This is a genomic window from Marinomonas polaris DSM 16579 (genome assembly GCF_900129155.1).
Classification (GTDB): Bacteria; Pseudomonadota; Gammaproteobacteria; order Pseudomonadales; family Marinomonadaceae; genus Marinomonas; species Marinomonas polaris.
In genome coordinates, this window is record NZ_FQVF01000004.1 from 288,357 (window position 1) to 346,027 (window position 57,671).

Consider the following 57,671-nt stretch of genomic DNA (forward strand, 5'->3'; position numbering starts at 1 on the left):
TAACTACTCCTCTTCTATGACCTATCTACTGCCTGATTCATCAGGGCGCATAACATTGTTTATATTAATATTGTTTACTATATCAATAATTGATGTGCTAACCTCAAAATTGGATGACTAACTCAAAGCACCAAGTATTACACTTCATAGACGCTGTAAAACGAATTCAAAGTTTTACCTAGATTGCTGACTTATAAAAATAATTAATGCATTGGTGTGTAAATATGAAGTTTGATTTTTCTGCCTGCGACCTTCAGGTTGCAGACGCTTCAGCACAAACTCTTGCTAGTATTTTATTGGATAAGGGTTTTGGTGAGCATCATTTTATTCAAAGTATGCCTCAAGAAAGGCTTACTACCTTGAGATTTAAAGAATTCGGACCGCTTTCTATTTTAGAGTATGCAGTAGGCCTTGCTACACACGTTAGTTCTTCCAATGTAGAAAACGCTTATTTTCTACACGTGATTTTAGCAGGTCATAGCGTCGAGCAGCATCAAAATGGGAAGCGCATTCTTAAGGCAGGGGATTCTATTTTCATAATGCCAAAAACCCGTTTTGAGGCAAATGATTCAGCTGACTGTAGAAAGCTTATTGTTAAAATTCCTACTGATTTTTTAAATCAAACAGCACGAGAGTTTGGTTATTTATCTTCTTTAGATCCAATTCAGTTCGATTCAAAAGTAAGCCAATTCCCGCTGACAGGGCCTTTGTTTAATCTGCTAAACGACATATTGCAGCAAGATAAAGATGAGCTCTATGAACGAGCATTGATTTATTATTGCAGACTATTAAACAGTGGAATTTTAAATATGTTTGATAGCAATGTTGGCCCAAGCACCCTTCCTAACAAATCGTTACATCGCCATATCGAACGTATTCGCAATTATGTGTTGGATAATATTACAACTGACATAGCAATCGATGAATTAGCCCATTTGTGCCAAATCAGTCGTAAGTCACTCTACAATCTTTTTGAACGAGAGACAGGACTCACACCTTCTGCTTACATTCGTCGTCTCAAATTAGAAAGTATACATTCTGAATTGAAAAACAATGAGCGTATTAAAAATGTGACACAAGTTGCACTAAAGTATGGTTTTACTAATTTAGGAAGATTTTCGGCTCAATACCGTGAGCAAATTGGGGAGTTACCTTCACAAACATTACGTGATTTTTCGTATTGATTAAGAGTTAAAAAAAACAAACTGGGCAAAAGGGTAAAGCCCAGTCTGTTCTTGTCAGTGCTCTTTATTAAAACTTATACATAGCCATGACTTCTACTTGCTGACCTGCTGGACGAGTTGCTATGTTGCCGCTCGGAGCACTATTGGAGGCTGCGTTTTGATCACGTAGCTCTACACCAAGCTCAAGTCCAGGAAGGTAAGTGTAAATCATGTTTGCTGTTGTTGTTTTAAGAGTGTCATCGGCCAGAGTTGAGTTCACTTCATCAGAAGTTACTTGGCCGTAACGTAGGTTAACTCGAAGTTTGTCGCTTATCTTATGACCAATGCCCGCTGAAAAGCCACTGACAGTCACTAAATCGCCATTGCCGTCTAATTCTGATGTAGCAGCAGTTCCTGCAGCACCGTTATAACCCCAGCCTGCATATATTGCAGCACCTTCACCAGAAAAACCACTCAGCGTTACACTAGTATCGCCAAAATTCAATTTTGCGGCCAATGACAGTGCTGCCCCAAACTCAGAATCACCATTATTCAAGCTAACATCACGGCCTGTAACTGCAACGTTTAAGGCATGACCGCCTGATGTACGATGAGTATAAGCTGCCACCATATCAGGATAATGAGCTTCATTGTAAAGTGGATCTTGTAAGGTTAGACGCATACCGTCTTTTGCATAATGTACAACAAGATCAGGTCTCACAACCGAGCCATTCCCCGAAACAGTACCAATTCCAGTTCCATAGAAATTAATCATTTCTGTATCAAACGGCGCATTAGCGAAGAATTGTCCAGTCCATGTTTGACCAATAGTTAAGTTATCAACCGTAATCGTAGCGTGGCGTAAACGAAACACTGAAGATGCACCTCTAAAGTCCCCTTCAATAAACCCCTTCAGGTTATGATCACCCTCTTTACGACTAGCGGTGAAATTCAAACGAGACTGGCTTGCGCTTCCTTCAAAAGTACTATTGCTTTCGTCAGGGTTATTAAACACACCTTCGGCCTTAAGATAACCGCCTACGCTAAATTGAGTGCCATTAAAATCACCTAATTCCAGAGCAAACCCTTGGGAGGAAAGGCTGGCAACGATAACAGCTTGCGCGACTTTATTTTTCATTAGCATATTGATACCGCCCTGTATTTTTCATTTATATTTATTATGGGAAGCCAATATCGCAAAGAGCAGCGTAATGAAATAGCCAAATAGTGCAAACTTTGTACATAAAGTGCAAAAAAAAACAAATAAAAGAGCAATAGAATTAAAAGAGGCTAATTTTTAAGAAAAACTGCTAACAGATTTGAGAGCAGTTTTATTTTATGGCGGGAGTGTTATAGATAAGTATCTATATTAAATTAAACTCGAAACTGCTTCTGCAGTCCCATCAAGAAATTACGCAAAATTTGGTCTTTGCATTCGCAGTAGTGGCGATTGTCTGGCTTACGGAAGAACGAGCTAAGTTCATGCTTGCTTAGATTGAATTCTGCTAGCGACATGATATCGAGGATTTCTTCCGCTTGCAGGTTTAACGCAATACGCAACTTCATGAAGATAGCGTTATTGGTTAGGCGCTTTTCAGGTTCAGATTGCGGACCTTCGCGTTTACCACGCTTGGTGTTAATAAAACCATTTAGAAATGTTGCCATCTCTACATCAATCATTTCGACATAACCTGCATCGTCTTCTTTCTTTAGCCAGCTAGTAACTTGCTCTTGCGATGCAATGCCATCTGCTGCAGCAAAGATATCAACTATCTCTAGTTCTTTTAGGTCAAAGGTATAGCGAAGGCGGCGTAAAATATCGTTGTTGTTCAAAATGATTTCCTAGTGTTAGGGGGCATAAATAATAGTAGGCGCGACTCTAGCAGATTGGCAAGCATTTACCTATATCTGTCGCTAAATCCGTAAGAATATCGTCGAAAATGCATGATTATCGTAAAATTCTAGATTCTGTCTGCAAACTATATTGATTAGAAACAAAACTGGCGACTTAATAGCTTGTATCTCTTACTTTCATGGATGTAAGCCAGTGAACATTACGCAAAAACCCACACTGATGGATATCGAGGCCTCCCAAAAACCTTCAGTCGATAAATCAAGTCCAACAAAAGCCAAGAAGGTCGTTCGGGTTATAGAATTTGATTATCTACGCGGATTGGCCATTGCATTGATTGTGTTAGGACATTCTGTAACAAATACCAATGACGGTTTCCCAGTTTGGTTAGAGAACATCGTTCGTGGTGGCACAGGCGTTTTTGTATTTATTTCTGGCTTTTTCTTTCATCACATCTTTGCCCAACGCTTTGACTATCGCCGCTTTATGTCGAAGAAAGTGATGAACGTGTTAGTACCGTTTTTGGCAGTCTCTGCTTTCGCTATTGTCGTAAACTTCTTCGGTTTTATCTTGGTCGATCAGACAAGTGTTCCAGAAGCCTTCGCCCTATGCTGGGAAGTATTACAAAAGGGATTCGTATTGTTCCCACATTGGTACATTCCTTTCATTATGGCGACTTTTTTATGTTCAGGGCTGCATTTCCGCTATTTGAAACTGCCATTATTTGCCCAGCTTTCTATTTTAGCAGCGTTTACTATTATTGCAGTGGTTATCCATCGCCCAGCAGATAACGTAAATGTATTGCAGTCATTGGTGTATTTCACTCCCTTCTATTTATTGGGCATGCTGTACTCACAATATTTAGATTGGATGAAGCAGTACTATAGCTACTTTTTGGTCGCTGCGGTTATCACGATGATCGCAACAGTCTGGCTGCAATCTGGTGTTTTATTTCATGCAGGGGGATTCCACAAAACGGCATTTGAATGGGGTGGTATCGATTTACAGTTTATTCAAAAAATGGGGTTATGTATTTTACTGGTTGGCTTTTGCTCGCATTGGGTTTGGTCAGCGCTTGGAAAACACTTAATCATGCTTGCCTCCATTAGCTTCGCAATTTTCTTTTTGCATCCATTATTGGGCATGATATGGGGAAATACGAAATATTTTTTACTTAACGCAGGCTATATAGAACCCAACAATACCGTGCTCTACAGTCTTATTTCATCGGTATTTTTGTTCGTCTTTCAGTTCTATGGGTCGGTGTGGTTAATAGGGAAATTGAAGCATCTATTTGGTTCGAAAAGCCGATTACTGATTGGAGCATAATGATCAAATACATCTCCCCTGAAACATAATAATATTTGTTGTTATACTTTTATTGTAATCTCTTAAAGTCACAGAACTGGTTTTATCGAAAAGCATTGAAGGACGTGGATTATGATTAGCATAGAGTTTTTAATTACCTCATTAATTTTAGTGCTCATTCCTGGCACTGGAGTGATTTACACGATTTCAACAGGACTGTTTCAAGGAGCTCGTGCTTCATTTTCTGCAGCGCTAGGTTGTACTTTGGGAATAGTGCCTTCAATGCTAGCCAGTATTTTTGGCTTAGCTGTTATTCTGAATACCAGCGCAATGGCTTTTCAAGTTGTAAAATTTATCGGTGTTGCCTATTTGCTTTATCTGGCTTGGTGTATGTGGCGTGAAACTGGTGGATTAGCATTAGAGAAAAAAGAAGAGCAAAACATCAACTTATTTCAAGTAGCTCTGAAAGGCTGCCTGATCAATGTTTTAAACCCAAAGCTGACTATCTTTTTCTTAGCATTTTTACCACAATTTATTAACTCAAATGTAACTTCAGCGACCAGTAAAATGCTTTTACTTGGCGGTATTTTTATGGCAATGACGCTCATTGTTTTTATTCTATATGGAACACTCGCAAGCAAAGCGCGTCGATACTTAATTGGCTCTTCTAAAGTTGCAAAATATATGCAACGAACCTTTGCAGCAAGTTTTGCTTTATTGGGTATGAAGCTCGCATTTACTGACCGTTAATATCTTACAGACATATCTTAAGCAAGAAGCTGTCGGTTTTGATGTTAGTTACCATTGCCTATAAAGGTTACCCTTAGGTGTCATAAAATAAGGAGCCCAAATGAAACTATCATCCCTTCTCTGTACTTCTCTCATTATTTGCAGTGCTTCACTGCAGGCTACGGAACTGACTCACTGGCCTAAAGACGTCGCCTCTGAGTTAGATAACATGATTGAAAAAAATGCAAATACGGGCGCTTATGCTGTCTTTGATATGGATAACACCAGTTATCAGTACGATATCGAGGAATCACTTTTGCCTTATCTGGAAATGAAAGGCTTATTAACCCGCGACACAATGGACCCATCCCTAAAAATCATCCCCTTTAAAGACACTGCGGATTATAAAGAAAGCCTAAACAGCTATTACTACCGTCTTTGTGAAATCGACAATTTAGTTTGTTACCCATGGGTAGCGCAGATCTTCGCAGGATTCACTTTAAAAGAACTGAAAGGTTATGTTGATGAAGTGATGGCGTATAACAAGCCTGTTCCTATCACCTATTACGATGGCAACAAGGTTGTTGAAAGCAGCGTGAAAACACCTAAGGTTTTTGCTGGCATGACAGAACTTTATAATCGTCTGCAAGAAAATGGCATTGAAGTCTATGTAATGACAGCTGCGAGCGAAGAGATTGTTCGCATGATCGCCAGTGATCCCAAATACGGTTACAACGTCAAACCTGAAAACGTTATTGGCGTAAACATGCTGCTAAAAGACAAAAACACAGGCGATTTGACAACATCTAGACTGCAAATCAAACAAGGAACATACAATCAAGAGAAAAATCTCGACCTTCAAATGACAGCTTTCTTGATGAACCCGATGACATGGTACGAAGGCAAACTAGGCTCGATCCTTGGCTGGATTGACCAATGGAAGAAACCAGTGCTTGTAGCCGGTGACTCACCACTTTCCGATGGCTACATGCTATTTAATGGCACAGACACCGACAAAGGCGGCATGCGCATTTGGGTAAACCGCAAAGAGAAATACATGAAACAAATGGAAGCTTGGTGGGACGATGCCGCTAAGCAGCAATCTAAATTGGGACAACCCGTCACGGCTGATAAAAATTGGCTCGTTGTGACACCGGATCAATTGCATTAATCAATATATCAAAGGGCGGTTTCTTATGTTGTGTGAGGCCGCCCTACATCCCAATACATCGTCGCTTAAAAACACCATTAATATAAACTCTTTGTCTTTATGAACTCTAATACTGTTTCTTTTAATCCTTTCTACATAGACTTTTTGATTCTAAAAAAATAATCATATAGCATTTTTTTGCATATAACTTACACTTAAAAGTCGCCTTCTTTTTTCTATCGTAAATTCATGTAATTTAAAACGGCTCTACATTAGTGCGAAAAATCAGTATGGCTATGATCTTCCGAGTATTTTATTCCATAGAACTTTACCGAGTTACGACCTTTAAGAGTGCAAGTAAGTCCCACAAAAGTGCATAAAAAACCAACGTGAAACCCATATATTTACTTATTCTTAATAACAAACATAGCTACTCATTTAATTACGTTGCGTTTAAAGCAACAGTGTTGATATTAAAAAGCAACGAATAAAAGCGTTTTATCAATACGTCAACTACTAAAAAAATACTGGAGCCTTGCAATGAAAACTCAATCCACAGCAATAGGTTTACTATTGAATTGGCGATTGCATTTGATCGTTATTGTTGTATCTGCGCTGTCCGAATTGATAGGAATTCAAAGCATTCCGGTCGCCAATGCGAAGTTGCTTTTTTTACCTTTGTTCTATGCTTTTATTCTTTGCCTTTTTGTGAATCCAAACATCACAAAGTTTTCTGGCAAGATCATTAATAAGAAAAATGCATCAATTGCAGCACCTATTATTGTCATAGGCATTCTGCCATTTATCGCTAAATTTGGAACACTTATTGGTCCCGCTCTACCTAAAATAGCGGAGTCAGGAAGCGCAATGGTACTTCAAGAATTAGGGAATTTAGGCACCATGCTAATTGCAATGCCAATTGCCGTTCTGGTTTTCAAAATGGGTCGAGAAGCGATTGGGGCGACGTACTCGATTGCTCGAGAACCAAACATTGCACTGGTTTCAGATCGTTACGGCTTAAAGAGTCATGAAGGCATTGGTGTCATGGGCGTTTATGTGATGGGCACTATGTTCGGCACTATTTACTTTGCCATGCTAGCAGGATTTCTTGCAACAACTGGATGGTTTGATCCAAGAGCCCTTGCCATGGCTTGCGGAGTCGGTAGTGGCAGTATGACCGCTGCATGTTCCGGTACATTAGCTACTGCTTTCCCTTCTATGAAAAATGAAATCCTTGCTTTTGCTGGCGCGAGTAATCTACTAACAAATGCAACCGGACTTTACGTTGCCATATTTATCGCATTGCCTTTTTCTGAATGGTTCTACAAAAAACTATCAGGCGAAAAAAAAGCCACCAGCGCCATGACTAAAGGAGCAAACTAAGATGAATACTAATATTGAAAACACCATAGAAGCAAAAGTAGAAGAAGTGTATCTAAGCTTTAAAGAAAGTCTTGTCGTATTAGCGGTGGTTTCCATCGTCAGTTTGGCAAGTAACTGGGCAGGCACAGGTATCAACCCAATCAAAGCCCTACCTGCCATGTTGATTATCTATGGAATGATATTGGTCGGACTCTTGCTAACAAAATATGTTCGCATTGGTTTTCCTGCTGTGGCATGGGTATCCTTAATAAGCGTACTGTTGACCCTTCCAATATCGCCCGTTTCAGCCCCCATTCTTGCCGAGCTCAAAAACTTAAACTTCCTTTCTATCGTGACCCCTGTTTTAGCCTATGCGGCCATGGCAATAACAAAAATGGAAGTGGATTTGTTTAAGCGCTCTGGTTTCAAAATTGCGGCCATTTCCATTCTTGTTTTCACTGGCACATACGTCGGCTCAGCATTGGTAGCAAACGCCCTGCTTTAACCATCTGTACATGGCGTTGCTAACTTGTGTTGCTTTAAACGCAACACAATACAAGCGACTGGTACATTTTCAATTTTTCCCAAAATGCCATTATGAAGCGGGCATTTATATAAAGGCATCCAATTTATGACACACACTATTGGCGTTATTGGGCTGGGGAATATGGGCCGCAATATGGCGGCCACCTTAGTCAAAAAATCCTTTACCGTAATCGGTTTCGATTTATCAGAAACGGCGTGCAAACAAGCCGTTGAACAAGGGGTAATACCAGCAAGTCAGCTCTCTATTCTCACCGAGCAGTGCGACATTATTATTCTATCTTTACCCAAAGCCGAACATGTAGAAGCCGTGTGTCTAGGTGCTAACGGGCTAATCCATTTAGTCACTGCAGGAACGACCATCATAGACACCACAACCTCAGTACCAGAGACAAGTCGCATGGTGGCCGCTGAGTGTGTCAAGCGAGACATAGCTTTTCTCGATGCTCCCGTTTCCGGTGGGCCAGCAGGCGCGGCGGCGGGCACCATGAGCATGGTGATCGGCGGCGATATGAAAGCCTACCGACACGTTTTACCAGTGCTTGAGGCTATGAGCAGTACGCGAGTGCATGTGGGTGACGTTGGCGCGGGTAATATCGCCAAAATCGCTAACAACATGTTAGCTGCCGCCCATTTGATTACTACGGCAGAAGCCCTGACCTTAGCGGAAAAGGCCGGTGTCGACCCAGAAAAAGTACTCGAAGCTATCAATGCAGGTTCCGGTCGAAGCGCCGCCAGCCAAGCTATGTTCCCAACTTGGGTGATGACCAAAGCCTACGATTCTGGTTTCACTATGGGCTTGATGCGCAAAGATGTCGGATTAGCAAAAACGCTCGCTCAAAGCCTTAACGTAGAGCTTCCAATGGCCATGAAAAGCGCAGAACTATGGGAAGACAGCATTCACAAACTCGCCGACAGTGATGATTTTTGTTGTATCGCACAATGCACTAATCCACTGCTATTTGGTAAAGAGGACAACGCATGAAAACGGCATTTGAATCCATCATCCATCGTTACTGGAAAGACGCCAACACCATACCAAGTTTCGTTAATGGTGAATTTATCCCAGGCTCAGGTGAAGACATTATCATTCGCCGTGCTCACGACGACAGTGAATTATTCCGTTACTCTGATGCCGATGAAAACATCATCATGAAAGCAAACAAGGCCGCCAAAGACGCTGGTAAAGTTTGGTGGGGCATGAGTGCTCAAGCTCGCGGGCAAATCATGTACCGTATTGGCATGAAAGTTCGTGACCTACTGGACGACCTAGCCATCGTCGAATCTTACGCTTCTAATAAGCCCATTCGTGATGCCAAAGTCGAAGTATTAAAAGTCGCTGAGATGTTCGAATACTACGCGGGCTGGGCCGATAAGTTACACGGCGAAGTCATCCCTGTCCCTACCTCGCACCTTAACTATGTGAAATACGAGCCACTTGGGACTGTGCTACAAATTACGCCATGGAACGCCCCTATTTTCACTGCTGGTTGGCAGTTAGCACCAGCAATTGCCGCAGGCAATGCGGTGATTCTAAAGCCCTCTGAATTGACGCCCATTTCATCCTTATTATTGGGTGCATTAGCGCACGAAGCAGGTATTCCAAAAGGGTTAATCAACGTCATTGCAGGCTATGGACATACCGCTGGACAGAACGCAATCAAACAAGCGGATATACGCAAAGTCGTCTTTGTGGGCTCTCCGGCAACCGGCAAGCGTATTGCAGTATCCGCTGCGGAACGCGGCATTCCCTGTGTATTAGAGTTGGGCGGAAAGTCGGCCAACATCGTATTCGATGATGCGGACTTAGACCTTGCCGTTCGAGGCGCTCAGGCAGCAATTTTTTCTGGTGCAGGCCAAAGCTGCGTTTCTGGATCGCGCTTATTGATACAAGAAAGCATTTACGACCGTTTCTGTGAGGCCGTCGCACAAGCGGCTAAGCATTTTGTTATTGGCAACCCACAAGATGAAGCGACACAGATTGGTCCAATCCATAATGCCAAACAATATAAGCATGTAACGACCATGCTAGATAGCGCCGCACAAGAAGGCGCTACTATCATACAAAACGGTTTACCAAGCGTGCCACAGAGCAATGGCTATTATGTTAATCCGACAGTTTTAAAAGGCAAAAACCACATGTTCTGCGCTCAGGAAGAGATATTTGGTCCTGTGGTTGTGGCCATCCCATTTAAAGATGAAGACGATGCCATTGCCATAGCAAACGACAGTCGGTTCGGCTTAGCAGGAGCCGTATGGACAAAAGATGTTGGCCGCGCTCATCGTGTAGCCGATCAGGTAAAAGCTGGCACCTTCTGGATCAATAGCTACAAAACAATCAACGTCGCCTCGCCATTTGGCGGATACGGCGAAAGTGGCTACGGCCGTTCTTCTGGTTTAGAAGCTCTACGAGAATACAGTGAAGTAAAAAGTGTGTGGGTTGAAACTGCACGCACACCCGCTGCCAACTTTGGTTATGGCGCAAATTTGGAGTAATAAATGATAGAAATAAAACAACTGGTTGCCGACGCAACACAATGGCGTAAGACGTTCCACCAAAATCCAGAACTTGGCTTTACCGAGCATCAAACTGCGCAACAAGTCGCCGATCTACTAACCGAGTTTGGCTTAGACGTTCATACTGGTATTGGTATTACTGGGGTAGTCGGTACACTAAAAAACGGCAATGGCCCAACTATAGGTCTGCGCGCCGATATGGATGCACTGCCGATTCAAGAGCTAGGTACCCTAGAGCATAAGTCTCAACATAAAGGCTGTATGCATGCTTGTGGTCACGATGGACATACCGCCATGTTACTTGGTGCTGCCCGTTATCTAGCGCAGCATAAACCCTTTAATGGCACGGTACACTTTATTTTTCAGCCCGCTGAAGAGAACTTAGGTGGTGCACAGAAGATGATCGACGACGGTTTATTTGATCGTTTTCCTATGGATGCTATTTATGGCTTGCACAACTGGCCAGGGTTACCAGCAGGCGACATTGCAGTGAACGAAGGGGCAATGATGGCCTCTCTCGACACATTTGAGATCACCATCACTGGCAAAGGCTCCCATGCGGCCATGCCGCATATGGGTGTTGATCCGATTGTTGCGGCAGCCGATTTAGTATTACGCCTGCAAACCATCGTCTCGCGCCATGTTTCTCCCTTAGAGTCGGCCGTGGTCAGCATCACCATGTTTAATAGTGGCGAGGCCATCAATGTGTTGCCAGAATCGGCCAAGTTACAAGGAACGGTTCGCTGCTTAAATAAAAAGGTACGTGAGCAAGTGGAAAAACTGATTGCGCAGTACGTGGCCAGTGCCAATCTAGCGCCAGGTATCCACGCAGAATTAGCCTTTACTCGCGGTTATCCGGTGACGACCAACCACGCCAAGCATGCCATCATCATTGCGGATTTAGCCCAGCAGCTTCGTGGCGAAGAACACGCTCACTTCAATATCCAACCCTCCATGGCGTCCGAAGATTTTGCTTTTATGCTTGAACATTGTCCTGGTGCGTACTTCTGGCTAGGAGTGGATGAGGGGGAATCCGTCGCTTTACATAACCCTTATTACGATTTTAATGACAAGGTTATTGAAGTGGCAATCCAATTTTGGTCTGAACTGGTCAAACAACAATTGCCCATCAGATAATCTCTATTTTTTATGGTTATTGTGGATGTTATCTCCCATGACATTCATCTTGGCGGCGAGCTATGCTCGCCGCCTTTTTTACTTTAGTGTCTACTCTATTTGTATTGGATATTTCTTTAGTAAAAGGAAAATAAGAGCACTATGAAAGAAATCAATCAAAAGCGCTTAGCCTATTTTTATGAAGCCGTTGCTTTAGGAACCATCCGAGCGGCAGCCGATAAACTTGACGTTGCGCCCTCTGCCATTAGCCGACAGATTGCTCAGCTAGAAGAAGAGCTGGCTTGTATTTTGATTGAGAGACATCGAAAAGGAGTGCGTACGACAGAAGCTGGCAAGCTTTTGTTGAAATATTACCGTGAATCCGTTTCCAATGAAGAAGTCTGTTTATCCGAATTGCAGGCATTACGAGGCTTAAAATCAGGTCATATCTCATTGGCAATCGGAGAAGGCTTTATTGGCGATATCATGTCAAAAGCCTTACCTCAATTTCAGGCGCTCTACCCTGACATCTCCTTATCTCTGCATATCGCCGGATCAAATGAGTTGATTCGACGCGTACAAGAAGATGAAGCGCATATCGGCGTATTATTCCATCCACCACACAATCAAAAATTACGCTCACATGAAATTTCATCCCATCCACTGTGTGCAATTGTGCCACCTAACCACCCGCTCGCGAATCTCAAACGACCGATTGAACTTGAGGAAATGCTGCCTTATCCAATTGCTCTTCAGGAAGTAGAGTTTGGCGTAAGGCAATTAATTGCGGTGGCCGAGTTTAGACATAGAGTCAGGCTCTCACCATCTATTACAGTGAACTCATTCTCCCTTTTAAAAGAGTATGTTCGCTCCAATATGGGCATTACAATTTTGCCTGAGTTTGTGGTCAGAAGGGAGCTAGATGACGGTCATGTTATTTCCCTGCCTATCACAGACCCTATTTTATGCTCAGGAGAAGTCCATCTCGTAACTCGCTTAGGACGACAGCTAACAGAAGCGCCATTAGCACTTTTAAAACACTTACAAACTTGGATTCGAGATTTTCATACATGAAAATAGCGAGGAAGCAGTAGCAAAACCGAGATAAAAAAACGCCCATTTTCACAAATGGGCGTTTTCGTTGTGCAAAAGTTTAAAACATTATTTCTTCTTCGGTTGGCGACCGTGATATATCGCGAAGCCTCGGTCTCGATACAAACGCGTGTGAGAACCCAGCGCCGCGTCTAAAATTGGTGGATAACGCAAGAAGTCGTTCGCAACTACAAACAGCTCGCCGTTCAATGTAAGGTGTTGTTTAACGGTCATAAAGAAGCTTTCAGCAATACTGTAGTCGGTATTCACGCCACTGTGGAATGGTGGGTTGGTAACGACATAGTTAAAGCGGCCTTTAACTTCATCTAAGCCATTGGAAGCAATTAAAGTCACCGCGTCGCTGACTTGATTCGCAGCGAAGGTTAATTCCGTTGCTTTTAACGCCAAGACACTATCATCTAAAGCGGTAATACGCGCGCCAGTTTTGTTATGCAGCCAAAGAGCGATAATGCCGTCACCACAACCAAAGTCGAGTAATCGAGCGCTAGCAACATCACTCATAAAACGATGCTGGTTTAGCTGGTTTAATAAGATGTCGGTGCCTTTATCTAATTTGCCATGCCCAAAGACACCCGGCAAACTGCACAGTGTTAATGTTTGACCTGCAACCTCTTGCTTCCAAGTTACAATCCAATCTTCAAATACAAATGGCTTCGCAGGACGACGCTTGTAGCCTGCGTAAAGCAAACAGTGTTTGGCACCATCATGCTTACCTACCTCGTCTAATCCCGCTTCTAGACGCTTCATCGAGGACTTAACGCCGCTTTTATTGTCACCCACTAGCCATATTTGTCCGCCATCTTTTAAAAGAGGTAAAACTGACGCAAGCAAATAATCCAATAACTCTTTGGCTTTAGGCTGATAGATAACAATGTGATCGAAGTCACTGCCATTCTCTAACGCCCATTGCTCGGACAAGAACAGTTTTTCATCCGCAAAGCCGACTCGCAACAAAGCATCATAAAAGGTTTTAGATTGGCACCAAGCATACACATCCGTTTTTTTGCTTAAATCAAGTGGATAGGTGTCTTCAGGGTTAGCAAATAAAATTTTGCCGACCAATTCTTCTTCGTTGCGCACCAACAATTGGCTCGTCAAGTTAAGATTCATAAGTTACAGATAGCTCTTTAATAGATAAGGTGGTTACAGGCGCTAATAAAGTATTCAAACGCTCAGTAGGAAGTTCTGGTTGCACTCGCGGATAACGAGGTGCTTTTCGGTCATTGAGCAAAGGCGATGTCCATCCTTTGGTTAATGTTAAAAAGTCTTGCGCAAAATCATCACCATGCTCTAAACAACCAGACAAGATGACATCTAGGTAACTTAGTGCAATGGGACACTCATGGTGAGGTTCAATCACATCATCCGTGTGATAAACCCAATAAGTGCCTTCCGGCAAAGGATGGTCTTGATACGTTGTTAATTGCTTGGCGTCGATTACGGCTCTTTGATAGCCTTTCTCTCGCTCATCAAATAAGGGAAATTGATCATAAGGTACTTCGACCAATACACCATTACAGGTTTTCTCTGGTGCATGGATCACGGCAACAGAACTCATGCCATACTCAACCGACATTACCGACCAATGACGCTCAAATCCATGTAATTTAACTGGCCAAACCTTGCCAGTTTCGCCTGTTTTCGCACGGCTTTCACCATTAATTAGGCTGCCATAGCCCAAAATAAAGTGTCGATCTAATGCGCTCATAGCGGCCTCCAAACAAAACGTGCCAAATCAAATTCCCAGATAACCTGCATGATAACGTGTGGCTTTAGACAGTACTAGCTTATGTCTTCATTGATCGATAAAGGAGGATAGATAAAACGCAAAATCAGGGCATTTATTACACTATTCATGCGTAATTTTTGATGATTTTTCGACTGGTTTTGCTTGTTCTAGCACGTTATTGTTAAGAATTATAAAAAACAACAAGGAGAGTAGTGTGGAATCACCAATACTTTTGATTACTGGCGGCGGGAGAGGGATTGGCGCGGCAACAGCGAAGCTTGCCGCTCAGCAAGGCTATCAAGTAGTTATTAACTATCGAAAAGATGCCTCATCAGCTGAAAAAATCGTTGCCGATATTATCGCTTCAGGTGGCTTGGCTCATTGCCTACAAGCAGACGTAAGCGATGTTAAACAAGTCACAGAAATGTTCTCAACGATTAGACGTAATTGGGGACCAATTAAAGCATTGGTTAATAGCGCCGGTGTGTTAGATCAACAAGCTCGTTTTGTTGATACCCAGCCCGATCGCTGGCAACGCATCTTTCAAACCAATGTTTTCGGCACTATGCAATGTTGCCAAGAAGCCTTTCAAGACATGGCAGTGAGCTGCGGCGGTCAAGGTGGTGCTATCGTGAACGTATCTTCTCTCGCCTCTGTCTATGGCTCTCCAAATGAGTATGTAGATTATGCGGCGAGCAAAGGAGCGGTCGACTCTTTCTCCAAAGGCTTTGCCTTAGAAGTCGCTGGAGATGGCATTCGAGTTAACGTGGTCAGACCGGGGTTGATATATACCGACATGCACGCCGATGGTGGTGAAGCTGGGCGAGTGGATCGCATCGGCCCCAACTTACCATTACAGCGAGGTGGACAACCAGAAGAAGTCGCGGAAGCCATCCTCTGGTTACTCAGCGACAAATCTAGCTATTCCACAGGTGGCTTTATTGATGTAGGCGGCGGTCGCTAACCTAGAGTAGATTATTTGGCGATGACACATTGAAAAGAGGTCGCCTGAAGAAAGTCGCCTTTATTGTACTTTGCGTAAGATGGATAAGGACACAAAGGACGTGTCATACCAGCCATACGAGCAGTAATTTCTGGATTTTTTTCTCGTGTGGCAGCGACAATGTGCTTAGGTGTTTGCTTTCTTTCTACCCATGAGATTAAAGGTTGGAGCATATCAAATTGATCCGCTGATGGACCACCTTGTCCATGAGGCATACCGGGAATACGATATAAACGTACAAACTCTGGTGCTCGACCTTCAAGCATGAAATCCAAAAAATCATACCAACGCATAGTGTCTTTTACCGAAAAAACTGGGTCACTATTGCCATGAAAGATGATCATCTTTCCACCATGTTGCTTAAACTCAGTCAATTTTGGTTTGGCTGCATCTGGCGTTGTCATGGTAGTCATCGCAGACTCTTTGAATTGATTATTAGTCGCATAGATTTTAGGCGCGTCTTTATCAAAATCAAACTTAAGCAGATAATTCTCTAACGCATAAATATTGCCCGCAACATTCGTAAAAGGCGTCGTGAAAATATGCGCTAATGAAGCAGCTCCCATCACAACACTGATAGGTTTATTACTCCAATCTGAGATCGTACTTTCTACTTTCCACATGCGCCAGTTATCAGAGCTAATTCCCGTGTCATAAGCCCAATCGGTGTATAAAGCTTGATTCTTTGAGTCATGTGGACCCATATGTATACGCATCAAAGCGGCTACTTTGTTTAGCGGTAAACAGTCGCGATCAAAATTACTTTTACAAACTAGCGCTTTGGGGTCAAAGACTTTTTGGCAAGTATCAGCAGCAAATATCATGTCATCGCTAATACCGTCTAAGGTATCGCATTGATCCAAGATACGTTTTGCGAACACTTTCAAATCTCGTGGTGTTAACGATTGGCTAATATCGTCGTTTACTCGATGCAACGCCTGAATATCCCAAGCATGCTGTAAGGCAGCTCTAGGTAAGTTAAAGCCTGGATAGCCCACCAACAAGCCATCAAACATATCAGGGAATCGCGACGCGGCGACCATAGCCATACGTCCGCCATTAGACTGACCAAGCCCATATGAATACTTAATAGGTGATGCGTAATAGCTTTCAATTAAAGAACGAGCAACAGGGTTTAACTTTTGAACAGCACCATAGCCATAATCACGACGTGCTTCTGGATCATGACCAAATACTGTAGGACCAGCAAGCCCGGCTTCTGGATTAGCTTGGGCATCGTGACCGCCGTTACTTGAAACAACGGCAAAGCCTTGGTTGATCGCATACTGAGAACTAAGAAGCCCTGTCATCGCACCTAACGCAGGCTTAACTTCGCCATCGCTGCCACCATTAAACTGATATCCAAAACGCCCTTGCCAAAAGTTAGGTAACCGTAGCTCAAATTGAATCGAATAAAACTTATCGTCAACACCCATACGTTGTGACATGACACCTGAAACCAAGCAATAAGGACTTCGAACATCTTTGTCTCGTCCCATCATTGTTGTCTTAATTTCTACATTTTGAGGCGCTTTTGTAACTAATGTTTGGCAATTCACTGCATAGGCAGCAGTGCTACTGCCTAACAAGACAAGTGTCAAAACCGGTACAAAATAGGTTAAAAGCGTTTTCATTCACATCGTCCTTTTTGATTTTTAATGTCAAACCAAAGAAATTATCCTGCATGAGGTTTTACGCGCAAGCATTCAAAATAACGAATAATGAGATAAATAGAAAGTTATCAAGAGAAACAGGAAGGAAATAAAAAACGGGCTAAAAAGCCCGTTTTGAAAAGCATGAATTAATGGGCAGCAAACACCAGTAAATTTGGTGATACTTCATTAAAATCCAATGCCATGGTCACACTAAGAGCCGTTACCGTGATGATGGAGAAGAAGAACACTTGTCGTGCCCATCCATTCACATCAATACCTGGACGGTAGCCTCGTAACGCCATAGCAAGCCACCAAAGACTGGTAGCCAGAGCAACAACCATAAAGCCAATCCCAACATAGCCTGTCAGCGGTAAAAGCGCTGCGACTACTGCAAAGGCAGCAATATGTAGAATTATATGACGTTTTGCTTTCGCGATACCTTGTGACACAGGCAAGACAGGAATTCCTGCCGCTTCATAATCTTTATAGCGAAAAATAGCGATTGCATAAGAATGTGGCATTTGCCAAATACAAAACATAGTAAGCAAGATAGCGGCACCAGCATCGAACTGACCTGCTGCGGCGCAATACCCCACAACCGGTGGAACAGCACCAGATAAACTACCAACAAAAGTCCCATAAACGGACTTACGCTTAAAGTACATAGTGTATAAACCGACGTAAACCACATAACCGAATACGGCAAAAGCAACCGCAACCCAATTCGTGAAGAACGACAGCAAAGCAAAACCAATAACACCTAACACAACACCATGGAAAAATGCCGCTTTACCTGACATCTCGCCATTCACCGTCACGCGATTACGCGTACGCTGCATTTTTGCATCAATATCTCTATCAATATAGTTGTTAATGGCACAGCCAGAAGCAACCACCAACGACAAACCAACCACTGTCGCTAGCATAAGAATCCAATCAATCTCGCCACGAGAGGCTAAAAAGAAGCCCCCCGCAACAGAGATGAGGTTGCCCATAATGATGCCAGGCTTTGTTACCTGAAGATAACGCTTAAACATCTTTATAGGCTCCCATCGGACACACATTACTTATAATGGAAAAACTTATAATGAAAGAAGTCCGCATAATCATCAAATTACTCTGTTTACATCATCATTGCGTTGGAAGCGAAGATAATCCATACGGACAACGCGACAACCATCACAATAATTACGGCAGAGAATATGAATGAATAAGTATCCAACTTACCTTGTTCAGAGAAGTCCAAATGAAGGAAATACTTCAAATGAACAAAAATCTGAACAATGGCTAACAATACGATTGTTATGTAAGTTGGACCCTTATCGAACGCTTCCGTCATTACCATCCAGAATGGAATACCAGTCAAAATAACAGACCAGATAAAACCAACCAAGTAAGACTTCACGCTACCGTGTGAATGCGCTTCAGAAGAATGATCGCTCATTAGATCGCCCCCATCAGATAAACAACGGTGAAAACACAGATCCAGATTATATCCAAAAAGTGCCAGAACAAGCTTAGACAAGCCAGACGAGTCAATGATCGACCAGTCAACCCTGTCATCATGATTTCAACAGCTAAAATAACCATCCAAATCAAACCTGCTGTAACGTGCAATCCATGCAAGCCAACAAGACTAAAAAACGCTGACAAGAAAGCGCTAGCTTGAGGGCCATTGCCGTTATGGATCAGATGCTGAAACTCATATATTTCTAGGGCTATAAACACGCCACCAAAAATAAAGGTCGCCAGCAACCACATTAACGTACCAGAACGGTTTTTGTTATGAGCACAAATCATTGCAAAACCGAATGTGATACTTGAAACAAGTAGCGCAGCCGTGCCCGCAAGGATTAACTCAAGATCAAAAATATCTTTACCGGAGACACCACCTGCTGTGTTCATAAAGAGCACAGCGTAGGTAGCGAAGACAGATGCAAACAACAAGCAGTCTGTCATTAGGTACAGCCAGAACCCAAATACAGTGTTTCCACCTGTATCATGGTGTTCGTCGTGATGTGCACCAGCTTCGTGAGCGTCGTGCGTATTCATATGTGTAGTGCTCATGATTACCCCTTAGCCACGTTATCTAGATGCTCATTTTCGATCTGAGCGATTTCATCAGGCTGTACATAGTAATCAACATCAGAGGTGTAGGCACGGGCAATAAATGTCACGATAGAGCCTACTAGACCAACGATTGCCAGCCACCAAATATGCCAGATCATTGCAAAACCGAATGCCGTAATAAGTGCACCAATGATGATACCCGCCTTAGTATTCTTAGGCATATGGATAGGCGCATAGCTTTCTTTACGAACGTAAGCCGTACCTTTTTCTTTCATATCCGTGAAAGCATCGATATCAGATACAACTGGTAGCTCTGCAAAGTTGTAGTACTGCGGCGGAGAAGCCGTAGCCCACTCAAGCGTATGACCATTCCATGGATCACCAGTAGTGTCCAAGTTTTGTGCACGGTCACGGAAGCTTACGTATAGCTGTAGGAACTGACAGATAATCCCCGCCAAGATAACCAGTGCACCAACAAGAGCGATGTACAACCAGATGTTCCAATCAGGATTATCTGTATGGTTTAGACGGCGAGTCATACCCAAGAAGCCCAATACATAAAGAGGCATGAAGGCTAGGAAGAAACCAACTAACCAACACCAGAAAGCCGCTTTACCAAGCTTAACGTTAAGATGGAAGCCCATCGCTTTAGGGAACCAGAAAGCAAAACCAGCTAGATAACCAAATACCGCACCACCAATGATGGTGTTATGGAAATGGGCAATCAAGAACAAGCTGTTATGCAATACATAGTTAGCACCAGGTACAGCAAGAAGTACACCTGTCATACCACCTACGGTGAAAGTCACCATGAAACCAAGTGTCCAAAGAACCGGAACAGTCACACGAAGGCGACCACGGTACATAGTGAACAACCAGTTAAATAGTTTCACACCAGTCGGTACAGCGATGATCATTGTCATCACACCAAAGAAGGCATTTACGTTCGCACTTGAACCCATGGTAAAGAAATGGTGAAGCCATACGATGAAACCAAGAATGGAAATCGAAGCTGTCGCCCAAACCATAGATTTGTAGCCGAACAAACGCTTACCAGTAAAGGTAGACACAATTTCAGAGAATATACCAAATGCTGGAAGAACAAGGATGTACACCTCAGGGTGACCCCATGCCCAGAACAAGTTGATATACATCATTGAGTTACCGCCGCCATCATTCGTAAAGAAGTGGAAATCTAGGTAACGGTCAAGCGTCAACATTGCCAGTACAGCAGTCAAAATTGGGAAGGATGCAGCGATCAAAATATTGGCCCAAGTACAGGTCCAAGTAAAGATCGGCATATCCATCAATTTCATACCAGGTGTACGCATTTTAAACACAGTCGCCAAGAAGTTAACTGCGGTTAATGTCGTACCAATACCTGATATCTGCAATGCCCAAATATAATAGTCGACCCCTACACCTGGACTGTATTCCAACCCTGATAAAGGTGGATAAGCCACCCAACCAGTTTTAGCAAATTCGCCAAGGCCTAAGGAAATATTCACCAATACCGCACCAGAAACAGCTAGCCAAAAACTTAAGTTGTTTAGGAACGGAAAAGCCACGTCACGAGCACCAATCTGTAGCGGCACAACAATGTTCATCAGACCTATCATAAATGGCATTGCCATAAAGATGATCATAATGACACCGTGAGCCGTAAAAATTTGGTCATAGTGGCTTGGAGGTAAATAGCCAGGGTCACCGCTCGTTGCAAGCGCGAGCTGCAAACGCATCATAATGGCATCCGCGAAACCACGAATAAGCATTACCAATGCTAGAACGATATACATGATACCCAGTTTTTTATGGTCAACAGACGTTAACCAGTCATTCCAGAGTACACCAAGCAATTTGTGCTTAATAAGTAGGAAAGCAAGTACACAACCAGCGATCGCAACGACACACAATGTGCCGATAACAATCGGGTCGTACGGAAGAGCGTCCCACGATAGTTTGCCTAAGAGTGCAGACATTATTTTTCAGCCTCCGTATGCATATCATCCGATGAGTGTTCAGACGACTCATGATTCATTTCATCATGATTCATTTCACCGTGATTCATCTCGCCGTGACTCATTTCGCCATGACTTGCATCGCCGTGAATCATTTTAGGTTCAAAAGAAGTACCTTTGAGCAATTCAACTTGACCATGGTCTTTCATGAACTTCGTAACGTTGTCCATGAAAATACTTGATGCAATTGAGTTGTAGTATTGAACAGGTGTCGGTTCAATGTGATGCTCGTCTAAATCATGTTCAGCAAGCTTTTCATAGGATGTTTGATCCAATATGCCATTATTAATGACATTATGAGTCCCAGCTTTCACACCTTCTACCCAAGCATCAAAATCAGCTTCAGTTTCCGTAGCGATTGCTTTGAATTTCATCCCAGTAAAACCAGCGCCACTGTAGTTTGCAGAGATACCATCAAATGTACCTGGCTCATTTGCAATCAAGTGCAGCTTAGTCACCATGCCTGCCATTGAGTAAATTTGGCTACCCAATTGAGGAATGAAGAACGAGTTCATTGTTCCTTCAGAAGAAATTTGGAAAGCAACAGGAACGTTCGCTGGAAATCTCAGCTCGTTCACAGAGGCAATACCAAGATCCGGATAGATGAACAACCACTTCCAGTTCATCGAAACGACCTGAACGTTGATGTGATCTTTATCCGATTTCAACGGCTTGTAAGGATCTAGTGCATGGGTAGATTTCCATGTAATCACACCAAGAATGATGACGATGACAATTGGAATAGCCCAAACAATGGTTTCAATTTTTGTGGAGTGCGACCATTTTGGTTCGTAGATTTCGTCACGACCTTCACGATATTTCCAAGCGAAATACAGTGTCATGAAGATGACAGGAATCACAACAAGCAGCATCAACAAAGTCGCAACAATAATTAGTTGCTTCTCTTCAATACCTACTTGCCCTTTAGGATCGAGCACACCACCCTGACAACCGGCGAGCAAGCCCACCATTAGCGCCAAAGCGACTTTACTAAGGATACGAGTTAACAAGAGAATCATCCTCTAACCCCGAGGTTCACAAAACTGCCACTTGAACATCAAGCAACAGAACGAAAATCCGGCAAATGCCGGGTATTTCAGTAAAGATCACCACACTGAAAACAGCACAAAGACCACTACCTAGTTAACATAATTAACGTAGCAATGGCTTTTTTGGATCACCTAAATCTGAAAAAGGGAGCTCCACATCTCATCATGCATCGTGCCTCAGCACGACTCAGTTGCTCGTTGGGAGCAAACACACGAAATAAAGAGAAGGCCAATTTCTGGCGAGCAGGGTTGATATTAGCCATAACGGGCCAATAACTAACCAATAATAGAGTTATAAATACGAGGCTAGACACTAGCCCCGCATTAAAAATAGGGTCGATATTAATAACGTTTGGGCTATCAACAGAGAAAGGCGCGGCAATCAGTACGAAAAAACTGCAAAACAAGCAAGACACGGCAACAACAAGGCGTAAAGAGTTCGCCAAGACGCTGGATACCGAATGCACATAGTGATGCAGAATGTCTTGAAATTTGTTCAATTTATCCATCCGATTCATAAAAACAAAAGTGTAAAAGCCGTTTTTACTCGCTTCATACGAATTTAAGTGTGCGAAATATAGCAAAATTTATACACCCGCACAAAGTGTAGTTTAGCCTTTGTTCATGTTTGCTTCACGGTCTTTTTATAAAAATTCACATTCTTGTCTTGAGAAAATCCTACTGACTTAGCCCAAAGGCACCAAGACTAGCACTCTTCTAAGACAATTTCCTTACAATTAGTAAGTCTTATTTTCGACCAAATGCGCAAGTAACCAATTCCGAAGTATATTCACTATATACGTCATTTCTTCCTCTTTTGGACCACTAAAACCTAATAAAAAACCAAATCGACAACGATTATTTTCTTTTTGTTCGCCAATATAATGACTAGACAACGGCGAAAGCTGCACGCTGTCAATGGCAAGCTCTTGGCTAATTAACTGATCTAAAGCCATCTCAGTTTGCACGATAGGGACAAAATTAGACTTTAACTCAATCAATACATGCATACCTCCACGGGGTTTCTTCCATTCAAACCAAGTCGCTAAATGACTCTCTAATAGCGCTAATAGAACATCTCGTTTAAGCCGATAATGTCGGCGCATTCGATTTAGATGGCGATCAAAATGACCTTGAAGCATAAAATCAGCCACCGCAGGTTGTATTGGCAAGGACGCAGACGACCCCAATACTCGCTGGCTTTTGTATAGCGTCGCAATATGCTTAGTCGGTGCGACAATAAAGCCTAGCCGCAAACCACGAAACAGTACCTTAGAAAAACTCCCGACAAAGAAAACTCGGTCTCGGGCTTGATCATACACACTCGCCGTTTGCATAAAAGGCACATTGCTTCGTCCTTGATAAACAAACTCGTTGTCGTAATCGTCCTCCACCAACCACCAGCTAGGTGAATCACTCTGCAGCGCTTGCAGCCATTGCTGTCGTCGTGCCGCACTAATGCTCACTCCAAGCGGGTATTGTCGGTTAGGCGTCACAATCGCCACATTGGAAACATGTTCGCTCTCTGGCAAACAGGGTCCATCTTCGTCAATAAAAAGGGCACCCGCTTTTACATGAGATGGAATTACTTCGCGAATTGGCGGATAGGTAGATTCCTCTAGCCACCACTTCATTGGCGAATGTTCAGAATCGCCCAGTGATGTCATCGCGTGTTGTAACAAAAGCAACGAATCCCGACTGCCAGCGGTAACAATAATTTGCTCTGCCGAACATTCAAGACCACGAACACGATACAAATAGTCGACGATCGCCTCTTTTAAATCTGGATAACCCGTTGCATATCCGCCTTCCAACACAATCAAATCTGGGTTGAGCCAACTACGTCGCATGCTTGCCGCCCATTCCTTAGTAGGAAAAACGGCCACATCCGCACCGGAATCAAATGCCCATTTCAATGGGGCTTTACTGATGGGTAAGTGGGAAGAATTGGATTGTTTCGTCGAGCGATGGATCACCATAGGCAAAGCCGCAACAAACACACCGCGTTTTTCTTCGCTGGTTAAAATGCCTTCCGCAATTAACTGATCATAAGCCCTCGACGTGGTACTGCGAGAAACACCCAACGAGCCAGCTAAAAAACGCGAAGAGGGTAGTTTGTCACCAACCGATAGTTCACCCGACACAATGCCTTGCTGAATTTGCTCCATCAACTGTTGGTAATAGGGTTCGCCGTCCTCTAAAGAGAAACGCAAACTGGCTATGGCGTGCTTCATAATCTGGCCTGCTTTTTTATCTCTATTCTGGCTATTTTTATTATAGCCAAACTCTCTTAACCTTAATTTATTACGATACCTATCGCAATTCACAATATTAATGAAAAGGAATGCAACCGTGATCAACATCCGCCAAGCAGGATTAGAAGACTTAACCTCTGTCGTCTCCATATTTGAGCAATATAGACACTTTTATCAATGTGAAAATAACATCGTACTGGCCACTGATTTTATTAAAGCCCGTATGGAGCAACAAGAGTCCATTATTTTTATCGCTGAAACTGACGAGCAAGAAAAAACGGTAGTAGGTTTTGTCCAGCTCTACCCACTTTTTACCTCAACAAGGATGAAAAAAGTCTGGCTGTTGAATGATCTATTTGTTGAAGAAACCTATAGAAAGCAAGGTATAGCTGAACAGCTAATACTAAACGCCAAAGCGCTAGCAAATGACACTGGAGCACTAGGTTTAAGGCTATCTACCGCAGCAAGCAACCAACCGGCTCAAGCCCTGTATGAAAAAATAGGTTTTATCAAAAGCCAAAATTTTTATTATGAGCTAAGTCTATAAATTAACCGTCTGGACAAACATCATGAGTCAGTCACTAGAAGAAACGGCATTAACCAAAGTAAAAAGAGGGCCAAACAGAGCCTCTTATGATAAAGACCTAGCGCTAGACATTCTTGATGCAGCGCTAATGTGTCACGTCGGGCAAACCAAAGATGGCCAAGTTTTTGTGACACCAACCAGTCATTGGCGCGAAGGCGATTATTTCTACTGGCACGCCCATTCCAAGGCACGCAACGTCAAAGGCCCCATCGACGAACCTGAAAAGGTGTGCATTAATGTCAGTTTATTAGATGGCTTAGTGTTGGCTCGTTCAGCCATGCATCATTCTGTGAATTATCGTTCTGTCACCTTATTTGGTGTGCCAGAACTCATTGAGGATAAAGAGGAAAAGGTACGCCAGTTCAAACTTTTCTTAGATAAAGTCAGCCCTGGACGCTGGGAAACACTACGCCCAGTAAACGAGCAAGAAATCAAAGCCACTGGCGTGGTGCGCATCAAAATCGAAGAAGCCTCAGTGAAAATGCGTGCAGAGCCACCCATCGATGATCCAGAAGACAACTACTGGCCTGTTTGGGCTGGCGTCATGCCTTTAGAAAAACATTGGGGAAAACTGCAAAAAGACCCAATTCAAAACCAAGATTACCCAGAACCAACAGCGCCAAATGCAGCTTAACTAGAAAAATGGCTAATATAAGGCTAGATCTTCATCTGCAGTGTATTCATTAAATACGCTGCTGATTACCTTTAATATTTTACGTGTTTTCTGATCCGTAAGGTGTGTATGCAACTCAATAGAGGAGGTTGGCAGAGAGGGTAGATTAAACAGCTCACGCACATCAATTGAATCTTCTGGTGCCATCCTTTGACTATAAATACCAACAGCCATTCCTGCAGAAATAGCAGCATTAACAACTTCGGTACTTCCAGCGATAAGAACATTATTTGATCTAAGACCTGCTTTTTTTAAAATTAAAGGAGCTTGATCTCTTACCCCACACTTTTCATCCAATATGGCTAGTCTCAATGGTTCGTTAGGAGAATACTGAAAATTCGGAGAAGCATACCAACTATAATGTTCAATACAGAGTATGAGCCCTTCTTTCCGTTCTTCTTCACTACGTAAGATAACGGCGTCTAGTTCACCGTTAAGATATTCCTCTTTCACCTTAGTAGAGGTGTCAGTTGATATTTCAAGCACCAAATCTGGGTCAAGTTCATTCACCTTTGCTAACATAGTTTGTAGCTCTGAACCAATAAGATGACACCCAATCCCTAGCTTAAGACGTTTTTTGGCTAACAATAAGCTTTCAACAGCACGTTCGTGTGCTTCTAGGAAGTCCCTTGCCGAAGCAATAAACAATTCGCCATAAGAAGATAATCTGACTTGTCTAGGCGTACGCTCTATCAAGCGCCGTTTAACACGTTCTTCCAACCGTTTTAATCGTAAACTTAAAGCAGCTTGTGTTGTACCTAATAAATTGGCAGCTTGTGTAAAACTTTTCAAATCAGCAATGGCTACAAATGCTCGAACTGAATCAACATCCAACGTCAACATTATAAATACCTTTAAAATAGGTCTAACTATTTAAATCTGTAATCACAGATATATAAATCATGTCCATTCATTAATAATTAAGTTAATGCTAATTTCCTCACCAGCCAAAATTGTATTTCAAAAGCTCTTAGGAAAGATAGCTTGTTTTATCTTTTTAATAATAGCTTTTCAACGAAATACATTCATTGGAACTGTCTATAATTACGGAGAATTAGTATATGAGGACTTCTGCCTCAAGAAATAAAATCGCTCTAATGGCAATCTGTTTATCTGCTATTATGTTAGGTTTAGAAATAACCAGTGTGCCTTCAGTTTTACCTGTCTTGAAAGATATTTTACCTGCAGACTTCAAACAACTACAGTGGATTATGAATGCTTACACTCTCGCCATGTGTTCAGTACTGGTGGCTATGGGTGCATTAGCAGACCGTTTTGGACGTAAACGCGTATTTACTATAGGCATCATTGTTTTTGGTGTTGCCTCTCTTATATGTAGCTTAGCGACTAACGCACCAATACTAATTGCTGCACGTTTTCTACAAGGAATAAGTGCTGCTGCCATGTTGGCGTGCCAAGTAGCGATATTATCAAATCAGTTTCAAAACGGTCCTGAACGAGGTGTTGCCTTTGCTTGGTGGGGTATCGTATTTGGTCTGGGGTTAGGGTTTGGCCCGATTGTTGGTGGCCTAATCATTGCTCATCTAAGTTGGGAATGGGTATTTTTGATCCATGTATTTATTGCTGTTATAACTCTTGTTTTAGCACGTATTGGCGTACTTGAATCGTCTGACCCTGATTCGCTGCGAGTGGATTATGGCGGTATGATTACCCTATCTAGTACAGTATTTGGTTTAGTCTTTATGATTACTCAGGGACAATCTATAGGGTATCAGTCACTAGAAGGAATACTAATTATAGGTGCTAGTGCACTTGCTTTTGTCCTCTTTCTTATCATTGAAAGTAAAGTAGCAAGACCTATGTTTGATCTTAAGGCTTTTCGTATTCGGAACTTTTCAGGGGCATTATTTGGTGCAGCAGGCATGAACTTTAGTTTCTGGCCTTTCGTTGTTTACTTTCCCATTTATCTGCAAAGCGTTCTTGGCTATGACGGAATAACGGCAGGTTTAACAGTGCTTGCTCTCACTTTACCTACGATCGTTGTTCCGCCATACGCAGAAAAAATTCTAATAAAACATGGCCCTAAATTTTTGATTTCTTTGGGACTGACGTGTATTTCTGGTGGTTTCTTCCTTCTCTGGGCTATAGCGTCTTCCCCTGAGGCAAGTTGGCTCACTCTAATGCCTGGTTGTATTTTAGCGGGTATCGGTCTTGGGTTTACCAATACACCGGTAACCAACACAGCAACGGGGTCTTTACCTCCTGAACGTGCAGGCATGGCTTCTGGCATGGAATTCAGCGCTCGTATGATATCTTTGTCTCTAAATATTGCATTAATGGGCCTTATTTTAGCTAACGGAATTGCTTCACGTTTACTCGACTTACTACCAAAAACGCTTTCTGAAACGAGGTTAATTGAAATTACAGATATTTTAGCTTCTGGAAATTTAAACATACTGGAGAATTACGGAATATCAAAAGAGATTGCAAAAAATATTCTCATGGAAGGTTTTAGTAGCGTACTTCTATATGGTGCAACATCGACAGCTGTAATTTGCTTTCTAGCTTTTATTACTTTTGAAAGAAAAATTTTGAAAATTTAGTTAAAATTAATAATAATAAACAAATTCGCTAATATAATTTAAAACCTATATAGAAATTGAATTAAACAATATGTTTTAAATGGAAGAATAATTTAGATTTCTTGTTTGTTTTTAACTATATTAAATATGTGTTTTTTCTAAAAGTACAAATGTAAAAAATATTACTGGCTCTTAAAAATGGAGCCTGCTAGTATCAAAGGCATGACGTATTTTATTGCACGATCACATCGATTTATCAGCCTCCGAGTCCCTAAACTGGACGCGGCGGCTTTGTTCTTTCTGAAATAACCTTTCAAAGACAAGCTCTCTCCGAGTCCTGACTCGGAGGAATCCAAAAAGATTGCATTGAACTTTTCATCTTGGATTTATGGAGCTTTATTATGTCTAAACACAATTATATTACCCACGAACAATTACTTAGCGCACTTTCTCTGCGCGATCTGACTAATCCAAAACATGGCATGCATGCCATGCAGCAACTCATTAGTGAAGCGGAAACTGCTGTCGCAGCATTGTGGTCTTGCTATCTACAGCGCATCAACGCTAACCCTATTGTTCCCGTCTATGAAAACTACGACGCGCTCGGCTATCCTGTTGATGGTGCATCAAGAGATATTCGCTACAGCCGCTATGTTTCAGACAGCTTGATGCTACGCACTCAAACGTCAAGTTCTGTGCCTACTTGGTTGAGCAGTTGGCGAAGCCTACGACCGGAGTCCCTTGGAATAATCAGTCACGGTTTGGTTTATCGCCGCGACTGTATTGATCGCTGGCATTGTGCGGAGCCGCATCAGTTGGATATCTGGATCGTCATGCCAAAGGCTCAAGCTGAAGATAAACAGATATTAAGTGAGTCCATTGCGGCGCTGATGAAAACGCTGTTGCCCAATCATGTCGTACAACAATCTAAATCGCCGCATCCTTACACCATCAATGGCATTCAGCTGGACGCTGTTGAAGATCAAGATCTTATTGAAGTAGGCGAGTGCGGTAACATAGATCCAGACTTATTAACGAAAAACGGTTGGTCGAGCGATGATTATACTGGCGTCGCCATTGGGTTAGGCTTGGACAGAGTGCTGATGCTGCGTAAAGGCATTCCTGACATTCGGCTGCTTCGAGACCAAGATCCTCGGATCCAACAACAAATGCTCGATTTATCACCTTGGCGACCTGTCTCGCGACAGCCCAAAGCCGAGCGTGATATTTCGATTGTAGTAAACCGAGATACTGATATGGACATTATTGGTGATCAAGTTCGTATCACCTTAGGAGAACAAGCTTATTGGTTAGAGGAACTTCGATTGTTATCTCGAACGGATTATCAACAATTACCCAGATCAGCTGTAGAACGACTAGGGATGTCCTCCTCACACGTAAATTTACTATTACGAATCAGCTTACGACATCCAACTCGAAGTGTGCCAACAAGCCTTGCTAATGATCTGAGAAACAAAATTTATTTGTCGTTGAATCAAGGACATAACTACTTAGCCAACTAGCCCAACAGACAACAAACTTACAAAATCAAACCACTTTCACGCACTTTTTATGTGTGTGAAAGTGGTTTTTTTCTTGCGGTTTTCCATAAAATCGCTACCCTTGCACACTTTTTTAAGCTTCTGCGCGTTTCTTAGAGTGCCTTTTTTACCCAAAAAGCACTTCTAATATTCAACCCACGAACAATAAAACGATAATCCTATCGAATAAAGGGAGTGCCCTACATGGCAGCCATCATAGACTTTTTAAATACTATTTTCTGGGGGTATATCCTCATCTATGGACTACTAGCCGTAGGCGTATATTTCACTTTACGTCTAGGTTTTATTCAGGTCCGTCGTTTTCCAGAATTCATCCGTACTGTTCTTAAAGCCCCACAATCCGATCGTGGCGGTATCTCTCCTTTCCAAGCACTTTGTACTAGCCTCGCTTCTCGTGTAGGAACAGGCAATATGACAGGTGTTGCTGTCGCATTATATTTAGGTGGCCCAGGGGCCATTTTTTGGATGTGGGTGGTGGCAATTATCGGTATGGCAACTGCCTATGCTGAAAGCACCTTGGCTCAGCTCTACAAAATGCGCGATCAAAATGGACAATTACGTGGCGGTCCTGCGTTTTACATCAGTAAAGGCTTAAAAGCGCCTTGGGCCGGCGCAGTATTTTCGCTTGCGCTTATCTTGGCGTTTGGTTTGGTATTCAATGCGGTTCAAGCCAACTCGATTGCAGGCGCAATGGAAGGCGCATTTGGTATCGACACCAGTGTGACCGGCATCGTTATCATGCTGCTAGCGGCGATTGTTATCTTCGGTGGTATCAAGAAAATCGCACGTTTTGCTGAAATCGTTGTGCCATTCATGGCAGTTTTATATCTACTACTAGCCTTGTATGTGATCTTCGCCAATATCTCTGACGTACCAGCGGCATTCGCGTTAATCTTTAAGAGCGCATTTGGTATTGAGCAAGCAGCAGGCGGCGTTTTAGGTGCCATGCTAAACGGTGTCAAACGTGGCTTGTTTTCCAACGAAGCTGGTATGGGTTCTGCGCCAAACATTGCTGCGGTTGCTACGCCAAACCCTCATCACCCAGCATCCCAAGGCATGGTTCAATCATTAGGTGTTTTCATTGATACACTGCTGATTTGTACTGCAACGGCCTTGATGATTCTATTATCTGGTGCATTGGGTAACGGTCAAACAGGCATTGCCTTAACGCAAACAGCGCTAACGACTCACATAGGTAGTGCGGGCCATTACTTTGTTGCTATTGCGATTTTCTTCTTCGCTTTCACCTCCATTATCGGTAACTACAGTTATGCAGAAAATGCGCTAACTTACCTAAAATGGGCGAATAAACCAGGGATTTTCATTCTACGCATCTTGGCGCTTGGCATGATCCCTTGGGGCGCATATGAAAGTGTAGCGATGGTATTCAATGCGGCTGATGCAGCAATGGGTCTAATGGCAACTATTAACCTGATTGCGATCATGATGTTATCTGGTTTGGTAGTGAAATTAACCAAAGACTATTTCACGCAATTAAAAACTCACACTCCAGTATTCAATTCCGACGACTACCCAGAAGTTCGTGACGATATCGACCTTAGTGTTTGGGACGAAAAACCAAGCAAATAAGTCGTTCTTACTGATTTAATGTAGGCTTAGCCTGATTTTAAAGATAAAAAACCCGCAGCGAAGCGGGTTTTTTATTTCTGGTTTCATGCTTAATAAAGCCTTATCTCAAACGCTAAATTTTCACTGCCAATTTATGCGCTAAAGCATGCAAAAATGGCCCTGCGATGAAAGAAATAACACCCGCAGCAGGCCAAGCCAATACCCAAGCTCCCATCCAGAAAGAGACGAAATTTGGATGTAACCCAATATTCAGATACGTGATCCATGCGGACATAAACAACGACAAGGTAAACGACATTAATACGGCAAAAATAATTCTGTGTTTCATGTTTCTCTCCTAATGAACTTACCGTCTTCTCTATAAATAGAGTGCCCCAGACGAAAAGTAAGTAAACGACTCAAACTCTGAATACATACTAGCAAACAACAATATTTGTAAATATACTGATTTTTTAAAAACAAATTTACGAAAATGCAAAATGCTTGATGATCTAAAGATTTTTATTACCGCTGCCAATAAGAATAGTCTGACTGCCGCCGCTCAACATCTTGATATGACTATCGCTACGGTATCTCGCCGTATCAGTGCCCTTGAGCAAAAACTTGGCTGTGAGTTACTACATCGTTCAACAAAAGGACTAACTCTCACGCCAGTGGGAGAAAGCTACTATCGAGAATGCGCGGAATTCATCGATGCGCTAGATCAGCGAATTTCCAACCTAGACCAAACTCTAAACAGCCTAAAAGGCGATTTGAAAATACTTGCCCCGGTGAATTTAGGCAGCGGTCCTCTGGATGTATTCTGGAGAGATTTCGTTCAATTATACCCAGATATTGAATTAAACATTGAACTGAGCAACACACTGCAAGACATAAGAGACACCCGCGCAGACATCGCTTTGCGCTCAGGGAATCAACCCAGCTCATCATTGATTCAAAAAAAACTCGGGCACATTGAGCCCATTCTAGTTGCATCGCCTAACATTGCATTCCCACTACCTAAAACGATAGAAGACTTGCAACAAGCTCCGAGCATTGCGTCCAACATGTTTTCAGACTGGTTATTAATGAATGACCAAGGCGAACTGCACCCGCTTAAAAAAGAACACCAACACATTAGCAACGATATGACTATCACACTCAATCTTACCAAAGCTGGCGCTGGGATTGCGTTAATGCCCATGAGCATGGTGCATGGCTCCCTTGAAACTGGCGAGCTTATTCGGGTATTACCTGAATGGCGAGGCCAAAATAGAGAGATTTTTTTAGTCTGGCCTTATCGACGCAGCTTATCGGCCAGAGCCAAGCTATTGAAAGAGGAGCTGACTAAATTTCTTCACCAACAAACCTGGTTTCACCCAAGCCCTTAGTCTAAAAAGGGAACTTTGGTTACACTAGCACACAATAATCTCACACGATTCAATCTCATTTCTAAACACGAAGGACAACCATGGAACACTTATTTTGGTGGCAATACGCCTTAATCGGCGCCATTTTTATATGGAGCGGCTTTGTTCGCAGTGGCTTAGGATTTGGCGGCGCAGTACTCGCTTTGCCTTTCCTATTATTAGTAAAAAACGATCCGCTGTTATTTTTGCCGATTATTTCCATTCATCTTTTGGTATTTTCTAGCTGGATTGCATGGCAAGGATCGAGAGCCACCAAACAACAAGCCATACTCGCAGCAGAACGAGGCGAAGCATCGCAAGAAGCACAAGGCAATATCGCTTGGGGTTATTTAAAGAAAGCCCTCGGCATCATGATAGTGCCGAAACTGATCGGCGTATTTGGTTTATTAACCTTACCGGGCAACATAGTCACTGGGGTGATTTTCGTCATCGTCGCTATTTTCGCGGTGTCTTATATCCTGAATAAACCTTTTTACACCAACAACAAGTTCCTCGACACCATCTTCCTTATGCTTGGCGGTTACGTCAGCGGCACCTCCTTAATCGGCGCACCTCTCATCGTCTCCGTCTTCGCCACCAAAGTACCGCGCCATCAACTGCGCGATACCTTGTTCGTGCTCTGGTTTATTCTGGTGATGATCAAAATGGTGTCCTTCCTCATCGCCGGCATCGACCTACAACTTATCCATCAGCTTTGGTTACTGCCTTGCGCCTTGATCGGTCACGTCTTTGGACAAAAACTACACAACCGTATTCAAAAAGCCGAAACACCCGTCTTCTTCCAATTCGTCGGCTGGGCGCTACTCATCGTCTGCGGATTTGGCTTGTACTCGACCTTTATGCTTTAGTCCACATGACTTGTACTAAATGTAGTCCGCAGTAACGCTGTTTCCAGATCAACTCTCGCTCCGGCGCTAAAGCGCAAACATCCGCGAGATGTTGATCTGGTAACAGCTAAGTGTTGGTTTTGTGATATAGACTACTGTTAGATTGATTTAACAAAGGAATGCCCTATGAGTGATACTGATACAGAAGCCTTTACCAAGTGTGCGACAGGGAATAAGCGAAAAGAACTCGCAGAGCGTTTTACTCAATACCTAAAAAGCCGCGATACAAACGACAATGCATACGTCGTAAACCTAAACGGTGCGTGGGGAACAGGGAAAACTTTCTTTGTTACAGAGTGGAAAAAACTTGTCGAAGACAAAGGCCACATAGCCATCAAGATAGATGCTTGGGAATCGGATTATCTAAATGATCCTCTTGCCATCATCATCGCTGAACTGCTTGAGCAGATAAAATTTAAAATCAAAAACTACGATCCAAAGTTTCGCAACGCAGAGAGAAACGTTGCCAGCGCCATATTTAATATGGGCAAAAGCATGCTGCCAATCGGGTCAAAAATTGTAGGTAAACACCTTCTTGGAGAAGCGGCAACAAGCGAAATACTCGACCTAATTGCTTCTGCCACAGGCTCCGTCACTAATCATAGTGCTGTAAAAGACGACTTGAATATGGGCGATCTAGGATTAGAAGTAGCCAGGCAGCACAAACGACATAAGCAATTCACCCAAGACTTCAAAAAACAAGTACGCGAACTTGTCGACTTCGCCCTTGAAGACAATCCTAACAAACAAGTCTTCATCTTCATTGATGAACTAGATCGCTGCCGCCCAACCTACGCCATCGAAATGCTAGAGACGGTAAAACACTTATTTGATATTCCAGACTTCATTTTTGTTTTATCCACCGACACTAGCCAATTACAGCATTCCATCAAAGCCGTTTACGGTCACGACTTCGATTCCCATGAATATCTAAGTCGATTTTTTGAACAACGCTTTACGTTACCAGAATTGGATTATTTTGAGTTTTTAACTGCTGAGAAAATATTTGAAACAGAAGATTTTAAGCCGCTTCCAACATTACCTGCGATTAATTCAGCAGAAGAATTAAGAGCCGCGGTCGCTCTGATATGCGAACAAAACAGACATCACCTTTCGCTACGAAGAGTGAACCAAATCTGCGTGCAACTAGAAATAGTCTTGGATTCAAAAGAGTTACGAGAGAATGCCTACCCAATTCTTACCTTAATTGGGCTTATTTTCGGAAATGCATTGTATGGTGGATTGCCAAAGCCGGAAACTCCTTTAGGTCGTGCCCTGCTTGCACTTAAAGACTCCGATCATCCAGTTAGGATTCTTTATACAGTGAAAGTACTAAAACCACAGCAAAACGGACCGTATGTAAGTCTAGAAACAATTATTAATAATTGCCTAACAGCACTAAATGAATTAGTTAATCAACGTGTCTCGGAAAAAGTATTTGGGCAAACAGTTATAAAATATACACCTCAGATTGAACCTGCAGTACATCTATTTCAGAATTTCCCAGTGTCTTTTATGGTCCGTCGCAAGGAGCTAAGTGAGCTATATCAGCCTAATCAGTTTATTACCGACACTGAAAAACTACTTCAAATCATTGAAAATTTAGATATCCAAGTAGATATAAACGAAAAGTAGACAGAAGCAACAAAGACCAACGCCGAGTGGATGTTCTCGCTTTAGCACCGCTTTTAAATTCGTCAAGAGGCGTTGGTCTTTGTTGCGGGTCTACCAATGAGCGTCCTCTTGATAAGCGCGGCTGAGCGGCTAACTAGGCGGGTGAGCACTCAGACAATTGATCAACCAGATAGACGATAGATTGATACTCGATGCCGCTGTGTTCCGATAAGCCAATCTCGCAGGTGCGGCTGTTAGAGTAACCCGCTTCGCAGCCGTCTACGGCTTTGGCTAAGGTTTTGAGAGCGCTGGCGTTAAGTTCGGGTGTGGAGAAGCCTTTGTCGCCAGCAAATCCACAACAGGTAATCTCGGGCGGAATCACGACTTCATCGGCAAGTTGGTGAGCCAGTTGCACAAAGCTATCGGCGAGTCCCATGCGGGTTGTACTGCAGGTTACATGAAGGGCGATTTTGCCGAGCTTCTCTTTCACCGTTAGATTTGGCATCACATGAGTGGAGACAAAGCCCACTTGCTCATGCAGCCGTAAACATGGATCAAGGCTTTCCTGCATGCGTAGCAAGCAAGGGCTCACATCGCAGACGATTGGGATTCGGCCATTATCGCTCGCCGCTAGCAGTAAACTATTGAGATCACTGGCTTTTTGGATCGCCGCATCAAATTGACCTTTAGATTGAAACGCCATACCACAGCATTGGCTGTCGACATTATCAGGTACAGTTACTTTATAGCCTGCTTTTTGCAATACAGAGAACATCACAGCCATGACGGAACGTTTATCTTCTGCATTCGGCCCTGCGCCCATGACACGAGTCGCGCAGCTGGGGAAGTAAATCACTTCCTTTTGAACGTCATCACTTTGCATATCATTATCTTGCATAACGGCAATCGACTTCAAAGACGAAGCAGCACTGGGCATTTGTTTATGCCACTTCGGTACTGCGCCATGGGAAGCTTTGTTCATCACTGAAGTGATGGCTGTCATGCCTGAATCACCCATAAGTCTACGAGCGCCACTGGCAAGATTAAGACCGACTTTTGCTGTTTTAGTCACGCCTTCAAAATGATCAGCAATCCAATATCCGACTTTGCTGTCTGGGTGACGATCATGTCGTAATTCGCGAGTTAAATCACCCGTATTGATACCAACCGGACACTGCATCGAGCACAAACCACAACCAGCGCAGGTATCAACGCCTTGATAATCATAGTCTTTTTTCAATTCCGCTAAACGTTTCGGATCTGTACCCATTGCAGTCAGTCGCTGAATCTCACGCCAAATCACTATGCGTTGGCGAGGCGTTAACGTAATAGATTTTGATGGACAAGACGATTCACAGAAACCACATTCAATACAGGTATCAACTTTGTCATTGGCTTTCGGCAAAGGCTTGAGGTTCTGTACATGTAAATTGGCATTGTGCGACAAAATTACATCTGGGTTCAGCAAGCTTTGCGGGTCAAACGCGCGTTTGATTTCCCACATAATGTCGTAGGCTTCTTTGCCCCATTCCAGCTCCACATAAGGCGCCATGTTACGGCCGGTGCCGTGTTCTGCTTTCAACGAGCCTTTGTATTTCACCGCGACTAATTGCGCGACTTCGTCCATCAGTTGCTCGTAGCGTTTCACTTCTTTCGGGTCGTCAAAGCCTTGCGTAAAGACAAAGTGTAAGTTGCCTTCTAAGGCGTGACCAAACAAAATCGCTTCGTAGTAGCCATGTTTTTGAAACACGCTTTGCAGTTCTAAAACACCTTCCGCGAGTTGTTCGACAGGGAAGGCAACGTCTTCGATGATCACCGTGGTGCCAACAGGACGAACTGCGCCAACAGCGGGGAACAAGCCCTTGCGAATTTTCCAATAGGAATCGTAGATGACTTTGTCTTGGGTAAATTCAATTGGGTTCAGTGTTGCTTGGCCGCTTAACGCTTGTTTCACCAAGGCCAAATTGGCTTCTAATTCTTCAGCATTGGCGGCGCGTACATCGACCAATAAACCCGCCGCTTGTGAGCCAAGGGACGACAAAATCTCTGGCATACCCGGTTTGCCTTCCACCGCACGCAAGCCAGCACGATCAATCAATTCCACGGCAGAAACAGGCGAGCTTTTTAGAGAGGTAACCGCTCGGCAGGTGACTTCCATATCATCAAAGAAAATCATCGCCGCGGCTTTAATAGGATGATCAACCACGGTTTCATAGGTAACTTCGCTGATAAAACCCAAAGTTCCTTCAGAGCCGATCATCAAATGCAGCAAGATATCAAACGGATCTTGGTAATCGGTTAGGCTGTTTAAACTGTACCCTGTGGTGTTTTTTAAACGATATTTGTGTCTAATTCTTTCTGCTAATTCGCTATTAGCTTGAACGCTTTTAGACAAACGAACAAGCGTATCAAGCAAGTCTGCATGACGATTACCAAACGCCAATCGGCTGGCTTCATCGGCGGTATCCAATAAAGCACCATCAGCGAAAATTAGACGAGCACTTTGAATCGTATGATAGCTGTTTTGTGCTGTACCGCAGCACATCCCGCTGGCGTTGTTCGCTGCAATACCGCCAATCATACAGGCATTGATGGACGCTGGATCTGGGCCGATTTTGCGCTGAAAGGGCGCTAGCAGCTGATTGGCTCGCGCACCGATAATACCTGGCTGAAGTGAAATATGATGGCCATGTTCGTGAACTCGATGCCCTTTCCAGTTATCGGATAATTGCATCAAGATGGAATCGGTTACTGCCTGCCCTGACAAACTCGTACCCGCTGCGCGAAAAGTCACTGGTAAATTGCGCTTTCTGGCTTCTTTCAGCACTAACTGCACTTCCGCTTCATTATCGACTCGCACGACTAATTGCGGAATCAAGCGGTAAAAACTCGCATCCGTGCCATACGCCAAGGTACGAAGTGGATCACGAATCAATCGCGTCTCATCAATCGCGCCAGTTTTGGCGTCTTTCAAAGCAAAATATAGATCGAGATATTGAGCGGCTTTATCAGCAAGTGAGTCAGTGTTCATAGAAGCTTCCACGGCGGTAGCCTTTTTATTGTTAAAGAGTATAGGTATTGAACATTAATGCTAGACAAATTGGTAAGACCAATTTACCTTTTGAATATAAAGCACAGTAAGAATTCAAAGAAACTTTGTCAACTGATAGTTTAGTCGATATTTCGTGAATTTTAGCAGCAAGATTAATTGGTTTTACCACTTTTTAACTTATGCACAGCAAGCGCTAAAGCCATCTTTAAAGAATACATTTTTAGGAAAAGTCATGGAATCCAATCACTTTGGTCGTGTTAAACAGCCGAAAATTTCCGACATCATTATGAAAGAGCTGGAAAGCATGATTTTGGAAGGCAGTTTTACGGCGGGGCAAAAACTGCCACCAGAAAGGGAATTGGCAGCGCGTTTTGAGGTATCTCGTCCTTCGTTGCGGGAAGCCATTCAAAAACTGATCGCGCGCGGTGTATTATTCAGTCGTCATGGCGGTGGCACTTATGTGTCGGAACAGCTAGGCAGCTCGTTTGCCGATCCGCTGCAAGATTTGCTCAGTTCCCACGATGAGTTCTTATACGATCAATTGGAGTTTCGCGATGCGCTAGAAAGTCTCGCCGCGTATTACGCTGCTTTGCGCAGTACCGACGCCGATAAAACCAAGCTCACACAATGCTTTAATCAACTGGTAGAGGCCAATCAAAATAAAGCCTTCGCCTTAGAAGCAAAATTAGACGTGGAGTTTCATATGATCATCGCGGAAGCGGCGCACAACGTGGTGTTGCTGCACACACTTCGCAGCCTGCACGCCATGTTGGCGAAAAGCATTTCGAGTAACCTTAGGAATCTATTCGAGAAACAAGCCGCTCGTCAGCGCGTGATGGAACAGCACTCCAATCTTTATCAAGCCATCATGGCTGGCGACGCCGAAGCCGCTCGTACGGCGGCGCATACACATTTGGTGTTTGTGGAAGACAATTTATTGAAAATGCGCCAAGAGGAAACACGGATACAACGCTCGCTACGCAGAAACGAGCATCAGAATCCGCTTTAAACAATCTTTGGGTATTCCAGTGATTATTATTTTTCTGTACTCTCCAAATCCGTGCTGTCCAGATCTGTAATGTCCAAAGCATCACTCAATGCGGTTTTCATCACCTCGATAGAAGGCGTTTTTCCTGTCCAGTATTCGAAAGCGATTGCGCCTTGCTGGACGAGCATACCCAAGCCATTTACCGTCGTGCAGCCTTTAGTTTTAGCGGTTTGAATCAACCGCGTTTCAGGCGGATTAAAAATACCATCTGCAACTACCATGCTAGATTTAATCGAATCTGTGTCTATATCTAGCTCTGCATCCACATTGGGATATAAGCCAATAGAGGTCACATTGATTACCAAATCAGTATCGGCAGGAATCTGATATTGCTTTGTCCAAGCATGGTATTCCGCGCCAGCCGACGTGTTATCGGCAACCAGTTTGGAAAGCTCTTCGCCACGCTCTTGATTACGATTCACAATGGTTATGTGCGCCACTCCAGCCAAAGCTAATTCAACCGCAACCGCTCGTGCCGCACCACCTGCGCCAAACAGCACAACGCGCTTTTTGGTTAGCTCTAAACTGGATTTAACGGATTCGACAAAACCACGGCCATCGGTATTTTCACCAATAAGCTTACCATCACGATTCACCACGGTATTGACTGCCCCAATGATTCGAGCCGACTCGCCTAAGTCATCAAGGTGTGAAATAACAGACACTTTATGAGGAATTGAGCAGTTAAAACCGCACCAGTTCATAGCTTTCGCACCTAATACGGCGTTTGCAAGATCATTAGGTTGGATTTCGCAATTGATGTAACGCCAATCCAGACCCAAATCTCGATACGCAGCTTCCATCATCACGCCAGTAGGGTTTTCTAACGCTGGCGTGGCAAAAGAACCGGTTAACTCGCTTAAGAAATTCTTCGACATATTGAATTCTCTCCATGTTTGGTGGCTTTAAAAAAGAGCACGTCATTCATGGTAACAAACCCAGTCGCCAGAAAAATTTCAATTGTTAACAGGAGTCTTTACACAAAGTAATAGGCTTTATGAATTCGCGAACCAAACGCCTTTTTTCATGTTTTGCAGATAACACCAATAAAGCGTGATCGCTCTGGCGATAAACAGCATGGCTTGGCTAAACCATAAACCATGGTTGCCAAGATCTTGAGTGATGAACCAAACAGGGAAGAACACGCCGACCACGCAAATGATCATGGTATTTTGCATTTGTTTTACACTGGTTGTGCCGATGAAAATACCATCCAACATAAAAGACCAAATACCCAACAGCGGGAAGAATATCAGCCAAGGTAGGTACAGAGCCGCGTCATCGCGAACGCTTTGTACGTTTGTTAATAACGCTATGATTTGATTACCAAAAAGCCAAAATATCAGCATCAACATAACCGCTGCAAACAGCGCCCAATAGGTAGAAAGCTGAATGACCTTGTTAAAGTTCGCTTTGTCTTTGCGGCCATAGTATTCGCCACACAAAGCTTCTACTGAAAAGGCAAAACCATCCAAGGCGTTAGAAATAATCATCAAGAAAGTTAGCAACACAGCGTTGGCAGCAAGAATAGAATCACCTTGGCGCGCGCCTTGAGCGGTAAAAAACAACATAACCAATAGCAAAAGAATCGTACGCACAAACAGATAGCGATTCACTTTGACCAAAGCCATGTATTCACGCCATTTTGCCAACACGCTTAACGGCACATGACCAGAGAAACCTTTCAATTTATGCCAAGCCAAAACACCGGCGACAGTCACGCCAATATAATGAGCAAACACGGTCGCCCACGCCACACCATCACTCGCCATACCCAAACCATAAACCGCAAAATAATCCAGAATCATATTGGCGACATTGATCACCAACAGCATCCACAGCGGCCCTTTGGAATATTGCACGCCAAAGAACCAACCCATTAAGGCATAACCTGCTAACACAGCTGGCGCACTGAAAATCCGCGCTTCACAATACAAACGCGCCCAAGGTTCCACTTCAGCACTTGGCTCCATCAAGGAGATCGCCAAATCGATCAAGGGCGCTCGGAATAGAATCAGCATTAGCCCGATAAACACGCCCATCAAAATCGATTGCAAAAGCAGCTCACGAACACGTCTTTCGTCACCTTGTCCAAGCGCTTGTGCTGTCAATCCGGTTGAGCCCATGCGCAAAAAACCAAACGCCCAAAACAGAAAGCTAAAAATACTCGCGCCAATCGCTACAGCAGCAAGATGTGTCGCCGTTCCCAAGTGTCCAACTACAGCGGTATCAACTAAACCAAGCAAAGGAGTGGTGATGTTCGAAATCATCGGCGGCCACGCCATGCGCCAAATTTTTTGATTCAATACAGCATTTGCACGATACGAGCAAAAAATAGAACTAGGGGATAACTTTGACACACGAGTCTCACTTGTGGGTATTTCAAATTCTGTGGATAAAAATCAATCAAAAACGGAAAATAGGAACACGCTGATCTGTGGAAAATAATAGCAGTTATTCACAATTCGGGGCAGTTCTTAATGGTTTTGTGCAATAATTACTCAGAAAAGGGCGGTAATCAGGCATGGTTCTCATTTGGCTCCCACTTACCCACAAAAATAGACGCCATATATTCGATAAAATTCAATGTTCCTAATATTGGATAAGTGATGCTTTTTTCCACAATCGTGCTCACATCGTCGCGGAAATTTGCTAGACTCGCATTTATTTTTTATCGTTCGGAGAACTTTTATGCCCAAGAAACTCAAACCCTTTATCGAAGGTTTAGCTGTCGGGTGTGTATTCATCAGTATCACTATGCTGTTTCAAATTCCGCTTTACATGAGTTTCATTATTGGCGCGTTGGCTGCATTAGGCGGCTATCGCAACTCGATCAAAATGGACAAAGAAAAAGTTGCTAAAAAACAGCAAAACCAACCAAAAGATGTCGAATAAAATGACTCTTTCTAACCTGCCCATTTATGGCGAAGGCGATGCCACCTTACAGGCTGTTGGCGGATTAACTGGCTTGCAAAATTTGGTCGAAACCTTCTATCGCATTATGAAAAACACACCAGAGTTTCGACCACTATTTGATATGCATCCTAGCGATATTGAGCTAACTATCGATAAATTGGTGTCTTTTTTATCTGGTTGGATGGGTGGCGAAAAATTATTTTCGAAAAAATATGGGCCAATTAGCTTACCTCAAGCACACGCACATTTGATTGTCACTGAAAAAGAAAAAGACATGTGGCTAAACTGCATGGCGGCAGCATTAGATGAATTGGGTTATTCAGAAGAATTGAAAGCTTATTTACTGCCTCAGCTCGCTTTTCCTGCTGAACGGATTCGACAAGTAAGTGCGGCTAAACACGGTGAATCGGTTTAAACGAAACACAATGACATTCCAAATTCGAAACTGTCGCCTACCTCATAGGAATGTCATTGCGTTTCTGAAACGCTTCATGATTAAGAACGAATTTCTTTGGCAACGACAATCCCCAAGCGTTTCGCCAAGCGCGCTAGGTTTGCGCGATCCATAGACAGCTGTTGAGCAGCCTGGGTCCAGTTCCCTTCACTTTCTTCTAGCGCTTTACGGATTAGATTACGTTGATAAGTCTCTGTTTCTAAACGTAAATCTATTGTTTGTTGCTTGTCTAAGACTTGCTGTGATGTTTCGGCATTCTGTATCTTTTCTTGGGAACTATTATCGATTTGTAACCCTGTTAAATGCGCTGATGAAATAACTGTAATCCCTGTTGCATTGTCCGCTTTGGCGAAAAGCGCAGCGCGGGAGATGACGTGCTCTAGCTCACGTACATTTCCAGGCCAGTGATAAGCTTCGAGCATGCCAATAGCTGATGCGGATAAAGTCAGTTGCTGCAGGCCTAACTTTCGACGGAAGCGCTCAGCGAAGAATCCGGCCAACAATGGAACATCGCCTTGTCTGTCACGTAACGCAGGAACTTGAATCGGGAAGACGCTAAGGCGATGGAATAAATCCGCACGAAAACGATGTTCTGCCACTTCGGTTTCTAAATGTCGGTTGGTTGCAGCAATAATGCGCACGTTTACTTTGCGAATTTGATCTTTACCAACTGCTTGGATCTCTTGATTTTGAATAGCGCGAAGCAAAGTTCCCTGCACCTCTAAAGGTAATTCGCCAATTTCATCGAGCAACAAGGTTCCACCATCGGCCAATAGAAACTTACCATCTCGATCTCGATCCGCGCCGGTAAAAGCACCTTTCACATGACCAAAAAGCTCACTTTCGATGAGATGATGCGGAATCGCTGCGCAGTTCACATACACCATCGGCGCATCAGAACGGGCAGAGTGCTCATGCAGCGATCTTGCAACAAGCTCTTTACCTACGCCTGTTTCACCTTCGATCAAGATAGAAAAGTCTGACGGTGCGACCAGATTGATTGACTGTTTGAGATCTTGCATGGCCTTGCTTTGGCCGATCATCTCGCTGCTTTGTTCACCCATCACTTTCAATACGTTTTGAGCATGTTGCGATTGGTTTTCTAATTGCTCCATCAAGATCGCGGTATTTAGCGTCATGGCCGCCATGGTGCCGATGATTTCTAACGCACGCGCGTCGATATCATCAAACACGCCCGGCATGATGCTGTCTAACGTCACCACGCCAATCAATTTACCTTCTAAATACAGCGGCACGCCCATGCAGGAATGCACAGGCAGATTCTCGTCGTGGCCTGACACCATACCATCGTAAGGATCAGGAAGAGACGAGTCAGCAGGAAAACGCACCGGATAATGGCCGCTACTAATCGCTTTCAAACGCGGGTGTTCATCGATAATAAAGCGACGTCCCATCAGGTCTTCCGATAAGCCTCGCTGGGCAAGCGGCGTCAGAATGCCATTGTTATTCGACAATAAAACCACGGCATCACAATTGATAGTCGCACGCACGGCATAAACCAGTTGTTCGAAGCGATTAGGCTGCGTCACCGCGCTAGCAAGATCAAGGGCAAAGCTAAGTAAGGCGTTATTAGAAACCTGCTTCATGGATATCGGCTCATAGGGCGAATTATTTTTCGTGTCAATTTGACTCAAACATACCATATAGACTTTCTTTTTGGTGAGTCTTATTGACTCTAATTTTTATATTAAAAACATAAACCACTGATTTTATTATCAATTATAAGTTGGCACGAGCTTCGCTATAGAAGAGTTAAGAAAGCATTTATTCGTACTCTTAGAAAAGGAAATAACATGTTAACTCAACACCATATAGACACTGTCAAAGCTACTATTCCACTTCTTGCTTCTGCAGGAACCGCGATTACTGAGCATTTTTATCAACGCATGTTCTCTCATAATCCAGAGCTAAAAGATGTATTCAACATGACCCACCAAAGAACTGGTGGTCAACCTGCGGCTTTGTTCAATGCCATCGCGGCATACGCAACACATATCGATAATCTCGAAGTACTTACCAGTGCCGTGATGCGTATAGCTCATAAGCACACCAGTTTTAATATCCAACCGAGTCAATATGACATCGTTGGTCATCACCTTATTGAAACCTTGCGTGAACTCGCTCCAGATGCTTTTACCAAAGACGTAGAAGAAGCATGGGTAGCGGCTTACATGCAATTAGCTGGGATATTTATTCAAGTCGAAGGTGATCTTTATAAAGAACGCGCTGCCCAACTTGGCGGCTGGAAAGACTTCCGCCGTTTCCGTGTAGCCTCCAAAACACCAGAATCTGATTTGGTTACCAGCTTTGTGTTTGAGCCTGTGGATGGCGGCGCAGTAATTGACTATCAGCCAGGGCAATATTTGGGCGTTAAGTTACATCCAAAAGGCAATGAGTTCGATGAGATACGTCAATACTCTTTATCAACAACACCAAATGGCAAAAACTATCGCATCAGTGTAAAACGCGAAGGCACAGGTGATATCGCGGGTGTTATGTCGAATTACCTTCATGACCATTTAAACGTCGGCGATGAAATTGAAGCCATGCCACCTGCAGGCGATTTCGTTTTCCAAGACAAGCAAACGCCTGTTGTACTGATTTCTGGAGGCGTTGGCTTAACGCCAATGCAAGCCATGCTGAATACACTCGCCAAACAGCAATACAGCCATCCTGTAAGCTATTTACACGCTTGTGCTCATCAAGGTCAGCATTCCTTCAAAGAACACGTAAACAGCCTAAAAAGCCAGCTAAATCTGTCTGTTCATACTTGGTATGAGCAAGCGGACAGCGAAGAAGAAGGAGTGTTAAACGGCATGATGCAACTAGAAGCCATCAAAGACAGCTTGCCGCTGACGAATGGCGAGTTCTATTTATGCGGGCCTGTTGGCTTCATGATGTTTGTTAAACAGCAGCTCTTAACGCTTGGTGTGGAAGCAGACCGAATTCATTACGAATTGTTCGGCCCACATCAAGAGGTTTGATAAACAAGTAATACTCTAAGTTGAAAAACAAAAAAGCATGAGTAACCGATGATACTCATGCTTTATTTTATTTAGACATTTGATTATGACTGAGCAAGCAACAAAGCTTGCTCTTTTTCCTCCACCCTTGTGAAGGAAGAACGAGAGGTGACACGTTCAATGTAAGCGTCGACCACTGGATTCGTCGTAATGAGTCCAAACATGCGGCACCATTTCAAACTCAATCCCCAAAGAATATCCACTGCATACATCTCCTCTCCCAATAAATAAGGACCTTTGGCGATTTGATCGAATAGCGTTTGCAGCATTTTATCAAAGCTACCATAGGATGATTGAGACGCTGCGACTTCAGGGCGATTAAACGCTTTGTCGATCACAGCGGGTTCAAAACTGCTGCCTTGATAGGCCATCCAACGTAAATAAGCACCACGTTTTGGATCATTGAAAGCAGGCGCGAGTCCTTTTTCAGGAAACAGATCGGCCAAGTAGGTGTAACAAGCAACTTGTTCTGTAACCACAGTGCCGTTATGAACAAGGGTTGGAAATTTCCCCAAAGGATTGATAGCGAGAAACTCTGGTTGTTGATTTTCACCGGCTTTGAAATTCAGCACTTTCATGTCATAGGGAATCCCCAACTCTTCCAGCAATACCCAAATGCCAGTGCCTCGGGTTTGTGAAGCATGGTACAGGGTGATGGTGTCTTGGTTGCTTTGAATCTCGCTCATATCCGTTACCTCAAATAGGTTGTTAGATCATTTTTGGTGGTTACATGAGCTATATTAGTGACTAAACCTGACATCTAGTGTCAGGTTTATACTTTATACTGGCGAAATAACACTCGCTCAATGCTGTTAGTTGGCAAGATGACTTAGCTCGACGACAAAGAACAGCGAAAGGAGAATCTCATGCGAGCCAGCCGAATACTCAAAATGCTGATGATGTTGCAAACCCACGAGAAGGTCACGGCTGCAGAATTGGCTGACGCCTGTGAAACCTCTATTCGTACGGTTTATCGGGATATCGAAGCACTTAGCGCCATTGGCGTCCCCGTCTACAGCGAACAAGGAGTGCAAGGTGGCTATCGGTTGTTGCAAGGTTATCGCACCCGTTTGAATGGGCTTTCCGCCAAAGAAGCAGAAACACTGTTTTTAGCCGGGTTGTCTGGTCCTGCGCAAAAAATGGGGATAGACACCCTCCTTGCCGATGCTCAATTAAAGTTAAAGGCCGCCTTACCAGAAAACATACGACCAGAAATCGACCGCTTACAAAGTCGATTTTTGCTCGATGCGCCCAATTGGTTTTCTGACGATGAAAAAGTCACTTACTTGCCAGACTTAATGACAGCGGTATTAGAACAACGCTGTGTTGTCATGCAATATCAAAGCTGGAAAGGCGAAATTAATCGCCAGCTACAACCTCTGGGCATCGTTTTAAAAGGCGGTCAGTGGTATTTGCTCGCGCAGGTAGAGAAGGACGTTCGGACATATAGAGTGTCTCGTATTGAGTCATTAACCTTATTGGATGAAGTATTCGAACGCCCCAAAGACTTCAATTTAGCAGCGTTTTGGCAGGATAGTTTACGTCGTATGGAAACGATTCAATTTCCGATTATCGCTGAGGTGCGTTTAACCGTTTTGGGGCTGAAGATCATGCAATACGTATGCTCTTCTTATGCGGTAAATCAAGCTCAGATAGAACCAATGGACGAATCAGGTTGGCACCGAGCCAGATTTCCAGTGGGCGAATCAGTACACGGTTGTGCTGAACTCTTACGCTTTGGGGCAGAGCTGGAAGTGATTGGCCCACCAGAACTGCGGGCAGAAATGGAGAAGATGGTGTCATCCTTAGCAAGGCTTTATCAACAAGATGCGGCTCGCTCTTGAAGTAATTGAATAAATTCAGGCTTCTTGCTTAAACGGCAACAAGGCGTGAGTATCTCGATGGTACTCACGCACGGCTTGGGCTTCTTCCTCGCAGAAGTTACCAATAGCATCACGGAAACCTTCATGGGCGATGTAGTGAATGCTGTGGCTGAACACAGGTTCAAAACCACGGGCGATCTTGTGTTCCCCTTGAGTGCCTGGATCAAAATGCTGTAAGCCTTTTTCTAGGCAAAATTCGATACCTTGGTAGTAACAAGCTTCAAAATGCAGGCAATCCACTTCTTCCATACAACCCCAATAACGACCATACAAAGAATGATCGTCGAAGAAACACCAAGACGCAGCTATGGCTTCTTCATCGCGAAAGGCTTGGACCAAGAGTATTTGATCGCCCATATTTTCGGCTAATTGACCAAAGAATTCGCGAGTAAGGTAACCTTGCTGGCCACGTTTGGCGTAAGTGGATTGGTAACACAGGTAAAAGAAATCGATTTCTGCCGAGGTCAAATCGTTGCCTAGGGTTCGAGTCAATGTGATGCCTTCCTTAGCAACCTTGTCTCGTTCCTTACGCGCGGTTTTGCGTTTACGACTGGAGAAGTGTGACAAATAGTCTTCCATGTCTTTGTAATCACGATTAAACCAATGGAACTGACAAGAAATTCGGTGCAGTAGGTCTTTATTTGGTGCGAATAACGCCGCGTGTTCAGGCTTGGTAAATAACAGATGCCAGCTTGAAAACTCTCGTTCTTGGTTGGCTTGAGTCATTAATTCTGCAAGCGCTGGGTACAGATGAGAAAACTGTACATCATCGCCTTTAGGATCAAGGTGAGAGAAGATCCGTAAGCCTGTCACAGGAGAAAAAGGAATCGCCCAAATACGCTTAGGAAAGTAACGCATGCCATAGCGTTGGTAGGCATCTGCCCAAGACCAATCGAAGACAAATTCACCCTGCGAGTGGGTTTTCAAATAGGTTGGGGCGATGGCCAATGGGCTGTCATCGTCATCCATCACCAGCAAGTATTCTGGATACCAGCCCGTTCCGTCACCAATACTTTTGCTTTGCTCTAACGCCTGATGAAAAGCAAATTGCGCAAAAGGATAACGTGTTTCTCCAATAGCCTCTTGCCATTTGGCTTCACCTATTTGATCGACAGAGTTGAACCATTGCGCTTTCATACTACTTTCCTTTATGACGCTTATTTCGCTGATTCACTTAATTTCACTGATTAACATTTCACTGATTAGTAAGCGGCTTCCATTTGTTCGCGCATAGCATCAACCAAACTGGCGGTTTCAGGTCGAATTTGCCGCCACAGATAAAAAGCTTCTGCAGCTTGGCCAACCAACATTCCAAGACCATCGGCACCATCGGCACCGCGCTCATGGGCCCACTGTAAAAACACCGTGCGTTCTTTGCCGTACATCATGTCGTAGCACCATGTATCAGCGTTTATTAATTCATCTTTTAATGGTGGTAAACTGCCAGACAAGCTCGCCGAAGTACCATTGATAATAATATCAAAAGGGCCTTCTAACGCTTCGAAAGACGAAGCTAAACAATCAAATTGATCAGCCAATAATTGTGCTTTCTCGACTGTACGATTCGCAATGGTGACAGATTCTGGGTTCTCAGCTAAAACAGGTTCAAGTACACCACGAACTGCGCCACCAGCGCCCAGTAGAAGAATGCGTTTATCCGTTAAACTCTGACCATGATTATGGATAATGTCGCGAACCATACCGATTCCGTCTGTATTGTCGCCGAACAGGTCGCCATTTTTACCCATTAGCAAAGTATTCACCGCACCGGCTTGTTTTGCCCGTTGGCTTAAAATATCGCACATAGCGTATGCGCGTTCTTTAAACGGCACCGTAATATTCAGACCTTTTCCGTCTTTTTCAAAAAAGTCTCTGACTTGGTTTTCAAATTCAACCTCGTCACCAAGTAAGGTCGAATACACCAAGGCTTGATTTGTCAGCGTAGCAAAGTGCGCATGAATACTAGGTGATTTACTGTGAGCAATCGGATTTCCAACAACAGCGTATTGATCCAAAATTTATCCTCTTCGTTGTTCTTCAATTAGCGAGCAATAAGCCAATCTTTCGACGTTAGGTAATACTCGGTTAATTTCGCTTCTTCGCTACCCACTTCGACCTGATATTCATATGTCCAACGCACTTCTGGCGGCAATGACATCAAAATAGATTCAGTGCGGCCCAAACCGCTTTGTAGACCAAAGTGCGTACCACGGTCAAATACCAAGTTAAACTCTACATAACGTCCACGACGATGCAATTGGAAGTCGCGTTGTTGCTCAGTGAATGGCAAATCTTTACGACGCTCTAAAATCGGCAAATAGGCTTTAGTAAAAGTATTGCCCACTGATTGCATCATTCCGAAACAATGCTCAAAACTGCCTTCATTAAAATCATCATAGAACAAACCACCAACACCACGTGGTTCGCCACGGTGTTTTAAGTAGAAATATTCGTCACACCACTTTTTAAAGCGCGAATAATAGCCTTCACCAAATGGTTCAACAGCATCATAAGACGCTTGATGCCAATGGATACAATCTTCATCGAAACCATAATAAGGTGTCAGATCAAAACCACCACCAAACCACCAAACTGGTGCCATACCGTCTTTATAAACGATAAACAAACGTACATTGGCATGGGAAGTGGGCGCCATAGGGTTGTTCGGATGAATCACCAAAGACACGCCCATGGCTTCGAATCGACCACCAGCCAACTCAGGACGATCAACTGTCGCAGAAGGAGGTAGGTTATCACCCATGACATGAGAGAAGTTCACACCGCCTTTTTCAATAACCTCACCACCTGCGATAACACGAGTACGTCCGCCTCCGCCATTAGGTCGGTCCCAAGCGTCTTCTTTGAAGCGAGCTGTCGGTTCAACGGTTTCTAATGTAGAGCAAATATGATCTTGAAGAGACAGGAGATAGTCTTTTACGGCTTGAACATCGAAGTTCGTTACCGTAGCGGGTGAGCTTGCTGACATGAAATACTCCATCTTGTCGTAGCTTTAAAAACAAAACAAATAAAAACGGCCTAATCATTTAGGCCGTAGTTTATAACACTGAAAGAACATTTGTCGCGAAGGAACTTGTTAATAGAAGAGAGCCATTAATAAAGATCTGAACCATCAGGACGCGTTCGTAAAAGATTTAGTACCCACATATATTGCTCAGGATGCTTAGATATCATCGCCTCAAGAGCTTGGTTCATAATGAGTGCATCGGTCTCTTCACTTCCACTAGGGAAATTTTCCAAGGGAGGTGAGATGAAAAGTTCGTATTTACCTAATTCTGCATTATATGCTGGCAACATCGGAACAACCTTCGCATCAGTAAGGCTGGCCAATCGACCCAAGCCCTTCATTGTCGCCTTGTTGGACGCAAAAAAAGGCGTAAAAACGGAATGCTGGGCACCCAAATCTTCATCTGGTAAGTAATACCCAAGATAGCCTTCTTTAACTGATTTCATAAAAGGCTTAATACCTGCACTTCGGCAATACACGCGCGCACCATACCGAACCCGCTGAAGATGGATCAACCAATTAAAAATAGGGTTTTTCTGAGTACGTATCATAGCAACGGTTTTATGACCTTTCGCAGTCAACATCACCCCAGCATAATCAATCGCCCAGCAGTGCGGCACCAGAGCAATCACATTCTGGTCACTTCTTAGCAGAGGAAATAAATGCTCTTCTCCAAAAATGACACAGCGATTTTCACAATGACGCTTGCTACGCACAATTAACTCACCATAGGCAATAAAATATTGGGCGGCGGTTTGAAAGCTTTTTTTAAGCAGAGTTTCTCTCTCTTCTAGCGTTTTGTCAGGAAAACAATGCTCTAAGTTCACCCTTGCTCTTTTTAATGCGCGACTCTTTGTATTAAGCAATCGACCAGCAATCCAACTCGCTAGCTTATCGCGCCAGCGCAAGGGGAAAAAAGCAATAAGCAACGAGACCAAGACACTAAACCATGTCAGCCAAAAGCGTGGGTGAAGAAACCGCCACTCAAAAGTAGGGTTATATGTATGCTTGTCGCCGTTGCTCATTCAGAGAGTATTCGCATAAATTGTGAAAACAACATGATACCTCAAACACTGTATATTGTTATATGCCCTGCTTTTAATTATTGAATGTACACGTTTTACTGGCAGCGAGCCTTCCAATCTGATAAAGCTCGATCAAAAAAATCAGGCTGATCCGTGCCTTGCACTAAAATGGAAGCACCATGTAAACAAGCTAATAGCTGACTGGCTTGTATCAATCCCAAATCTTCATCGATCTGATCTAAACGCACAAATACCTGCGAAAGCCAGTCTAAAATAAGCTGATAAAACGCTGCTAATTCGATACAAACAGCTTCTGGCAAAATAGCTTTATTCGATGTCAGCATAGTGCATAAGCTCATATCACGCTGATCCACTATCTTGGCTTTGAAGCCCTTGATAAAACCATTTAACAAAATTTTAGGGGAAAACTTTTCATCTTTAGGGTTAGGCAATAGCTCGGAAAAGTCACTGGTATAACGCACCATAACAGCCGATACCAAGTCACCTTTGGTCGGGTAGTGATAGTGAACACTCGCACTCTTTATCCCTACTGCTTCAGCAATGTCTCGAAAACTAAACGAACTGTAACCGCCTTGAATAATAAAACGCTCGGCAGCATCCAGAATTTTGGTTTTGGTATCGTTTTTCTCAACGGTCATGAATGTGTCTCATCGTCATGTTATCTATCTAGTGATAGGTATTTTATTGACCAAGCCTAAATACTCAAGTTATATTGCATCTATCTAGTGATAGGTAGAATGCCTTTTCGCTTCATTGAACGATCTGAGGAGAATAATGTGATGTACGATCTAGTGATTTTGGGTAGTGGGCCTGGTGGCTATGCTGCCGCATTTCGAGCAGCGGATTTAGGATTGAACGTGGCCATGATAGAACGCCATGACACCTTGGGCGGCGTTTGTCTGAACGTTGGCTGTATTCCGTCCAAAGCTTTGCTACATGTGGCGGGCAAAATCCTTATGGCCGAAGAACCGGCTCATGGCGTGCAATTTGCCAAACCAACCATCAATCTAGACGACATCCGCCACCACAGACAATCCACCGTAGACACATTAACTGGCGGCCTGACAATGATGGCCAAGGGAAGAAAAGTCACCGTTATTCATGGGGAAGGCAAGTTTGATTCGACCAGCTCAATCACCGTCACCAAAGATGGACAGTCACAACTAGTCGATTTTAAAAACGCTATCATCGCCGTCGGTTCTCGTGCGATTAAATTGCCGTTTGTGCCTTATGACGATCCACGAATTTTAGACTCCACTAGCGCGCTGCAGCTTGAACGTATTCCAGAGCACTTATTGGTACTCGGTGGCGGCATTATCGGCGTAGAAATGGCGACCGTTTACCAATCTCTTGGCGCAAAAATTACCGTCGCGGAACTTGGCGAGCAAATCATGACCGGCGCCGACAAAGATCTGGTACAAGTCTTCGAGCAAGTGAACAAAGACCGCATGAGCTTTTTGACAAAAACACAAGTGACTAACATAGAAGCGACCCCAGAAACCTTGAACGTCACCATGCAAGACAAAGACGGTGAGCGTAAGCTCGCCGTAGACTCAGTACTCGTCGCTGTGGGTCGCTCGCCTAATGGCAAAACCGCGGGTATTTCCGACATTGGCGTCAAATTAGACGATCGTGGTTTTGTATTGACCAATGACAAGTGCCAAACATCTGTACCCAATATTTACGCTATTGGCGACGTTACCCATGGTCCTATGCTGGCACACAAAGCCTCGCACCAAGGCCACACGGCCGCGGAAGTGGTCGCTGGTCATAAAGTCGACTTCCAACCACTCGCCATTCCCTCTATTGCTTACACTTTTCCAGAAGTCGCTTGGGTTGGCTTAACCGAAACAGAAGCGAAAAAGCAGAACATGGCCGTGAAAACGGCAGTATTTCCTTGGACAGCCAGCGGACGTGCCATCGCTTCTGGCGTTACCCAAGGTAAAACCAAACTCATCTATGACGACACAACAGAACGCGTCTTGGGTGCTGGTGTTGTGGGTGCTCACGCTGGGGAATTGCTCGGCGAACTGACACTCGCCATAGAATTAGGCGCGACACTGGAAGACATAGCCTTAACCATCCACGCCCACCCAAGCCTGCACGAATCCGTCGGCTTAGCTGCAGAACTAGGCGCAGGAACGATTACCGACTTGCCGAACAAGAAAGCGAAAAGAGCGTAATAGTCTTACTCAAGACATAGCTAGCGCCTCAATAAAGCAGCTATAATAAAAACGTGAATCATAAGGATGTGAGGAATATATGAGTCCATCGGTATATAGGGAAAATGGTTTTAAATTTTTCTTTTTCTCCAATGAAGAAGAAAGAATGCACGTCCATATCGTTGGACATGATGGTGAAGCAAAATTCTGGATAGCCCCTGAAATTGCTCTTGCAAAGAGCTACAATCTTTCGGTAAAAGAGCTTTCTAAATTAGAAAAAAGCGTTGAGGAGCATAAAGATGAAATCATCGCCGCTTGGCAAAAACACTTCGGTTGAAGTATTAGGATTAACGCCTAATGGGCTTTGGCTATTAACTCAAGGAGAAGAATATTTCTTGAGTTACAAAGAATTCCCTTGGTTTGAAAACGCGCCCGTCAAAGCCGTTTTTAATGTTGAAAAACAAGGGGAGAGTGGTTTCTGCTGGCCTGATTTAGATGTGGACTTATCTCTTGACGGTATTAAGCACCCTGAGAAATACCCTCTGAAAGCAAAGCACTAAGATAGGGATGATGGTATGGATATTATTAAAAACGATGACGAACTAGACGCAGTTGTTTTGCGCATGCGTAGTCTTCGTGGCGCTAAGCCCAATACCCCAGAAGGCGATGAAATGGAAAATTTAGCCGCTCTTGCTGAAGCCTACGAAGAAAAGTATCACACCATCGATCCACCAACCCCAACAGAAGCCATCAAATTTCGTATGGAGCAAATGCATAACACTTTTTATAACTAGAAGTGATAAAAAATTCTTATACCCGAGATCAACTCACATACACGATATGTTGCTCGTCATCATAATTAAAATTGAGAACAATCTGGATTTGGCTTTCTTCGAGGTGCAACTTAGAAACCAGATCAAATGTACCTTTTTCGGCTTTTTCCGCAAGCGCTTTTAATTGCTTTTCCAGCATTACCCAAGCGATACCATCCCTTGATTCATCGAAATTATTACCCGCTCTAGAAGCCATCCTTAGCCAACGGAAATAGACTAATGAATTCGCTTTGAGATCCACACTATCGCCGCTATCTGTTTCTATATAGCTAAGCCCACATTGAGAGAACTGTTGTTTTAAATACGCTTTCCACTGCTGCATAAACTGTTCTAAATAGGACAAAAATTACTCCATAAAACTTCTAATTCACATTAATTCTGACAGTAGTTATCAAAAACTATTAGAACTCAATATTTCTCTGGCTCACTAAAAATATGCGATATCTCACCATATCCATGAATCTCAGGCTTCTTTAAAAGTTCGTCAATGAAGAGTAATTGATTAGCAGGTGAAATTTCTTGCATTACCGTATAGAACTCGGAATTGAACTGTCGAATATAAGCAACACGCTCATTCTCTGACACCTCAAATTTAGTACTTTTATCAAGGAAATCAGCTAACTCAAAGATATTGGCTAAATAGGGACGTAAGACTTCCCAAACAACTCGAAGATTTTCGTTAGAGATTTTTTGATCATTCTGGAGTGAATTAGGTTTGACACATCTACTGAGTTTTTTATAACTACATTCTATAGCTCCAAGGCGCCCCTTAAAGCAATCAACATGTCCCGCAACAAATTTCTTTTCACCTTGCTCTGTGGCTTTTGTCAAAAGACGCACAAATTCATTCCTAAAAATGATTTGTTTTTCTAACCCCAACTGCTCATTAAGTTTGTTTAGCTGATCTTGTTGAGAAGCCATTGCTTTGTGGCTTTGCCACCAAACAAAAAGAATACTGGCAGCTGAAAATAAAGGACCAAGAACACCACCAAAATAGGAACCAAACTCTGACCAATTCTTCCCTTGATCTGAAAACCCTGCCCCTACGTGATCTACATAAAGCCACCAAAAGAAAATCATCACCAATACTGTAATTACGAATACGCCAAAAAATAGGCTTTTAGGAGAAATGTTAGATGATTTCTCACCTTTGCTAATGTCACCCATTCAATCCATCCTCAATAATAGATAAATCTCTTATCTTTTTGGTTCTCTTTGATTTTTTAGTAAGAGAAACCGCAATACTAACCTAAAAAAAACCATATTTATGGATGAATTGCGCGGGATATCGCATTTCCACTAAGTCAGATAATTTGTTGACTACTTTTTGCACTAGGTATATTTTGGATACAAAATCCATTATCGCCAATAGATATTAAATTCCTTCAATTTCTTAGAAAGGTATCGAATTATGAGCAATGACGTTTTTGATGTAAGTGTTTTCAACGGCATCATGCCGGCGTTGATGACGCCTTGTAAGTCGGATCGCACGCCAGATTTCGATGCCTTGGTGAAGAAGGGCAAAGAAATGATCGCGGCGGGGATGTCGGCGGTGGTGTATTGCGGTTCCATGGGCGATTGGCCTTTGTTGACGGATGCCGAGCGTATGGAAGGCGTGGAGCGTTTAGTTAACGCGGGCATTCCTGTTGTCGTCGGCACAGGGGCGATTAATACCAAATCCGCTGTGGCGTTGGCAGCTCATGCAGAGAAAGTCGGTGCAGCAGGCTTGATGGTGATTCCTCGCGTGCTGTCTCGTGGTTCGGTGATTACCGCACAGAAGCACCATTTCAAAGCGATTCTTGCTGCAGCACCATCGATTCCAGCGATTATCTACAACAGCCCTGTGTATGGTTTTGAAACCCGTGCGGATTTGTTTTTTGCATTGCGAGCGGAGCACAAAAATCTAGTAGGTTTTAAAGAGTTTGGCAGTAAAGAAGCGTTGCGCTATGCCGCGGAAAACATTACATCTCAAGACGATGATGTTTTGTTAATGATTGGTGTGGATACGGCGGTTTATCATGGCTTCGTCAAATGTGGCGCGGTTGGTGCGATTACTGGTATTGGTACGGCGCTACCGAAAGAAGTTTTGTTGCTAGCGAACTTATGCAAGCTCGCTGCGAAAGGCAATGCGGAAGCTCGAGTTCGTGCCCAAGAATTAGAAGAAGCCTTTTCTGTTTTAGCCAGTTTCGATGAAGGGCCTGAACTGGTTCTGTTTTTCAAATATTTGCTTGTTTTAAACGGTGAAGAAGAGTATCGATTACACTTCAACGAAACGGATGAGCTTAATGCCGCACAGCGTCGTTACTGTGAAGATCAGTATGCGCTCTTCAAAGACTGGTTTGCGGATTGGGCAAAACAAGGTGGAGTAATAGATACATGCAAGTAATAGACAGTCATACGGAAGGTGAACCAACCCGCGTTATTGTGTCTGGTGGGCCAGATTTAGGTTCTGGTTCTTTGGCTGAACGCGCCAAGATTTTAGCCACGGAACATAAGGATTTTTATCGCTCTGTAGTATCAGAACCCTATGGGCAAGAAGCCATGGTCGGCGTGATACTGGTTGAACCAGTTGATCCTGAATGTGTGGCGGGGGTGATTTATTTCGACGCCGCTGCGGTCATCGGCATGTGTGGTCACGGCACCATTGGCGTGGCCGCAACGTTGGCTCACATGGGCAAAATAGGCATTGGTACCCACAAGATTGAAACGCCA

Annotated in this window: 56 protein-coding genes (1 of these 56 only partly in view); 30 read left to right on the forward strand and 26 right to left on the reverse strand. The window is 43.5% G+C overall.

Annotated elements, in window-relative coordinates:
• Positions 1–224: 224 nt before the first annotated feature.
• Complete coding sequence (locus BUA59_RS05140) at positions 225–1,184, forward strand: AraC family transcriptional regulator (protein ID WP_072838654.1); 960 nt, start codon at positions 225–227, stop codon at positions 1,182–1,184.
• Positions 1,185–1,251: 67 nt separating this feature from the next.
• Here the strand turns inward: BUA59_RS05140 and BUA59_RS05145 are convergent, their stop codons facing one another.
• Both BUA59_RS05145 and BUA59_RS05150 read right to left on the reverse strand, forming a co-directional pair.
• Complete coding sequence (locus BUA59_RS05145; protein WP_072838655.1) at positions 1,252–2,307, reverse strand: hypothetical protein; 1,056 nt, start codon at positions 2,305–2,307, stop codon at positions 1,252–1,254.
• A gap of 230 nt (positions 2,308–2,537) precedes the next feature.
• Positions 2,538–2,996: a YehS family protein gene (locus BUA59_RS05150; protein ID WP_072838656.1), complete on the reverse strand. Its 459-nt coding sequence runs from the start codon at positions 2,994–2,996 to the stop codon at positions 2,538–2,540.
• A gap of 214 nt (positions 2,997–3,210) precedes the next feature.
• Here BUA59_RS05150 and BUA59_RS05155 point away from each other — a divergent pair, with 214 nt between their 5' ends.
• From BUA59_RS05155 to BUA59_RS05195, 9 genes are all read left to right on the forward strand, one after another.
• Positions 3,211–4,344 carry an acyltransferase family protein gene (locus BUA59_RS05155; RefSeq protein ID WP_084122189.1) on the forward strand — a complete coding sequence of 378 codons (1,134 nt, stop codon included), beginning with the start codon at positions 3,211–3,213 and terminating at the stop codon, positions 4,342–4,344.
• Between the two features lie 111 nt (positions 4,345–4,455).
• On the forward strand, positions 4,456–5,073 hold the full coding sequence (locus tag BUA59_RS05160; protein WP_072838657.1) for a LysE family translocator: 618 nt from the start codon (positions 4,456–4,458) through the stop codon (positions 5,071–5,073).
• A 100-nt stretch (positions 5,074–5,173) separates the two neighbouring features.
• On the forward strand, positions 5,174–6,223 hold the full coding sequence (locus BUA59_RS05165; RefSeq protein ID WP_072838658.1) for an HAD family hydrolase: 1,050 nt from the start codon (positions 5,174–5,176) through the stop codon (positions 6,221–6,223).
• A 519-nt stretch (positions 6,224–6,742) separates the two neighbouring features.
• Positions 6,743–7,585 (forward strand): DUF3100 domain-containing protein, encoded by an 843-nt coding sequence (locus tag BUA59_RS05170; protein ID WP_072838659.1) that lies wholly within the window; start codon positions 6,743–6,745, stop codon positions 7,583–7,585.
• A 1-nt stretch (position 7,586) separates the two neighbouring features.
• Positions 7,587–8,069: a hypothetical protein gene (locus BUA59_RS05175; protein ID WP_072838660.1), complete on the forward strand. Its 483-nt coding sequence runs from the start codon at positions 7,587–7,589 to the stop codon at positions 8,067–8,069.
• Positions 8,070–8,186: 117 nt separating this feature from the next.
• A complete protein-coding gene (locus BUA59_RS05180) occupies positions 8,187–9,092 on the forward strand; it encodes an NAD(P)-dependent oxidoreductase (RefSeq protein WP_342742469.1) in 906 nt (301 codons plus the stop codon).
• Entirely contained in the window at positions 9,089–10,603 is a 1,515-nt protein-coding gene (locus BUA59_RS05185; RefSeq protein WP_072838662.1) for an aldehyde dehydrogenase family protein, read from the forward strand. The genes BUA59_RS05180 and BUA59_RS05185 overlap by 4 nt, the downstream gene beginning before the upstream one ends.
• A gap of 3 nt (positions 10,604–10,606) precedes the next feature.
• Entirely contained in the window at positions 10,607–11,761 is a 1,155-nt protein-coding gene (locus BUA59_RS05190) for a M20 aminoacylase family protein (RefSeq protein ID WP_072838663.1), read from the forward strand.
• A 141-nt stretch (positions 11,762–11,902) separates the two neighbouring features.
• Entirely contained in the window at positions 11,903–12,814 is a 912-nt protein-coding gene (locus tag BUA59_RS05195) for a LysR family transcriptional regulator (RefSeq protein WP_072838664.1), read from the forward strand.
• Between the two features lie 87 nt (positions 12,815–12,901).
• Here the strand turns inward: BUA59_RS05195 and BUA59_RS05200 are convergent, their stop codons facing one another.
• Together BUA59_RS05200 and BUA59_RS05205 are read right to left on the reverse strand one after the other, a co-directional pair.
• Positions 12,902–13,963 carry a class I SAM-dependent methyltransferase gene (locus BUA59_RS05200; protein ID WP_072838665.1) on the reverse strand — a complete coding sequence of 354 codons (1,062 nt, stop codon included), beginning with the start codon at positions 13,961–13,963 and terminating at the stop codon, positions 12,902–12,904.
• The gene (locus BUA59_RS05205) at positions 13,953–14,561 is read right to left on the reverse strand and encodes a gamma-glutamylcyclotransferase family protein (protein WP_072838666.1); all 609 of its coding nucleotides are present in this window, start codon (positions 14,559–14,561) and stop codon (positions 13,953–13,955) included. The genes BUA59_RS05200 and BUA59_RS05205 overlap by 11 nt, the downstream gene beginning before the upstream one ends.
• Before the next feature lie 235 nt (positions 14,562–14,796).
• Here BUA59_RS05205 and BUA59_RS05210 point away from each other — a divergent pair, with 235 nt between their 5' ends.
• Positions 14,797–15,546, forward strand: a complete 750-nt coding sequence (locus BUA59_RS05210; RefSeq protein WP_072838667.1) for an SDR family oxidoreductase — start codon at positions 14,797–14,799, stop codon at positions 15,544–15,546.
• Between the two features lie 11 nt (positions 15,547–15,557).
• Here BUA59_RS05210 and BUA59_RS05215 read toward each other — a convergent pair whose 3' ends face one another.
• The 8 genes from BUA59_RS05215 to pdxR form a co-directional block, all read right to left on the reverse strand.
• Positions 15,558–17,219, reverse strand: coding sequence for a tannase/feruloyl esterase family alpha/beta hydrolase (locus BUA59_RS05215; RefSeq protein ID WP_072838668.1), 1,662 nt, complete (start codon positions 17,217–17,219; stop codon positions 15,558–15,560).
• Between the two features lie 167 nt (positions 17,220–17,386).
• The gene (cyoE, locus tag BUA59_RS05220; RefSeq protein WP_072838669.1) at positions 17,387–18,277 is read right to left on the reverse strand and encodes a heme o synthase; all 891 of its coding nucleotides are present in this window, start codon (positions 18,275–18,277) and stop codon (positions 17,387–17,389) included.
• Between the two features lie 86 nt (positions 18,278–18,363).
• The gene (cyoD, locus tag BUA59_RS05225) at positions 18,364–18,684 is read right to left on the reverse strand and encodes a cytochrome o ubiquinol oxidase subunit IV (protein WP_072838670.1); all 321 of its coding nucleotides are present in this window, start codon (positions 18,682–18,684) and stop codon (positions 18,364–18,366) included.
• A complete protein-coding gene (gene cyoC / locus BUA59_RS05230; protein ID WP_024024357.1) occupies positions 18,684–19,307 on the reverse strand; it encodes a cytochrome o ubiquinol oxidase subunit III in 624 nt (207 codons plus the stop codon). Before cyoC ends, cyoD begins: the two co-directional genes overlap by 1 nt.
• Before the next feature lie 2 nt (positions 19,308–19,309).
• Positions 19,310–21,289, reverse strand: coding sequence for a cytochrome o ubiquinol oxidase subunit I (gene cyoB / locus BUA59_RS05235; RefSeq protein WP_072838671.1), 1,980 nt, complete (start codon positions 21,287–21,289; stop codon positions 19,310–19,312).
• Positions 21,289–22,347 (reverse strand): ubiquinol oxidase subunit II, encoded by a 1,059-nt coding sequence (gene cyoA, locus BUA59_RS05240; protein ID WP_072838672.1) that lies wholly within the window; start codon positions 22,345–22,347, stop codon positions 21,289–21,291. The genes cyoB and cyoA overlap by 1 nt, the downstream gene beginning before the upstream one ends.
• A 158-nt stretch (positions 22,348–22,505) precedes the next feature.
• On the reverse strand, positions 22,506–22,877 hold the full coding sequence (locus BUA59_RS05245; protein ID WP_139248838.1) for a hypothetical protein: 372 nt from the start codon (positions 22,875–22,877) through the stop codon (positions 22,506–22,508).
• A 237-nt stretch (positions 22,878–23,114) separates the two neighbouring features.
• Positions 23,115–24,611: a MocR-like pyridoxine biosynthesis transcription factor PdxR gene (gene pdxR, locus BUA59_RS05250; protein WP_072838674.1), complete on the reverse strand. Its 1,497-nt coding sequence runs from the start codon at positions 24,609–24,611 to the stop codon at positions 23,115–23,117.
• 118 nt (positions 24,612–24,729) lie between these two features.
• On the opposite strand from pdxR, the gene BUA59_RS05255 reads away from it, so the two are divergent.
• Together BUA59_RS05255 and BUA59_RS05260 are read left to right on the forward strand one after the other, a co-directional pair.
• A complete protein-coding gene (locus BUA59_RS05255; RefSeq protein ID WP_217653724.1) occupies positions 24,730–25,179 on the forward strand; it encodes a GNAT family N-acetyltransferase in 450 nt (149 codons plus the stop codon).
• A gap of 22 nt (positions 25,180–25,201) precedes the next feature.
• A complete protein-coding gene (locus BUA59_RS05260; protein ID WP_072838675.1) occupies positions 25,202–25,852 on the forward strand; it encodes a pyridoxamine 5'-phosphate oxidase family protein in 651 nt (216 codons plus the stop codon).
• Between the two features lie 12 nt (positions 25,853–25,864).
• Here BUA59_RS05260 and BUA59_RS05265 read toward each other — a convergent pair whose 3' ends face one another.
• Positions 25,865–26,734: a LysR family transcriptional regulator gene (locus BUA59_RS05265; protein WP_072838676.1), complete on the reverse strand. Its 870-nt coding sequence runs from the start codon at positions 26,732–26,734 to the stop codon at positions 25,865–25,867.
• 218 nt (positions 26,735–26,952) lie between these two features.
• Between BUA59_RS05265 and BUA59_RS05270 the strand changes: the two genes are divergently transcribed.
• The 3 genes from BUA59_RS05270 (at position 26,953) to BUA59_RS05280 (ending at position 31,586) form a co-directional block, all read left to right on the forward strand.
• A complete protein-coding gene (locus tag BUA59_RS05270; RefSeq protein WP_072838677.1) occupies positions 26,953–28,455 on the forward strand; it encodes an MFS transporter in 1,503 nt (500 codons plus the stop codon).
• Positions 28,456–28,835: 380 nt separating this feature from the next.
• Complete coding sequence (gene srmL, locus BUA59_RS05275) at positions 28,836–29,957, forward strand: PheS-related mystery ligase SrmL (protein ID WP_072838678.1); 1,122 nt, start codon at positions 28,836–28,838, stop codon at positions 29,955–29,957.
• Between the two features lie 222 nt (positions 29,958–30,179).
• Complete coding sequence (locus BUA59_RS05280) at positions 30,180–31,586, forward strand: alanine/glycine:cation symporter family protein (RefSeq protein WP_072838679.1); 1,407 nt, start codon at positions 30,180–30,182, stop codon at positions 31,584–31,586.
• A gap of 112 nt (positions 31,587–31,698) precedes the next feature.
• On the opposite strand, the gene BUA59_RS05285 is transcribed toward BUA59_RS05280, so the two are convergent.
• Positions 31,699–31,914, reverse strand: coding sequence for a DUF2798 domain-containing protein (locus BUA59_RS05285; protein ID WP_072838680.1), 216 nt, complete (start codon positions 31,912–31,914; stop codon positions 31,699–31,701).
• A 151-nt stretch (positions 31,915–32,065) separates the two neighbouring features.
• Between BUA59_RS05285 and BUA59_RS05290 the strand changes: the two genes are divergently transcribed.
• From BUA59_RS05290 to BUA59_RS05300, 3 genes are all read left to right on the forward strand, one after another.
• Positions 32,066–32,956 (forward strand): LysR family transcriptional regulator, encoded by an 891-nt coding sequence (locus BUA59_RS05290; RefSeq protein ID WP_072838681.1) that lies wholly within the window; start codon positions 32,066–32,068, stop codon positions 32,954–32,956.
• 80 nt (positions 32,957–33,036) lie between these two features.
• A complete protein-coding gene (locus BUA59_RS05295) occupies positions 33,037–33,843 on the forward strand; it encodes a sulfite exporter TauE/SafE family protein (protein ID WP_072838682.1) in 807 nt (268 codons plus the stop codon).
• A gap of 165 nt (positions 33,844–34,008) precedes the next feature.
• Positions 34,009–35,517, forward strand: a complete 1,509-nt coding sequence (locus BUA59_RS05300) for a KAP family P-loop NTPase fold protein (protein WP_072838683.1) — start codon at positions 34,009–34,011, stop codon at positions 35,515–35,517.
• A gap of 133 nt (positions 35,518–35,650) precedes the next feature.
• Here the strand turns inward: BUA59_RS05300 and BUA59_RS05305 are convergent, their stop codons facing one another.
• Complete coding sequence (locus tag BUA59_RS05305; protein WP_072838721.1) at positions 35,651–38,527, reverse strand: FAD-binding and (Fe-S)-binding domain-containing protein; 2,877 nt, start codon at positions 38,525–38,527, stop codon at positions 35,651–35,653.
• Between the two features lie 253 nt (positions 38,528–38,780).
• On the opposite strand from BUA59_RS05305, the gene BUA59_RS05310 reads away from it, so the two are divergent.
• Positions 38,781–39,557, forward strand: a complete 777-nt coding sequence (locus BUA59_RS05310; protein ID WP_072838684.1) for an FCD domain-containing protein — start codon at positions 38,781–38,783, stop codon at positions 39,555–39,557.
• Positions 39,558–39,583: 26 nt separating this feature from the next.
• On the opposite strand, the gene aroE (BUA59_RS05315) is transcribed toward BUA59_RS05310, so the two are convergent.
• Complete coding sequence (aroE, locus tag BUA59_RS05315) at positions 39,584–40,474, reverse strand: shikimate dehydrogenase (protein WP_072838685.1); 891 nt, start codon at positions 40,472–40,474, stop codon at positions 39,584–39,586.
• A 117-nt stretch (positions 40,475–40,591) separates the two neighbouring features.
• Positions 40,592–41,881, reverse strand: a complete 1,290-nt coding sequence (locus BUA59_RS05320; protein ID WP_072838722.1) for an MATE family efflux transporter — start codon at positions 41,879–41,881, stop codon at positions 40,592–40,594.
• 406 nt (positions 41,882–42,287) lie between these two features.
• Here BUA59_RS05320 and BUA59_RS05325 point away from each other — a divergent pair, with 406 nt between their 5' ends.
• Positions 42,288–42,491, forward strand: a complete 204-nt coding sequence (locus tag BUA59_RS05325; RefSeq protein WP_072838686.1) for a hypothetical protein — start codon at positions 42,288–42,290, stop codon at positions 42,489–42,491.
• 1 nt (position 42,492) lies between these two features.
• Positions 42,493–42,927 carry a group II truncated hemoglobin gene (locus tag BUA59_RS05330; protein WP_072838687.1) on the forward strand — a complete coding sequence of 145 codons (435 nt, stop codon included), beginning with the start codon at positions 42,493–42,495 and terminating at the stop codon, positions 42,925–42,927.
• Positions 42,928–43,007: 80 nt separating this feature from the next.
• Here BUA59_RS05330 and norR read toward each other — a convergent pair whose 3' ends face one another.
• A complete protein-coding gene (norR, locus tag BUA59_RS05335) occupies positions 43,008–44,573 on the reverse strand; it encodes a nitric oxide reductase transcriptional regulator NorR (protein WP_072838723.1) in 1,566 nt (521 codons plus the stop codon).
• Positions 44,574–44,780: 207 nt separating this feature from the next.
• Between norR and hmpA the strand changes: the two genes are divergently transcribed.
• Positions 44,781–45,971, forward strand: coding sequence for an NO-inducible flavohemoprotein (hmpA, locus tag BUA59_RS05340; protein ID WP_072838688.1), 1,191 nt, complete (start codon positions 44,781–44,783; stop codon positions 45,969–45,971).
• Between the two features lie 83 nt (positions 45,972–46,054).
• On the opposite strand, the gene BUA59_RS05345 is transcribed toward hmpA, so the two are convergent.
• On the reverse strand, positions 46,055–46,696 hold the full coding sequence (locus BUA59_RS05345) for a glutathione S-transferase family protein (protein ID WP_072838689.1): 642 nt from the start codon (positions 46,694–46,696) through the stop codon (positions 46,055–46,057).
• Positions 46,697–46,876: 180 nt separating this feature from the next.
• Between BUA59_RS05345 and BUA59_RS05350 the strand changes: the two genes are divergently transcribed.
• Positions 46,877–47,854, forward strand: coding sequence for a helix-turn-helix transcriptional regulator (locus BUA59_RS05350; protein ID WP_072838690.1), 978 nt, complete (start codon positions 46,877–46,879; stop codon positions 47,852–47,854).
• A 15-nt stretch (positions 47,855–47,869) separates the two neighbouring features.
• Here BUA59_RS05350 and BUA59_RS05355 read toward each other — a convergent pair whose 3' ends face one another.
• The 5 genes from BUA59_RS05355 to BUA59_RS05375 form a co-directional block, all read right to left on the reverse strand.
• Positions 47,870–49,030, reverse strand: coding sequence for a GNAT family N-acetyltransferase (locus BUA59_RS05355; RefSeq protein WP_072838691.1), 1,161 nt, complete (start codon positions 49,028–49,030; stop codon positions 47,870–47,872).
• Between the two features lie 65 nt (positions 49,031–49,095).
• Positions 49,096–49,908, reverse strand: a complete 813-nt coding sequence (gene aroE, locus BUA59_RS05360; protein WP_072838692.1) for a shikimate dehydrogenase — start codon at positions 49,906–49,908, stop codon at positions 49,096–49,098.
• A 26-nt stretch (positions 49,909–49,934) separates the two neighbouring features.
• Complete coding sequence (gene hemF / locus BUA59_RS05365; RefSeq protein ID WP_072838693.1) at positions 49,935–50,879, reverse strand: oxygen-dependent coproporphyrinogen oxidase; 945 nt, start codon at positions 50,877–50,879, stop codon at positions 49,935–49,937.
• Positions 50,880–51,004: 125 nt separating this feature from the next.
• Complete coding sequence (lpxM, locus tag BUA59_RS05370; RefSeq protein WP_072838694.1) at positions 51,005–51,943, reverse strand: lauroyl-Kdo(2)-lipid IV(A) myristoyltransferase; 939 nt, start codon at positions 51,941–51,943, stop codon at positions 51,005–51,007.
• Positions 51,944–52,038: 95 nt separating this feature from the next.
• The gene (locus BUA59_RS05375; protein WP_072838695.1) at positions 52,039–52,602 is read right to left on the reverse strand and encodes a TetR/AcrR family transcriptional regulator; all 564 of its coding nucleotides are present in this window, start codon (positions 52,600–52,602) and stop codon (positions 52,039–52,041) included.
• A gap of 141 nt (positions 52,603–52,743) precedes the next feature.
• Here BUA59_RS05375 and lpdA point away from each other — a divergent pair, with 141 nt between their 5' ends.
• From lpdA to BUA59_RS05395, 4 genes are all read left to right on the forward strand, one after another.
• Positions 52,744–54,147, forward strand: a complete 1,404-nt coding sequence (gene lpdA, locus BUA59_RS05380; protein WP_072838696.1) for a dihydrolipoyl dehydrogenase — start codon at positions 52,744–52,746, stop codon at positions 54,145–54,147.
• Positions 54,148–54,226: 79 nt separating this feature from the next.
• Entirely contained in the window at positions 54,227–54,463 is a 237-nt protein-coding gene (locus BUA59_RS05385) for a DUF4160 domain-containing protein (protein ID WP_072838697.1), read from the forward strand.
• Positions 54,426–54,686: a DUF2442 domain-containing protein gene (locus BUA59_RS05390; protein WP_048813848.1), complete on the forward strand. Its 261-nt coding sequence runs from the start codon at positions 54,426–54,428 to the stop codon at positions 54,684–54,686. The genes BUA59_RS05385 and BUA59_RS05390 overlap by 38 nt, the downstream gene beginning before the upstream one ends.
• Before the next feature lie 15 nt (positions 54,687–54,701).
• Positions 54,702–54,920, forward strand: coding sequence for a hypothetical protein (locus tag BUA59_RS05395; protein WP_072838698.1), 219 nt, complete (start codon positions 54,702–54,704; stop codon positions 54,918–54,920).
• Between the two features lie 28 nt (positions 54,921–54,948).
• On the opposite strand, the gene BUA59_RS05400 is transcribed toward BUA59_RS05395, so the two are convergent.
• Entirely contained in the window at positions 54,949–55,302 is a 354-nt protein-coding gene (locus tag BUA59_RS05400; protein WP_084122193.1) for a hypothetical protein, read from the reverse strand.
• Positions 55,303–55,367: 65 nt separating this feature from the next.
• A complete protein-coding gene (locus BUA59_RS05405; RefSeq protein ID WP_072838700.1) occupies positions 55,368–56,126 on the reverse strand; it encodes a hypothetical protein in 759 nt (252 codons plus the stop codon).
• A gap of 244 nt (positions 56,127–56,370) precedes the next feature.
• On the opposite strand from BUA59_RS05405, the gene BUA59_RS05410 reads away from it, so the two are divergent.
• Both BUA59_RS05410 and BUA59_RS05415 read left to right on the forward strand, forming a co-directional pair.
• On the forward strand, positions 56,371–57,345 hold the full coding sequence (locus BUA59_RS05410; protein ID WP_072838701.1) for a dihydrodipicolinate synthase family protein: 975 nt from the start codon (positions 56,371–56,373) through the stop codon (positions 57,343–57,345).
• Positions 57,336–57,671: the 5' portion of a 4-hydroxyproline epimerase gene (locus tag BUA59_RS05415; protein WP_072838702.1), read on the forward strand. 600 nt of this gene lie beyond the right edge of the window; 336 of the gene's 936 nt are visible here — the first part of the coding sequence; the start codon lies at positions 57,336–57,338; the stop codon falls past the right edge of the window. Before BUA59_RS05410 ends, BUA59_RS05415 begins: the two co-directional genes overlap by 10 nt.

Bases quoted from the DNA above. Each gene is read 5' to 3' on its own strand.
- BUA59_RS05140 (WP_072838654.1), top strand. From the start codon at position 225: ATGAAGTTTGATTTTTCTGCCTGCGACCTTCAGGTTGCAGACGCTTCA.
- BUA59_RS05145 (WP_072838655.1), bottom strand. From the start codon at position 2,307: ATGCTAATGAAAAATAAAGTCGCGCAAGCTGTTATCGTTGCCAGCCTT.
- BUA59_RS05160 (WP_072838657.1), top strand. From the start codon at position 4,456: ATGATTAGCATAGAGTTTTTAATTACCTCATTAATTTTAGTGCTCATT.
- BUA59_RS05165 (WP_072838658.1), top strand. From the start codon at position 5,174: ATGAAACTATCATCCCTTCTCTGTACTTCTCTCATTATTTGCAGTGCT.
- BUA59_RS05170 (WP_072838659.1), top strand. From the start codon at position 6,743: ATGAAAACTCAATCCACAGCAATAGGTTTACTATTGAATTGGCGATTG.
- BUA59_RS05175 (WP_072838660.1), top strand. From the start codon at position 7,587: ATGAATACTAATATTGAAAACACCATAGAAGCAAAAGTAGAAGAAGTG.
- BUA59_RS05185 (WP_072838662.1), top strand. From the start codon at position 9,089: ATGAAAACGGCATTTGAATCCATCATCCATCGTTACTGGAAAGACGCC.
- BUA59_RS05190 (WP_072838663.1), top strand. From the start codon at position 10,607: ATGATAGAAATAAAACAACTGGTTGCCGACGCAACACAATGGCGTAAG.
- BUA59_RS05195 (WP_072838664.1), top strand. From the start codon at position 11,903: ATGAAAGAAATCAATCAAAAGCGCTTAGCCTATTTTTATGAAGCCGTT.
- BUA59_RS05200 (WP_072838665.1), bottom strand. From the start codon at position 13,963: ATGAATCTTAACTTGACGAGCCAATTGTTGGTGCGCAACGAAGAAGAA.
- BUA59_RS05205 (WP_072838666.1), bottom strand. From the start codon at position 14,561: ATGAGCGCATTAGATCGACACTTTATTTTGGGCTATGGCAGCCTAATT.
- BUA59_RS05215 (WP_072838668.1), bottom strand. From the start codon at position 17,219: ATGAAAACGCTTTTAACCTATTTTGTACCGGTTTTGACACTTGTCTTG.
- cyoE (WP_072838669.1), bottom strand. From the start codon at position 18,277: ATGTTTAAGCGTTATCTTCAGGTAACAAAGCCTGGCATCATTATGGGC.
- cyoD (WP_072838670.1), bottom strand. From the start codon at position 18,684: ATGAGCGATCATTCTTCTGAAGCGCATTCACACGGTAGCGTGAAGTCT.
- cyoC (WP_024024357.1), bottom strand. From the start codon at position 19,307: ATGAGCACTACACATATGAATACGCACGACGCTCACGAAGCTGGTGCA.
- cyoB (WP_072838671.1), bottom strand. From the start codon at position 21,289: ATGTCTGCACTCTTAGGCAAACTATCGTGGGACGCTCTTCCGTACGAC.
- cyoA (WP_072838672.1), bottom strand. From the start codon at position 22,347: ATGATTCTCTTGTTAACTCGTATCCTTAGTAAAGTCGCTTTGGCGCTA.
- pdxR (WP_072838674.1), bottom strand. From the start codon at position 24,611: ATGAAGCACGCCATAGCCAGTTTGCGTTTCTCTTTAGAGGACGGCGAA.
- BUA59_RS05260 (WP_072838675.1), top strand. From the start codon at position 25,202: ATGAGTCAGTCACTAGAAGAAACGGCATTAACCAAAGTAAAAAGAGGG.
- BUA59_RS05265 (WP_072838676.1), bottom strand. From the start codon at position 26,734: ATGTTGACGTTGGATGTTGATTCAGTTCGAGCATTTGTAGCCATTGCT.
- BUA59_RS05270 (WP_072838677.1), top strand. From the start codon at position 26,953: ATGAGGACTTCTGCCTCAAGAAATAAAATCGCTCTAATGGCAATCTGT.
- srmL (WP_072838678.1), top strand. From the start codon at position 28,836: ATGTCTAAACACAATTATATTACCCACGAACAATTACTTAGCGCACTT.
- BUA59_RS05280 (WP_072838679.1), top strand. From the start codon at position 30,180: ATGGCAGCCATCATAGACTTTTTAAATACTATTTTCTGGGGGTATATC.
- BUA59_RS05285 (WP_072838680.1), bottom strand. From the start codon at position 31,914: ATGAAACACAGAATTATTTTTGCCGTATTAATGTCGTTTACCTTGTCG.
- BUA59_RS05290 (WP_072838681.1), top strand. From the start codon at position 32,066: ATGCTTGATGATCTAAAGATTTTTATTACCGCTGCCAATAAGAATAGT.
- BUA59_RS05295 (WP_072838682.1), top strand. From the start codon at position 33,037: ATGGAACACTTATTTTGGTGGCAATACGCCTTAATCGGCGCCATTTTT.
- BUA59_RS05300 (WP_072838683.1), top strand. From the start codon at position 34,009: ATGAGTGATACTGATACAGAAGCCTTTACCAAGTGTGCGACAGGGAAT.
- BUA59_RS05305 (WP_072838721.1), bottom strand. From the start codon at position 38,527: ATGAACACTGACTCACTTGCTGATAAAGCCGCTCAATATCTCGATCTA.
- BUA59_RS05310 (WP_072838684.1), top strand. From the start codon at position 38,781: ATGGAATCCAATCACTTTGGTCGTGTTAAACAGCCGAAAATTTCCGAC.
- aroE (WP_072838685.1), bottom strand. From the start codon at position 40,474: ATGTCGAAGAATTTCTTAAGCGAGTTAACCGGTTCTTTTGCCACGCCA.
- BUA59_RS05320 (WP_072838722.1), bottom strand. From the start codon at position 41,881: ATGGCGTGGCCGCCGATGATTTCGAACATCACCACTCCTTTGCTTGGT.
- BUA59_RS05325 (WP_072838686.1), top strand. From the start codon at position 42,288: ATGCCCAAGAAACTCAAACCCTTTATCGAAGGTTTAGCTGTCGGGTGT.
- BUA59_RS05330 (WP_072838687.1), top strand. From the start codon at position 42,493: ATGACTCTTTCTAACCTGCCCATTTATGGCGAAGGCGATGCCACCTTA.
- norR (WP_072838723.1), bottom strand. From the start codon at position 44,573: ATGAAGCAGGTTTCTAATAACGCCTTACTTAGCTTTGCCCTTGATCTT.
- hmpA (WP_072838688.1), top strand. From the start codon at position 44,781: ATGTTAACTCAACACCATATAGACACTGTCAAAGCTACTATTCCACTT.
- BUA59_RS05345 (WP_072838689.1), bottom strand. From the start codon at position 46,696: ATGAGCGAGATTCAAAGCAACCAAGACACCATCACCCTGTACCATGCT.
- BUA59_RS05350 (WP_072838690.1), top strand. From the start codon at position 46,877: ATGCGAGCCAGCCGAATACTCAAAATGCTGATGATGTTGCAAACCCAC.
- BUA59_RS05355 (WP_072838691.1), bottom strand. From the start codon at position 49,030: ATGAAAGCGCAATGGTTCAACTCTGTCGATCAAATAGGTGAAGCCAAA.
- hemF (WP_072838693.1), bottom strand. From the start codon at position 50,879: ATGTCAGCAAGCTCACCCGCTACGGTAACGAACTTCGATGTTCAAGCC.
- lpxM (WP_072838694.1), bottom strand. From the start codon at position 51,943: ATGAGCAACGGCGACAAGCATACATATAACCCTACTTTTGAGTGGCGG.
- BUA59_RS05375 (WP_072838695.1), bottom strand. From the start codon at position 52,602: ATGACCGTTGAGAAAAACGATACCAAAACCAAAATTCTGGATGCTGCC.
- lpdA (WP_072838696.1), top strand. From the start codon at position 52,744: ATGTACGATCTAGTGATTTTGGGTAGTGGGCCTGGTGGCTATGCTGCC.
- BUA59_RS05385 (WP_072838697.1), top strand. From the start codon at position 54,227: ATGAGTCCATCGGTATATAGGGAAAATGGTTTTAAATTTTTCTTTTTC.
- BUA59_RS05390 (WP_048813848.1), top strand. From the start codon at position 54,426: ATGAAATCATCGCCGCTTGGCAAAAACACTTCGGTTGAAGTATTAGGA.
- BUA59_RS05395 (WP_072838698.1), top strand. From the start codon at position 54,702: ATGGATATTATTAAAAACGATGACGAACTAGACGCAGTTGTTTTGCGC.
- BUA59_RS05405 (WP_072838700.1), bottom strand. From the start codon at position 56,126: ATGGGTGACATTAGCAAAGGTGAGAAATCATCTAACATTTCTCCTAAA.
- BUA59_RS05410 (WP_072838701.1), top strand. From the start codon at position 56,371: ATGAGCAATGACGTTTTTGATGTAAGTGTTTTCAACGGCATCATGCCG.